The sequence below is a fragment of the Sinosporangium album genome, assembly GCF_900100605.1.
Classification (GTDB): domain Bacteria; phylum Actinomycetota; class Actinomycetes; order Streptosporangiales; family Streptosporangiaceae; genus Sinosporangium; species Sinosporangium album.
In genome coordinates, this window is sequence record NZ_FNCN01000020.1 from 55,054 (window position 1) to 108,840 (window position 53,787).

At 70.0% G+C, this 53,787-nt stretch carries 77 protein-coding genes (2 of these 77 cut by a window edge); 62 read left to right on the forward strand and 15 right to left on the reverse strand.

Annotation, left to right across the window (positions count from 1 at the left end):
- Positions 1–181, reverse strand: the 5' portion of a protein-coding gene (locus BLQ73_RS20255) for a hypothetical protein (RefSeq protein WP_093172211.1). The gene continues 65 nt to the left of window position 1, outside the view; the window shows 181 of its 246 coding nt (coding positions 1–181); the start codon lies at positions 179–181; its stop codon lies off the left edge, out of view.
- Between the two features lie 138 nt (positions 182–319).
- Between BLQ73_RS20255 and BLQ73_RS20260 the strand changes: the two genes are divergently transcribed.
- Both BLQ73_RS20260 and BLQ73_RS20265 read left to right on the forward strand, forming a co-directional pair.
- A complete protein-coding gene (locus tag BLQ73_RS20260; RefSeq protein ID WP_093172213.1) occupies positions 320–697 on the forward strand; it encodes a DUF4258 domain-containing protein in 378 nt (125 codons plus the stop codon).
- Positions 694–1,197: a hypothetical protein gene (locus BLQ73_RS20265; protein WP_093172215.1), complete on the forward strand. Its 504-nt coding sequence runs from the start codon at positions 694–696 to the stop codon at positions 1,195–1,197. Before BLQ73_RS20260 ends, BLQ73_RS20265 begins: the two co-directional genes overlap by 4 nt.
- Before the next feature lie 17 nt (positions 1,198–1,214).
- Here BLQ73_RS20265 and BLQ73_RS20270 read toward each other — a convergent pair whose 3' ends face one another.
- Complete coding sequence (locus BLQ73_RS20270) at positions 1,215–1,691, reverse strand: hypothetical protein (RefSeq protein WP_093172217.1); 477 nt, start codon at positions 1,689–1,691, stop codon at positions 1,215–1,217.
- A 214-nt stretch (positions 1,692–1,905) separates the two neighbouring features.
- On the opposite strand from BLQ73_RS20270, the gene BLQ73_RS20275 reads away from it, so the two are divergent.
- The 6 genes from BLQ73_RS20275 (at position 1,906) to BLQ73_RS20295 (ending at position 6,083) form a co-directional block, all read left to right on the forward strand.
- Positions 1,906–3,084, forward strand: a complete 1,179-nt coding sequence (locus BLQ73_RS20275) for a helix-turn-helix domain-containing protein (RefSeq protein WP_093172219.1) — start codon at positions 1,906–1,908, stop codon at positions 3,082–3,084.
- A gap of 358 nt (positions 3,085–3,442) precedes the next feature.
- Positions 3,443–3,577: a hypothetical protein gene (locus BLQ73_RS34665; RefSeq protein WP_275936303.1), complete on the forward strand. Its 135-nt coding sequence runs from the start codon at positions 3,443–3,445 to the stop codon at positions 3,575–3,577.
- Positions 3,570–4,376 carry an SAM-dependent methyltransferase gene (locus BLQ73_RS20280; RefSeq protein ID WP_093172221.1) on the forward strand — a complete coding sequence of 269 codons (807 nt, stop codon included), beginning with the start codon at positions 3,570–3,572 and terminating at the stop codon, positions 4,374–4,376. The genes BLQ73_RS34665 and BLQ73_RS20280 overlap by 8 nt, the downstream gene beginning before the upstream one ends.
- Positions 4,377–4,846: 470 nt before the next feature.
- Positions 4,847–5,386 carry a tetratricopeptide repeat protein gene (locus BLQ73_RS20285; protein ID WP_093172223.1) on the forward strand — a complete coding sequence of 180 codons (540 nt, stop codon included), beginning with the start codon at positions 4,847–4,849 and terminating at the stop codon, positions 5,384–5,386.
- Positions 5,364–5,777 (forward strand): tetratricopeptide repeat protein, encoded by a 414-nt coding sequence (locus BLQ73_RS20290; protein WP_176955564.1) that lies wholly within the window; start codon positions 5,364–5,366, stop codon positions 5,775–5,777. Before BLQ73_RS20285 ends, BLQ73_RS20290 begins: the two co-directional genes overlap by 23 nt.
- Before the next feature lie 81 nt (positions 5,778–5,858).
- Positions 5,859–6,083, forward strand: coding sequence for a hypothetical protein (locus BLQ73_RS20295; RefSeq protein WP_093172227.1), 225 nt, complete (start codon positions 5,859–5,861; stop codon positions 6,081–6,083).
- Between the two features lie 27 nt (positions 6,084–6,110).
- On the opposite strand, the gene BLQ73_RS20300 is transcribed toward BLQ73_RS20295, so the two are convergent.
- The 7 genes from BLQ73_RS20300 to BLQ73_RS20330 all read right to left on the reverse strand — a co-directional run bounded on the left by BLQ73_RS20300 (position 6,111) and on the right by BLQ73_RS20330 (position 10,027).
- Complete coding sequence (locus BLQ73_RS20300; RefSeq protein WP_093172229.1) at positions 6,111–6,584, reverse strand: hypothetical protein; 474 nt, start codon at positions 6,582–6,584, stop codon at positions 6,111–6,113.
- Between the two features lie 178 nt (positions 6,585–6,762).
- Entirely contained in the window at positions 6,763–7,542 is a 780-nt protein-coding gene (locus BLQ73_RS20305; protein ID WP_093172230.1) for a hypothetical protein, read from the reverse strand.
- 9 nt (positions 7,543–7,551) lie between these two features.
- Positions 7,552–8,058 carry a hypothetical protein gene (locus tag BLQ73_RS20310; RefSeq protein WP_093172232.1) on the reverse strand — a complete coding sequence of 169 codons (507 nt, stop codon included), beginning with the start codon at positions 8,056–8,058 and terminating at the stop codon, positions 7,552–7,554.
- 11 nt (positions 8,059–8,069) lie between these two features.
- Complete coding sequence (locus tag BLQ73_RS34670; RefSeq protein ID WP_093172234.1) at positions 8,070–8,768, reverse strand: hypothetical protein; 699 nt, start codon at positions 8,766–8,768, stop codon at positions 8,070–8,072.
- 11 nt (positions 8,769–8,779) lie between these two features.
- A complete protein-coding gene (locus BLQ73_RS20320; protein WP_093172236.1) occupies positions 8,780–9,067 on the reverse strand; it encodes a hypothetical protein in 288 nt (95 codons plus the stop codon).
- Positions 9,064–9,408, reverse strand: coding sequence for a hypothetical protein (locus BLQ73_RS20325; RefSeq protein ID WP_093172237.1), 345 nt, complete (start codon positions 9,406–9,408; stop codon positions 9,064–9,066). Before BLQ73_RS20325 ends, BLQ73_RS20320 begins: the two co-directional genes overlap by 4 nt.
- A gap of 28 nt (positions 9,409–9,436) precedes the next feature.
- Entirely contained in the window at positions 9,437–10,027 is a 591-nt protein-coding gene (locus BLQ73_RS20330; protein ID WP_093172239.1) for a hypothetical protein, read from the reverse strand.
- Positions 10,028–10,257: 230 nt separating this feature from the next.
- On the opposite strand from BLQ73_RS20330, the gene BLQ73_RS20335 reads away from it, so the two are divergent.
- The 5 genes from BLQ73_RS20335 (at position 10,258) to BLQ73_RS20355 (ending at position 13,110) form a co-directional block, all read left to right on the forward strand.
- Complete coding sequence (locus BLQ73_RS20335) at positions 10,258–11,058, forward strand: ParA family protein (RefSeq protein ID WP_093172241.1); 801 nt, start codon at positions 10,258–10,260, stop codon at positions 11,056–11,058.
- A gap of 281 nt (positions 11,059–11,339) precedes the next feature.
- Positions 11,340–11,951, forward strand: coding sequence for a hypothetical protein (locus BLQ73_RS20340; RefSeq protein WP_143020346.1), 612 nt, complete (start codon positions 11,340–11,342; stop codon positions 11,949–11,951).
- Positions 11,952–11,972: 21 nt separating this feature from the next.
- A complete protein-coding gene (locus tag BLQ73_RS20345) occupies positions 11,973–12,296 on the forward strand; it encodes a hypothetical protein (protein WP_093172245.1) in 324 nt (107 codons plus the stop codon).
- A 143-nt stretch (positions 12,297–12,439) separates the two neighbouring features.
- Positions 12,440–12,676 (forward strand): hypothetical protein, encoded by a 237-nt coding sequence (locus tag BLQ73_RS20350; protein WP_093172247.1) that lies wholly within the window; start codon positions 12,440–12,442, stop codon positions 12,674–12,676.
- The gene (locus BLQ73_RS20355; protein WP_093172249.1) at positions 12,676–13,110 is read left to right on the forward strand and encodes a hypothetical protein; all 435 of its coding nucleotides are present in this window, start codon (positions 12,676–12,678) and stop codon (positions 13,108–13,110) included. Before BLQ73_RS20350 ends, BLQ73_RS20355 begins: the two co-directional genes overlap by 1 nt.
- A gap of 1 nt (position 13,111) precedes the next feature.
- Here BLQ73_RS20355 and BLQ73_RS20360 read toward each other — a convergent pair whose 3' ends face one another.
- Positions 13,112–13,687, reverse strand: coding sequence for an HNH endonuclease family protein (locus tag BLQ73_RS20360; RefSeq protein ID WP_093172251.1), 576 nt, complete (start codon positions 13,685–13,687; stop codon positions 13,112–13,114).
- 192 nt (positions 13,688–13,879) lie between these two features.
- Between BLQ73_RS20360 and BLQ73_RS20365 the strand changes: the two genes are divergently transcribed.
- The 12 genes from BLQ73_RS20365 (at position 13,880) to BLQ73_RS20420 (ending at position 30,118) form a co-directional block, all read left to right on the forward strand.
- A complete protein-coding gene (locus BLQ73_RS20365; RefSeq protein WP_218125943.1) occupies positions 13,880–14,461 on the forward strand; it encodes a phage tail tube protein in 582 nt (193 codons plus the stop codon).
- Positions 14,462–14,557: 96 nt separating this feature from the next.
- On the forward strand, positions 14,558–15,157 hold the full coding sequence (locus BLQ73_RS20370; protein ID WP_093172256.1) for a hypothetical protein: 600 nt from the start codon (positions 14,558–14,560) through the stop codon (positions 15,155–15,157).
- Positions 15,154–15,393, forward strand: coding sequence for a hypothetical protein (locus BLQ73_RS20375; RefSeq protein WP_093172258.1), 240 nt, complete (start codon positions 15,154–15,156; stop codon positions 15,391–15,393). Before BLQ73_RS20370 ends, BLQ73_RS20375 begins: the two co-directional genes overlap by 4 nt.
- An 81-nt stretch (positions 15,394–15,474) precedes the next feature.
- A complete protein-coding gene (locus BLQ73_RS20380) occupies positions 15,475–20,892 on the forward strand; it encodes a hypothetical protein (protein WP_093172260.1) in 5,418 nt (1,805 codons plus the stop codon).
- A 19-nt stretch (positions 20,893–20,911) separates the two neighbouring features.
- Positions 20,912–23,158, forward strand: a complete 2,247-nt coding sequence (locus BLQ73_RS20385; RefSeq protein WP_093172262.1) for a fibronectin type III domain-containing protein — start codon at positions 20,912–20,914, stop codon at positions 23,156–23,158.
- Positions 23,159–23,238: 80 nt separating this feature from the next.
- Positions 23,239–23,718 (forward strand): hypothetical protein, encoded by a 480-nt coding sequence (locus BLQ73_RS20390; RefSeq protein ID WP_093172264.1) that lies wholly within the window; start codon positions 23,239–23,241, stop codon positions 23,716–23,718.
- 22 nt (positions 23,719–23,740) lie between these two features.
- Entirely contained in the window at positions 23,741–24,205 is a 465-nt protein-coding gene (locus BLQ73_RS20395; RefSeq protein ID WP_093172266.1) for a hypothetical protein, read from the forward strand.
- A gap of 13 nt (positions 24,206–24,218) precedes the next feature.
- A complete protein-coding gene (locus BLQ73_RS20400) occupies positions 24,219–26,219 on the forward strand; it encodes a fibronectin type III domain-containing protein (protein ID WP_093172268.1) in 2,001 nt (666 codons plus the stop codon).
- Positions 26,220–26,303: 84 nt separating this feature from the next.
- A complete protein-coding gene (locus BLQ73_RS20405) occupies positions 26,304–28,835 on the forward strand; it encodes a fibronectin type III domain-containing protein (protein WP_093172270.1) in 2,532 nt (843 codons plus the stop codon).
- Positions 28,836–28,856: 21 nt separating this feature from the next.
- Positions 28,857–29,285, forward strand: a complete 429-nt coding sequence (locus tag BLQ73_RS20410) for a hypothetical protein (RefSeq protein WP_093172272.1) — start codon at positions 28,857–28,859, stop codon at positions 29,283–29,285.
- 76 nt (positions 29,286–29,361) lie between these two features.
- On the forward strand, positions 29,362–29,751 hold the full coding sequence (locus BLQ73_RS20415) for a hypothetical protein (RefSeq protein ID WP_143020347.1): 390 nt from the start codon (positions 29,362–29,364) through the stop codon (positions 29,749–29,751).
- A gap of 61 nt (positions 29,752–29,812) precedes the next feature.
- Positions 29,813–30,118, forward strand: coding sequence for a hypothetical protein (locus tag BLQ73_RS20420; protein WP_093172276.1), 306 nt, complete (start codon positions 29,813–29,815; stop codon positions 30,116–30,118).
- 144 nt (positions 30,119–30,262) lie between these two features.
- Here the strand turns inward: BLQ73_RS20420 and BLQ73_RS20425 are convergent, their stop codons facing one another.
- Positions 30,263–30,781 (reverse strand): hypothetical protein, encoded by a 519-nt coding sequence (locus BLQ73_RS20425; RefSeq protein ID WP_093172278.1) that lies wholly within the window; start codon positions 30,779–30,781, stop codon positions 30,263–30,265.
- A gap of 303 nt (positions 30,782–31,084) precedes the next feature.
- On the opposite strand from BLQ73_RS20425, the gene BLQ73_RS20430 reads away from it, so the two are divergent.
- From BLQ73_RS20430 to BLQ73_RS20560, 28 genes are all read left to right on the forward strand, one after another.
- Entirely contained in the window at positions 31,085–32,233 is a 1,149-nt protein-coding gene (locus BLQ73_RS20430; RefSeq protein WP_093172280.1) for an AAA family ATPase, read from the forward strand.
- Positions 32,230–32,799, forward strand: coding sequence for a hypothetical protein (locus tag BLQ73_RS20435; protein ID WP_093172282.1), 570 nt, complete (start codon positions 32,230–32,232; stop codon positions 32,797–32,799). The genes BLQ73_RS20430 and BLQ73_RS20435 overlap by 4 nt, the downstream gene beginning before the upstream one ends.
- The gene (locus BLQ73_RS20440) at positions 32,796–33,062 is read left to right on the forward strand and encodes a WhiB family transcriptional regulator (RefSeq protein ID WP_093172284.1); all 267 of its coding nucleotides are present in this window, start codon (positions 32,796–32,798) and stop codon (positions 33,060–33,062) included. Before BLQ73_RS20435 ends, BLQ73_RS20440 begins: the two co-directional genes overlap by 4 nt.
- The gene (locus BLQ73_RS20445) at positions 33,059–33,436 is read left to right on the forward strand and encodes a hypothetical protein (RefSeq protein WP_093172286.1); all 378 of its coding nucleotides are present in this window, start codon (positions 33,059–33,061) and stop codon (positions 33,434–33,436) included. Before BLQ73_RS20440 ends, BLQ73_RS20445 begins: the two co-directional genes overlap by 4 nt.
- 331 nt (positions 33,437–33,767) lie before the next feature.
- The gene (locus tag BLQ73_RS20450) at positions 33,768–34,478 is read left to right on the forward strand and encodes an HNH endonuclease (protein ID WP_093172288.1); all 711 of its coding nucleotides are present in this window, start codon (positions 33,768–33,770) and stop codon (positions 34,476–34,478) included.
- Between the two features lie 62 nt (positions 34,479–34,540).
- Positions 34,541–35,488, forward strand: coding sequence for a hypothetical protein (locus BLQ73_RS20455; RefSeq protein ID WP_143020349.1), 948 nt, complete (start codon positions 34,541–34,543; stop codon positions 35,486–35,488).
- Positions 35,489–35,646: 158 nt separating this feature from the next.
- Positions 35,647–36,315 carry an ATP-binding protein gene (locus BLQ73_RS20460; RefSeq protein ID WP_176955565.1) on the forward strand — a complete coding sequence of 223 codons (669 nt, stop codon included), beginning with the start codon at positions 35,647–35,649 and terminating at the stop codon, positions 36,313–36,315.
- Positions 36,315–36,485, forward strand: a complete 171-nt coding sequence (locus BLQ73_RS32570) for a hypothetical protein (protein WP_176955566.1) — start codon at positions 36,315–36,317, stop codon at positions 36,483–36,485. The genes BLQ73_RS20460 and BLQ73_RS32570 overlap by 1 nt, the downstream gene beginning before the upstream one ends.
- Positions 36,482–37,234: a hypothetical protein gene (locus BLQ73_RS20470; protein ID WP_093172296.1), complete on the forward strand. Its 753-nt coding sequence runs from the start codon at positions 36,482–36,484 to the stop codon at positions 37,232–37,234. The genes BLQ73_RS32570 and BLQ73_RS20470 overlap by 4 nt, the downstream gene beginning before the upstream one ends.
- Complete coding sequence (locus tag BLQ73_RS20475; RefSeq protein ID WP_093172298.1) at positions 37,231–37,521, forward strand: hypothetical protein; 291 nt, start codon at positions 37,231–37,233, stop codon at positions 37,519–37,521. The genes BLQ73_RS20470 and BLQ73_RS20475 overlap by 4 nt, the downstream gene beginning before the upstream one ends.
- Positions 37,518–38,189 carry a DUF6221 family protein gene (locus BLQ73_RS20480; RefSeq protein WP_093172300.1) on the forward strand — a complete coding sequence of 224 codons (672 nt, stop codon included), beginning with the start codon at positions 37,518–37,520 and terminating at the stop codon, positions 38,187–38,189. Before BLQ73_RS20475 ends, BLQ73_RS20480 begins: the two co-directional genes overlap by 4 nt.
- Positions 38,186–38,398 carry a helix-turn-helix transcriptional regulator gene (locus BLQ73_RS20485; protein ID WP_176955567.1) on the forward strand — a complete coding sequence of 71 codons (213 nt, stop codon included), beginning with the start codon at positions 38,186–38,188 and terminating at the stop codon, positions 38,396–38,398. The genes BLQ73_RS20480 and BLQ73_RS20485 overlap by 4 nt, the downstream gene beginning before the upstream one ends.
- Before the next feature lie 46 nt (positions 38,399–38,444).
- The gene (locus BLQ73_RS20490) at positions 38,445–39,044 is read left to right on the forward strand and encodes a coiled-coil domain-containing protein (RefSeq protein ID WP_093172305.1); all 600 of its coding nucleotides are present in this window, start codon (positions 38,445–38,447) and stop codon (positions 39,042–39,044) included.
- 21 nt (positions 39,045–39,065) lie between these two features.
- The gene (locus tag BLQ73_RS20495; RefSeq protein ID WP_093172307.1) at positions 39,066–39,266 is read left to right on the forward strand and encodes a hypothetical protein; all 201 of its coding nucleotides are present in this window, start codon (positions 39,066–39,068) and stop codon (positions 39,264–39,266) included.
- 88 nt (positions 39,267–39,354) lie between these two features.
- Positions 39,355–39,708 carry a hypothetical protein gene (locus BLQ73_RS20500; protein WP_093172311.1) on the forward strand — a complete coding sequence of 118 codons (354 nt, stop codon included), beginning with the start codon at positions 39,355–39,357 and terminating at the stop codon, positions 39,706–39,708.
- Positions 39,705–40,133 carry a hypothetical protein gene (locus BLQ73_RS20505; protein WP_143020350.1) on the forward strand — a complete coding sequence of 143 codons (429 nt, stop codon included), beginning with the start codon at positions 39,705–39,707 and terminating at the stop codon, positions 40,131–40,133. Before BLQ73_RS20500 ends, BLQ73_RS20505 begins: the two co-directional genes overlap by 4 nt.
- A 216-nt stretch (positions 40,134–40,349) precedes the next feature.
- Positions 40,350–40,685 (forward strand): hypothetical protein, encoded by a 336-nt coding sequence (locus BLQ73_RS20510; RefSeq protein WP_093172315.1) that lies wholly within the window; start codon positions 40,350–40,352, stop codon positions 40,683–40,685.
- Between the two features lie 88 nt (positions 40,686–40,773).
- Positions 40,774–41,124, forward strand: coding sequence for a hypothetical protein (locus BLQ73_RS20515; RefSeq protein ID WP_143020351.1), 351 nt, complete (start codon positions 40,774–40,776; stop codon positions 41,122–41,124).
- Between the two features lie 140 nt (positions 41,125–41,264).
- Positions 41,265–41,789, forward strand: coding sequence for a hypothetical protein (locus BLQ73_RS20520; RefSeq protein WP_093172318.1), 525 nt, complete (start codon positions 41,265–41,267; stop codon positions 41,787–41,789).
- Positions 41,790–41,870: 81 nt separating this feature from the next.
- Positions 41,871–42,008 carry a hypothetical protein gene (locus BLQ73_RS32575; protein ID WP_176955568.1) on the forward strand — a complete coding sequence of 46 codons (138 nt, stop codon included), beginning with the start codon at positions 41,871–41,873 and terminating at the stop codon, positions 42,006–42,008.
- Between the two features lie 273 nt (positions 42,009–42,281).
- Entirely contained in the window at positions 42,282–42,854 is a 573-nt protein-coding gene (locus BLQ73_RS20525) for an FDXHR family putative zinc-binding protein (protein WP_093172320.1), read from the forward strand.
- Between the two features lie 292 nt (positions 42,855–43,146).
- The gene (locus tag BLQ73_RS34175) at positions 43,147–43,461 is read left to right on the forward strand and encodes a 3'-5' exonuclease family protein (protein ID WP_245691220.1); all 315 of its coding nucleotides are present in this window, start codon (positions 43,147–43,149) and stop codon (positions 43,459–43,461) included.
- A complete protein-coding gene (locus tag BLQ73_RS20535) occupies positions 43,458–43,718 on the forward strand; it encodes a hypothetical protein (protein ID WP_093172322.1) in 261 nt (86 codons plus the stop codon). Before BLQ73_RS34175 ends, BLQ73_RS20535 begins: the two co-directional genes overlap by 4 nt.
- Before the next feature lie 20 nt (positions 43,719–43,738).
- Entirely contained in the window at positions 43,739–45,148 is a 1,410-nt protein-coding gene (locus BLQ73_RS31500; protein WP_143020352.1) for an RNA ligase family protein, read from the forward strand.
- Positions 45,149–45,253: 105 nt separating this feature from the next.
- Positions 45,254–45,502 carry a hypothetical protein gene (locus tag BLQ73_RS31505; protein ID WP_143020353.1) on the forward strand — a complete coding sequence of 83 codons (249 nt, stop codon included), beginning with the start codon at positions 45,254–45,256 and terminating at the stop codon, positions 45,500–45,502.
- Entirely contained in the window at positions 45,499–45,759 is a 261-nt protein-coding gene (locus BLQ73_RS20550; RefSeq protein ID WP_093172328.1) for a hypothetical protein, read from the forward strand. The genes BLQ73_RS31505 and BLQ73_RS20550 overlap by 4 nt, the downstream gene beginning before the upstream one ends.
- Positions 45,760–45,772: 13 nt before the next feature.
- Entirely contained in the window at positions 45,773–46,258 is a 486-nt protein-coding gene (locus BLQ73_RS20555; RefSeq protein ID WP_093172330.1) for a 6-pyruvoyl trahydropterin synthase family protein, read from the forward strand.
- Positions 46,255–46,836: a helix-turn-helix domain-containing protein gene (locus tag BLQ73_RS20560; RefSeq protein ID WP_176955569.1), complete on the forward strand. Its 582-nt coding sequence runs from the start codon at positions 46,255–46,257 to the stop codon at positions 46,834–46,836. Before BLQ73_RS20555 ends, BLQ73_RS20560 begins: the two co-directional genes overlap by 4 nt.
- A 276-nt stretch (positions 46,837–47,112) precedes the next feature.
- On the opposite strand, the gene BLQ73_RS20565 is transcribed toward BLQ73_RS20560, so the two are convergent.
- Positions 47,113–47,454: a DUF3846 domain-containing protein gene (locus tag BLQ73_RS20565; protein WP_176955570.1), complete on the reverse strand. Its 342-nt coding sequence runs from the start codon at positions 47,452–47,454 to the stop codon at positions 47,113–47,115.
- 69 nt (positions 47,455–47,523) lie between these two features.
- A complete protein-coding gene (locus BLQ73_RS20570) occupies positions 47,524–47,844 on the reverse strand; it encodes a hypothetical protein (RefSeq protein WP_093172336.1) in 321 nt (106 codons plus the stop codon).
- A gap of 195 nt (positions 47,845–48,039) precedes the next feature.
- On the opposite strand from BLQ73_RS20570, the gene BLQ73_RS32580 reads away from it, so the two are divergent.
- From BLQ73_RS32580 to BLQ73_RS20615, 9 genes are all read left to right on the forward strand, one after another.
- Positions 48,040–48,894: a hypothetical protein gene (locus BLQ73_RS32580; RefSeq protein ID WP_093172338.1), complete on the forward strand. Its 855-nt coding sequence runs from the start codon at positions 48,040–48,042 to the stop codon at positions 48,892–48,894.
- Between the two features lie 166 nt (positions 48,895–49,060).
- Positions 49,061–49,336 carry a hypothetical protein gene (locus BLQ73_RS20580; protein ID WP_093172340.1) on the forward strand — a complete coding sequence of 92 codons (276 nt, stop codon included), beginning with the start codon at positions 49,061–49,063 and terminating at the stop codon, positions 49,334–49,336.
- A 56-nt stretch (positions 49,337–49,392) separates the two neighbouring features.
- Positions 49,393–49,623: a hypothetical protein gene (locus BLQ73_RS20585; RefSeq protein ID WP_093172342.1), complete on the forward strand. Its 231-nt coding sequence runs from the start codon at positions 49,393–49,395 to the stop codon at positions 49,621–49,623.
- A gap of 200 nt (positions 49,624–49,823) precedes the next feature.
- On the forward strand, positions 49,824–50,600 hold the full coding sequence (locus tag BLQ73_RS20590; RefSeq protein ID WP_093172344.1) for a peptidoglycan recognition protein family protein: 777 nt from the start codon (positions 49,824–49,826) through the stop codon (positions 50,598–50,600).
- A gap of 23 nt (positions 50,601–50,623) precedes the next feature.
- Positions 50,624–51,220, forward strand: a complete 597-nt coding sequence (locus BLQ73_RS20595) for a hypothetical protein (RefSeq protein ID WP_093172346.1) — start codon at positions 50,624–50,626, stop codon at positions 51,218–51,220.
- 65 nt (positions 51,221–51,285) lie between these two features.
- The gene (locus BLQ73_RS20600; RefSeq protein WP_143020354.1) at positions 51,286–51,600 is read left to right on the forward strand and encodes a hypothetical protein; all 315 of its coding nucleotides are present in this window, start codon (positions 51,286–51,288) and stop codon (positions 51,598–51,600) included.
- A 44-nt stretch (positions 51,601–51,644) separates the two neighbouring features.
- On the forward strand, positions 51,645–52,268 hold the full coding sequence (locus BLQ73_RS20605; RefSeq protein WP_093172350.1) for a Thoeris anti-defense Tad2 family protein: 624 nt from the start codon (positions 51,645–51,647) through the stop codon (positions 52,266–52,268).
- A gap of 24 nt (positions 52,269–52,292) precedes the next feature.
- Positions 52,293–52,544, forward strand: a complete 252-nt coding sequence (locus BLQ73_RS20610; RefSeq protein WP_093172352.1) for a hypothetical protein — start codon at positions 52,293–52,295, stop codon at positions 52,542–52,544.
- Positions 52,541–52,900 (forward strand): hypothetical protein, encoded by a 360-nt coding sequence (locus BLQ73_RS20615; protein ID WP_093172354.1) that lies wholly within the window; start codon positions 52,541–52,543, stop codon positions 52,898–52,900. The genes BLQ73_RS20610 and BLQ73_RS20615 overlap by 4 nt, the downstream gene beginning before the upstream one ends.
- A 16-nt stretch (positions 52,901–52,916) precedes the next feature.
- Here BLQ73_RS20615 and BLQ73_RS32585 read toward each other — a convergent pair whose 3' ends face one another.
- On the reverse strand, positions 52,917–53,351 hold the full coding sequence (locus BLQ73_RS32585) for a hypothetical protein (RefSeq protein WP_245691221.1): 435 nt from the start codon (positions 53,349–53,351) through the stop codon (positions 52,917–52,919).
- A 116-nt stretch (positions 53,352–53,467) separates the two neighbouring features.
- Positions 53,468–53,787, reverse strand: the 3' end of a protein-coding gene (locus tag BLQ73_RS20625) for an MAB_1171c family putative transporter (protein ID WP_143020355.1). 760 nt of this gene lie beyond the right edge of the window; the window shows 320 of its 1,080 coding nt (coding positions 761–1,080); the start codon falls outside the window, past its right edge — the gene reads right to left on this strand; the stop codon is at positions 53,468–53,470.

A 53,787-nucleotide genomic window follows, 5' to 3' on the forward strand; every position in this document is an offset into this window, starting at 1 on the left:
GCACCCGCCGCTCCACGATGAACATCCTGTTGTCCAGTGTGTCCGGCTCGGGTCTGCTGTCGGCCCAGTAGATGTCGGCCAGCCACACGCCGAGGTCGGTGAGCCACCATGCGCGCAGCCACGCCGGCCGATGCCTGTAGGCCACCAGCGGAGGCAGCGGCGGCAGGTCTGAACTGGGCATACCTCAACACTAAGTCGAACAGGCGTTCGGGGCTTGAAGGTGTCTAGGGATTCACACACTCCCCCACCCCAGACACTTACAGTTAGGATCGATGGCGCTTCGTAGTTAACGGCGTCGAATTAAAGGGGAACCGCCACCATGCTCAAGCGTGCCGCGCTCGGACTCCTCATCCCACTCCTCATCGCGGGCACAGCCGTAGCCGCGCCCCCCGCAACCGCATCAGACCAGCACATCGCGGCATCGGCGGTCGCGGACAAACCGCGGCCCCCGAGAGGAAAACCCTCGAACGACGGATGCGGCCAGCGGCCCACCTACATAGCCGGCTACACCACCCACGCCCGCCAGAGGCTTGCGGAACACCGCATCGGCGAGGACCAGGTGCAAGCCCTCGTGGCGGACAGGAACGCCCGCACCCGCCCCGGGCACACCCCCTGCACCTGGAGGCTCTCCAACGGCAGGATCTGGGCGGTCATCAACGACCGCGCGGGCATCGTCACCGTGGGTCCCGGCTCATGAGTAAATCCCTCGCCCGTTGGGAGATCCCCGTCTACGCGAGCTGGGAGACAGACCCCGACACCGACGTCGGATACCTCGCGTTCACCTCCGAGCGGACGCCGGGAGGCATCGCCCACCAGTCCCACATCGAAGACGACGATGAGGTGTTGCACGCCGCGGTGGACTGGTCGGCCGGCAATCGACTGCGCGGTGTCGAGCTGCTGGGCGCGCGCGAGATGCTCCCGGCGCCTCTACGCCTGTCGGCCCCGCCTCCGTCTGCGGGACAGCCTCACGTTGAATGGCGCGGCGTGGGCTACGTCCGGCTGGAGGAGGCTGGCGGAGCGTGGATCGCGTTCACGCCTGAGCAGAGACGGGAGGAGTCGGCCTCCCGGTCCCTGGCGCGTGACAAGAACGACGTGCTTCTGGCTGTGTTGCATTGGTCGGAGACCGGGGAGCTGCTGGGGATCGAGCTGGTGGACGCGGAGAGTTCGCTGCCGCCGTCCTTGGCAGGGTGCCTCTAATCCTTGATCACTCGGGTCTATTCCCGTGTGGCGCCTTCGGGCCAGATGACCGTGACCGGTATCCCGCGGGCGTGCGCCTCGGCGACGACGTCCGCCGTGCCGCCCCGCCCGGCGGCGGGCTCACCGTCCCACACCGCAACGAGCTGATCCACCGCCCCCAGCAGCGCGTCGTTGGCCGCGACGTACGCCTCGCGGTCGGCGTGGTCGTGGTCCATGGTGTGGACCACGACCGCTTTGCCGAGCAGGCGGTCGAACTGGTCGGCGTGGTCGGGCCTGACCTTCGTGTCCCGGTAGTCGCGGGATGGCAGCACCACTTCGAGGGTCCCCCCGGCCTCGATGACGGCCTCGGCGAACAGGCTGTCGGCGCCGCGGGCGATGCAGGAAACGCCGACGATGTCACCGCCGATTGTGGTGAGATGGCGTTGGAGCGCCTCTGACACCAGCAGGGCTGTGGGCCCGGTCAGGTTCATGTGTCCGGTGACGCCGATGCGCATCCGACGGTCTCCTTCGCCTTGATCGTTGATCGGTCTAGACGGACAGTGTCTCGCGGACGCGGAGTTCGGCTACGGCCCGCCCGCGGCGTGTGGCGAGGTCGCGATATCCGCCCGGCCGGAAAACGACAAGGAATAACGGGCAAACCCCTAACGTAAACGAGCCCTGCACATCTAGCCTGGGAATGTCGGTTACCAGGGAGAAGGCAGGGCCAGCATGTCCGACGTTAACACGCAGAACACCCTCGCCGCACGGGTGCGGACGCTCCGCAAACGATGCGGTCTCAGCCAGACGGGACTGGCCGAGCAGGCCGGCGTATCGGCCAGCCTTATCAGCAAAATCGAACAGGGCATAATCCCCGAGACCACTATGGCCACCGCGCACAAGCTGGCTCGCGCCCTGCGCACCAACACCAGCGAACTTTTCGCCTCCTCTCTCCGCGAGGCCGAAAGCGAGACTCTGATCGACCACGTATGGAAACCCGTCGAGCAGGCCCTGAACGGGACCCTGCCCCCGGTGAACGAAGACCCCTCCCTGGACGACATCCAACGTCGCCTCAGGGCCCTCAAGCCACTGCTCGCCGAGAACCGCTACCGGGAGGTGGCCCTGGAGCTTCCCGGGCTGATACGCGATGTCGAGGCCCTCGACGACGTACGCACCCCGCGCTCGCGGCTGCTGAACGTCGCTGGATGGATGTTCGTTCAGACTCACCAGTACGCGCTGGCGGAGATGACGCTGAAGCAGGCCGTCGACGCGGCCGAGGACCGGCTCGACGCGGCCGCGGCGGTTGTGACGCTGGGCTGGATGCAGCTTCGGCACGGCCGCCTCACCGAGGCCCGCGAGCTGTCCGTCAAATGGGCGGACGCGATCGAACCCCGGTTCTCCCGGGCCACCACGGCGGAACTGGCGCTGTGGGGCAGGCTGCTGATCAGGATCTCCGGTGCGGCGGTACGCGACAACCGGCCGGGAGAGGCCGAGGACGCCATCCAGCTCGCGCGCGCGGCCGCCGTACGGATCGGGCGCGAGATCCAAGCCGACAGCTCCACCCATAACACTTTCGGCCCGGCGACCGTGCAGATGATCGTGGCGGAGAACGCCTCGATCGGGGACAAGTACGACAAGGTGTTGACGGTCGCCGAACGCATCCCCAAGAAGCTGCTCCACGTGAACGGGTCCGGCCGGAACCGGCACCGGCTCGACATCGCCAACGCCCTGCTGGCCACCAAACGCCCCACCGAGGCGACAGCGGTAATGCACGACATATACCGCACATCGCCCGAATGGCTGCTTAAACAGCGTTACGCCCGACGGATTATGGACGGCATTGTGTACCGGCGCCGAAGCCTCACCCCGGAAATGCGGGCCCTGTCCGAAGCGCTGACCATCACCGGGTAAACGGCCCCAGCCTGCTATTTCGCACGCCATTGACAGTTCCGGCGGGCGGTAGACCAAACTGTCAATGACACCGTGCAACAGAAGAGTTACGGTCGTCCCGTGTCCGCCGCCAAAATTTTTTACCTCATTCCCGGGGCTGAGGATGCGTCATAGACAACGCGCCTTCAGCCCCGTAAGACAAAGCGCCGACGAGCGAGCCGCGGTACCTCCCTCCGTTGCCAGATTCGCCCGCCTGCTCCGCGCACATCGGTTGCCCGCGCCCGTCAGACGCGCCGGCGGCAAAGCTCTCGCCGCCGTGTACGGCCGCGAGCCTCTCCGGGCCGAGCCACCGTCCGCCCCCGCCACAGCTCCTCTCACTATGCAGGAAGTGCGTCTGGTCGCCGAGAGCAGATCCGTTCTGGGGAGCATCACCTTGGCCCCCATCACCGACCAACTGCTGATCAAACTTCGGGACGGGCTGAACGAGCTCGACGCGGGAGGCCCGCGTGGATGAGCTCCATGACCTCGGCCCGCCCCTCAGCGCGTCCACTCCGAACGTCGCCCGCATCTACGACGCCCTCCTGGGCGGCAAGGACAACTTTCCGGCCGACCGCGAAGCCGCCCAGAGACTCATGCGGCTGATGCCGGACGTGAAGGCCGCCGCACAACTGAATCGCGCGTTCCTGAAACGCGCGGTGCGGCGCCTGACCCACGCGGGCATCACCCAGTACATCGATCTGGGGTCCGGCCTGCCGACCCAGGAGAACGTCCACGAAGTCGCCCAGGCGGTCAACCCCAACGCCAAGGTCGTCTACGTGGACCACGACCCGGTGCCGGTCACCCACGGGCGCGCGATCCTCAAGGGCACAGGCGTGGTGATGCTCCACGCTGACATCCGTCAGCCGCTCACCATCCTGCACGACCCGGTGGTGCGGGACACGATCGACTACAGGCAGCCCGTGGCGCTGATCGCCGTAGCCGTCCTACACTTCCTCGCCGACCCCCACGAGGTGCTGCGGTGCTTCGCGGACCGGCTCGCGCCCGGCAGCCGCCTGGTGCTGTCGCACGGCACCAGCGACGGCGCCGACCCCCGCACGGTCGCAGAGGGCAAAAGCATCTACAAGCAGACGTCAGCGCCGGTGTACCCGCGGCCGGCCGCGGAGATCGCGGCGATGCTGGAGGCGTTCGGCACGGTGGATGAGCCGGGCCTGGTGCCGGTGACCGACTGGCATCCCGACCCCGAAGCCTTCCCGCCCGCGCCGGTGCCGTGGCTGCTCGTCGGGACCGCCACCAAACCCCCCGGGACCACCTGACCAGGTCCCGGCGGTAACAGCGCGGCGCGGCGGAGGAAGAAAGGCGTGTACTCCGCCGTGCCGTCCCACCCCCCGCACACCGGCGATCTCAATCACGTCTGGAAGCGCCGGCGGGCGGGCGGCCGAGGAGCCCCTCGGCCACACCGCACGAAAGTGAGTTCGTGCGGCGGTGCGGCACCGGTCGCCGACGGCCGGTGCCGCACTACACGAGCAGGCGCGCACTCGCGCCAGGTGAATCCCGCGTGTCGGCCTGAGGGGGTCCGATGCGCGGGCGGCCGGTACGGCATCGGCCAGAGGTAGTGAGCCGTACCGGCCATCCCTGGAGGGGCGCGGATCCCGCGGGATCCGCGCCCCTCCTTCCGCCCGGCTCCTCCTCCCTGCGGGGCCGGGCGGAAGGAGGTCCGGCGAATCTTGCAAGCCCTCGCGCCGGGCCCCCGTGCCCATGTCCGCACGGAACGGAATGGAGAGCTGTGACCAACACCGCGACGCTGCTGGAAGAGACGGTCAAGAACGACTGGAGGATCATCCCCGACCGGGCGCCCCGTGTCGGGCCGCTGTACGCCGCGCTGACCGGCGCCCCCGACGCCTCCGACACCCAGGAGGCGCTCACCTGGATCAGCGGCAACTACACCCGCCTGCTCGCCGCCGTCGAGGACAACAGGCACGCCGAGGAAGGCTGGCAGTTCGCCGAGGCGCTGCACGGATGGTTCGTGACGTGCGGTGCTCAGGCGGACCGGGTGCGCGTCTACACCCTCGGGTTGGAGTCGGCGCGGGAGTCGATGACGCCGGAGGCCACGCCTCAAATGCTCACCGGGCTGGCGTCGGGGCACATCGGCACCCGGGACTACGCCGCCGCGCGGCCTGCCGCAGAGGAAGCGCTCAGCCTCTGGCAGGAGTACGGCCACCAGGCGGGGCAGGCCGCTGCCCTCGGCAAGCTTGGCGTGATCGCCACGGGGACGGACCGGGCGGAGGAGGCGCTGGAGCATCTTGGCGCCGCGCGCCATCCATGAGGCGGCGGGCCGCGTCCGCGGGGTGGTGCTGACCCGGCAGCGGGAAGGTCGGGCGCTGCTGAAGCTGGAGCGGTTTGACGAGGCGCGGGAGACCCTTGAGTCCGCCCACCTCGCCGCTGCTTCCGCGGGTGAGGAGCGGCTCGCCGCGCAGTCCCTGACCAATCTGGGCCAGGTGCATCTGGCGCAGGGCCGCCACCAGGCGGCGGTGAGCCCGCTGCTGGCCGCGATCGCCACTCTCACACGGCTGGGGGCGGCGCGGCCGGAGTCGCGGGCGCGTGTGGCTCTGGCGGATGTCTACGCCGCCCAGGAGCGGGAGGAACTGGAGCGGGCGCTTGCCCTGGTGAGCGGGGACGACCCGGCCGCCCGCGACATCTGGGCGCGGCTGGGTTAATGCCCGAGAGGGGGCGGCGGGGCGGATCGTCCGCGCGGAGTTCACCGCCTCGCCGCCCGCTCAACAAAGCAAGGAGGACCAATGCCGGAACCTGCCCCCGAACAACCGGACAGGAAACCCTCGAAACGGCCGCGGTTCATGGACTGGCGGGAGGAGGTCGCCGCCGACAAGAAACGCCGAGCCGAGGCGGGCCGTCAGCGTGAGCTCGCACGCATGCGCCGGCACCACGGCGGGCGAGGAGGTGCCGCAGTACTGGATCACCACCGCGCCGAGCGCCTGATCTGCTCTCCGGAGTGGTCCGCATGACACCAGCGGCAGGCGGTCGGGCAGGATCTAGTCGCCTTCCCCGGCCCACAGCCCTGCCCGCTCGGCGATGCCTTGCGCGAGGTAGCCGTAGGACGGGGCCAGCTCCGGCAGCGCGCTGATGTCGGGCCTGTCCCTGGCGGACCGGCCGAACAGCGTGAGGCCGCGGAGGCCGTCCGGCATCTCCTCGACCGTGCCGTCGGACAGGACCCGCACCGCCGGTCGTCGCCGTGGCGGATTTCCCAGGTCATGGGCATCTCCTCGGGGTCGCATACCCGGGTGCGGGTTCTCCGGCTGCGCCTTGACGGGCAGGTGCACGCAGCCGGGCACCACCTCAAGCGCCGCGACCCGCCGGCCGTGCCCTCGGTCCCCGGCACCGATCGGCTCCCGGAGGCGGGCCTCCACCCGCCCGCCCGGGACCGGGCGGCGGCACCACGGGCACCGCACCACGCGGTGGCCGAGGTCGAACGCAGCACCGGGAGAGGTGGGCACCTGGCGGGTCACCCGGTCATCATGACGCCGCCGCACATCCGACACGCCCAAGACCGCAGACCTCCGACGCGCGGACTGGACAGGTCAGGGCACGCCCGGGCCTTGGCGGCCCTCCCGCTCCCGATTCCCCCGCCGCCTGAAGGCAACGGTCCCCTCGGGAGAATCTGATGGGGGTTCCGCGATGCGATCGTCAGGTCACGGTGTCGTAGGTGGCGGGGATGATCGCGGCGCCGTCCCACACCCCCTCCAGGGTGAGCGGCTGTTCGGCTGCGCCGTCCCATACCGTCCATGCCGCGTCGGGAGGCGGGACGACGGGCCCGATCGGAGCCGCTGTATCGCTCGCGGCGAAATGCCGGTACCGGAACTGGGGTGTGGTGGGGGTCGAGGAGTTCGGGCCGAAACGGACCGTGTCGAATCCGCTGGACGGCAGGCCGGTGGCGGTGGCGGTGGCGAGGGGGACGGTGGCGTCCCCCGGGTAGGCGCGGACAGTGAGGGCGCCTGCGTCGGAGCCGATCTCGATCCGTACCGGCTCGTTCAGGGGGAGGACGTCGCTGCCGGAGGTGGCGAGCTGGGTGCCGGTTCCGGTGAGGATGCGTAGTTGTCCGGCTTGTGTGCCTGCTCCGGTTCCGGCGAGGGTGAGCCGCCACTGCTGTGTGGTGTTGTTGCCGGTCAAGCCGGTCGCCGCGGTGAAGGAGGCGGACGCCCAGGCGGTGAAGGTGCCGTACCAGCGCAGTGTGTATTGGGCGAGGCCGGTCGTGCCGAATACGGCCTGGCCCCATCCGATCCAGGATGCGGCGCCGGCGGCCTGGGCGAACACGATGTCGGAGTGGTCGGCGGCACCGATGCGTTCGATGGTCTGGACGGTGCCGTTGCGCAGCGCGAATGGCGTGTCGCCGGGTCCTGCGAGGGTGGTGGTGAGGGTGGCGCCGTCGGTGAGCCCGGCGCCGTTCCACACGGCCAGAATCGCCACAAGGAACCCCTATTTGCGGAGGATGACGGTGCCGACGGGGGTTCCGGCGGGGACGGGGTCGCCGACGGCGAGGACGAGGACGGGGGCCATGACGACGCCGTTGCGGTAGGTGTTGCCGTCCTTGGTGATGCCCCACAGCGTGGCGTTGCGGGTGTTGTTCTGGTACTCGACGACGTTGCCGGATTGGGTGGGGTGGCCGATGAACCGCGCTCCGGCGTCCCAGCTGAATGGGGATTGGACGCGTAGCGCCCCCCATTCGTTCAGCGCCATGGTTTTGACGCCGTTGACCCACACCTGCATGACCTCTTGGCTGTTGAGGTCGATCGTGAAGTTGCGGCGGTGGATGATCATCGGCGCGGCCGGGTCGGCGGTGATGGTGGAGTCCGCCGGCACGCGGGATGCTACCCCGGCATCGAGCTGGCTTTTGTTGACGGCGTCGTCGGGTTCGGTGCCGTCGCCGACCCCGCTGACCCGGGTGCCCCCGAAGTTGTAGCCGGGGGCGCGCATCTTCTTCACAGCGGTGTCTTTCAGCCGATGATGACGGCGCGGTAGGCGTTCTGCGCCAGGTTGGTGGCCGCGGTGATGGTGACGGTGGTGGCGTCGGTGACGGTGATGGTGACGTCGACCATTTCGTTGGTGGCGACCTCCCGTACCGCGACCACGACATCGGTGGTGTTGAGGGTGTGGGTGATGGTCCAGGTGGTGGCGGCTGTGGCGGGGCCGGTGACGGCGTGCTTGGTGGTTCCGCCGCCGCCGGTGGAGTACTTGGCGAACGCCAGGGGTGTGGTGCCGACGGTGATGGGGGCGTTCGTGGTGAGGAGCCAGGCGGTGTCGGCGTTGACGGTGCCCTCTTCGACGATGACCCATAGGCCCGGGGTGACCTCGGCGTTGGCGTCGGCGTCGATGGCGCGGGTCAGTGCGCTGCCTGCGGAGGCGAAGGTGTAGAGGCCGTTCTCGGAGGCCGACGTCTGGTCCTTGAGGAGGATGCGGTCGCCGCCGGCGAGGGTGACGCCGTCGATGGTGGCGGGGGCCGTGGTGGTCGAGACGTTGCCGGTGGAGGCGACCCGCGCCGAGCCCTTGAAATCGAGGTTGGACATCTGGGCGGTGACCAGGGCCTGGACCTGCTGCCACTGGGCTGCGCTGGTCCCGGCGACCGCGGCGCCGATGTTGAGGATCTCGGTGCCTGAGAAGTCGTATCCGCCTTCGGCGAGCATCTTCTTCGTCATTTTCGCGCTCCTTAGCTGAGGTGGGCGACGCCCGCCACGGTCGCGGCGAACGTGATGGTCATGCTGTTGAGCGAGGGGTAGGCAGGGGTGCCGTCGACGGGGTCGCCGTCGACGTCAAGCACAGTGATGGCGGGCCGGTAGCCGAGCTGGTGGTTGATCGTCCACACCGCAGCGGGGACGGTTTGGACGTGCGTGTAGGAGACGGGGCCTCCCCCGCCGCCGCCGGGCATGGTGTAGCCGGCTTCGACGACGTCGACGACGCGGCCGCCGCTATCCAGGATCTCGACCTTGTCGCTCACGTGGTGACCTGCCAATCGAGGGTGACGGTGCCGGCGACGAGCCGGGTGGGGGCTCCCCACGGGGCGATGAGTTTCAGGTCGTGGACGCCGTGGAGCCAGGTTTGGCCGGTGAATGTTTCGGCGGGTTGGAGCAGGCGGATGGTTCCTTCGAGGCCGCCGAGGACCATGGAGCCGTCGCCGGTGGAGAAGGTGAGCAGGAGCGGGCCGCGGATGTGGGTGCGCCAGTGCATGCGCCCCGACCATCCGGTGAGGTCGTACGGCTGCCCCTGTGCGTTGGTCCAGCGGAGGGTGCGGTCGAACGGCACGCCCTCAGCGGCGTGGATGTCCCATCGGCCTGTCACGGGTGGGGAGTATCCGGGTCGATGGTGGTTACCGTCTCAGCCGGTTCGGGTTCGCGCGCCGGGCTGCCACGACTGCGGCGGCGGCGCGCGCGAGGAAGTGCAGGCCGGCCGCATCGCTGCTGCCGAACTCGGATTCGGCGATGCGGCGGAACACCACTTCGGTTCCGCCGGTGACGCGGGTGCCTTCGACGGTGGCGGGAAGGGTGCTGGTCTTGGCGGCCACCGCGCCGGGAAGCGGGGCGCTCTCGCAGCGGCACCGCGTTTTCTGCTCGATGGGGAGGCGCGGGTCGCGGGGCTCTCGGGCGAGGTCGACGCCTGACGCGACTTTCCACCCGCCTGCGGGGTTGACGGCTTTCCCGTCTGGTCCTCTGCCTTTCCTGATGTAGGTGAGGCTGGGGAGCTGGTAGGACAGGTTTTCGGGGATCGTCTGCCCGTCAGCATGGTCGTGGGACGGGCGGACGCGCTCATCCTTCGCGGTTAGCCACGCCTTGGCGTCGGGGGCGCGTTCTCGGGTTTCACGAGTCACGGCTTCGCTGACGGCTTCTACCTCGCGGCGTACCGGCCCTGCGGCGAGACGTTTCGCGAAACCGGGAGTGAGTTGTACACGGCTGCGTGCCATGGGTGGCGAGTATCGGCGGGGTGAGCCGCTATCGTCCCGGCCTGGCGCGCAGGTTACCGTGCGGCCCGCGCGTGTTCCAGGAAGGACACGTTCTTAGTTTCTTAGATTCTTACGTTCTTAGCGTCGCGCGCCGGACATGGTCGGCCGGGCTTCCCTCACTTCTCGCACATTAACGTCTGCGCCCGATACGATCAGCACGATACGTTGCCGCCAAGCGATCAGGAGCAGCCATGTCTGCCGTCGTCATGTCCTTCGCCAGCTTGAAAGGCGGGGTCGGGAAGACCACCACAACCGCGAACTTCGGCGCGACCGCCGCCGACACGCACAAGCTCCGCGTCGCAATGTTCGACGCCGATCCCCAGGGCCAGCTTTCGGACTGGTTCGGCGTCAAGCGCCGCCCGGGGCTCGGGTTCGCCGAGCTCATCAACCCGCCCAAGAGCGGCGCGCCCACCGTCCACGACACTCTCGTGCAGCCCGACACCGATGTGCCGCTGTACATCGTGCCGACCTCCTACGCCGAAATGGAGGACGTGGAGGGGCGCCTGACAACCGATCTGGAACTCGGAGGCATCACGGCGATCCGCCGCGTGCTCCAGCCGATTCTCGACGACTTCGACGTGATCCTCCTGGACACCCGCCCGAGCCTGGGGAACCTGACGAGCGCCGCGATGTGCGCCTCGAACGTCCTGGTACCGGTGACATCGCCGAATGTCACCTCGTTCCAGTCGACGATGACCGCTGTGGAGAAGGCGGAGCGGATCAGGCAGCTGCAGAACCCGAACCTGGTCATCCCCGGCTGGTTGATGAACATGTGGGAGGACGGCGAGGAGGCGAGCACGGTGGTCCAGATGATGGCCAAACGCGAGATCGCGGCCTTCCAGCCGGCCATCTACCGCGGCAAGTACATTTCCAAGGGGTATCTGTTCGGCAATCCGTCGGTGTGGCAGTTTCCGAACCACTCCGGTTCCCATCAGGACTACAAGCCGCTGACGCAGGCGGTGCTGTCCTCGATCGGTCTGGTGGCCGCGTGACTGGCAATCGTCGCAGCAAGGAGAGGCGGAATCTGGACGAGGTCGTCTCGGAGGCGACCCGGCACGCGGTGCCTGGCTTGCCGACGCCTAAGTCGGTCGCCATCGTCCCGTTCACGGTCGACGATCAGATTCCGCCGCTGGTGCCCGCGCCCGCTCCTGAGCCTATGGTCGACAGCCTTTCAGCCCCCTCGGAAAGGGTTGAGGAGACTGCGGCGACGGCGGAGGATGACGGGCCTGTGGTCGACAGCGCGGCTGCCCCCTCTCAACAGGAGGCTGCGGCGATGGCGCAGGAAGAGCTGCAAGCCGTTGCGGTCGCCGATGCCGTCGAGCCTGCGGTGGAGCGGCCGAGTGCGCCGGAACCGCCGATGGTCGTAGACGAGCCGGTCGGCGGCGGCGAAACCACCGGCCAGGTGGCTGAGCCTGCCACGAAGGCGAGGCGGAGCGCCAAGGCGAGGGCCGGGCGGGGTGTGGTGCGGCCAACCACGTCGGCGGACTGCAAGGGCGACGGCCGAGTGAAGCACACGCTGATGGTTCATAAGGATGTGCAGAGGAGGCTCGCTGAGCTCCAGTTCGAGGAGACCATGGCCGCGGGCAGGGAACAGCCGATGTGGCCGCATGTCGACGCGGCGCTGGCGGTGCTGCACCCGTCGCGGAACCCGGATCTGGCGAAGTGGATCGGCATCGGGGAAGAGCTGCTCGGGTACGACCCGGACGAGTTCACACAGTTCGGTCCTTTGATGCGGGGTTCGACGCGGGAAGGTATCCGTACGTTGCGGGTTCGGTTGAAGATGGCCGATGCCGGAGAGGTGGCCCAGCACCACGTCGTGACCGCCGCGCTCATCGCCTACCTGGACGTCTGGGATGCGCAAGGTCGGAGCATCCCCCAAACCTGAGAAGGGCGGAGGAAATCAAGCATGCCGCAGTTGTATGTCGCCCCTGACCCCGATATCGCGCGGCCTTCGGTCACGCTGGTCGATGCCGAGCCTGCTGCCCGGTTGCGTGGTGAGCGGCTGGTCGTGCGCGGCGCCAACGGGTGGGTGCGTGATTTCCGTGCCGAGTCGGACCCGTACCGGTCTACTGACGGTTCGTGGCGGGTGCGTGTCCTGCCGGAGGCCGCCTGGTACACGCTCGTCGAGTGCGGGCTGATCCCGCCGGATGTCCGCGTCGAGGACGTCCCGCTCGCTGGTGTGCTCGTGGAGACCTTCACACAGGAGGCGCCGGCTAGAACCTTGTGGTGAGACTAGAATCCCGCGGGTAAGGGGATACGGGCGGCCGACCGGGTGACCGGGGAGCCGCCCACGCTCGTTCAAGGGCGGCGGTTCACCGCTTCCCGGCCGCTGGAGCGAGACGCAAACCTGCCCCGCCCTGCACCCTGCCGGGCATGAACCACATGGTCAACTTCGCCCTTGCGCATCCGATCGGCCCTAAAACCTGCCGCCAGCTCGGCATCGAGGAAGCCGAGCACCCGGTAGGCGCGTCCCTCACGATGCAGTACGGCCAGGCGATGCGCCTGGTCTCAGCGGGCTACGTCGCCGGCGCTGACCCGCAGGATCCGGCGTCGGTGCAGAAGGCGCTGAAGCCGGTGAAGGCCAAGCCCGCCGGGTCGGCGTCCGCGTAGTGTCTGCTGAGGATCTGGCCCGCGCCGACCCGGTCCCGGTGGTGCTGGAGTGGCTGTCGGGCCATGCTTCGGTGACCGGTGTGCTGGGCGGCGCGGGCAGGGTCGGCCCCTACCACGAGCCGCCCTACCCGCGGCTGAAGGTCGCCGACGTGCCGGGCGGCACAGACAGCTACCTGACGCGGCTGGTGGTGGTGAGGGTCCAGGTCGAGGCGCTCGGCAGCGTCGACGGCGGCCCGGGTAAGGAGCTGCTTCGCCGGATCCTGTACACAGCGCTGGGTGCGTTGGAGGAGCTGCCGAGAGCCGGCCCCGCGCCGGTCGGGCCGGTGATCGTGGCGGTGCGGCCCGCGCAGGCCGGGGGGTATGTGCCGGAGGCGGACGGCCGTCCCCGGTATCTGGCGGTGGCGAACGTGATCTGCCACCCCACCTACCCGTGACTCAGTCCAGGAGTGACATCTGGGTGCCGTGCCCGCCGGCGGTCTGTATGGCGCGGCGGGTCTGCTCCCGCCGGGTGCCGATGTTTTTCAGGTGGCGTTGGCGGCGGCACGGTTCGCATTCGCGCTCGTGGGGGCGCGAGGGGCGTACGTACACGTTGGCGGGGTCGGACAGGTCGTGCGGGCCGAACTCGCCGTCGCACCATTCTTTGCGGGCGTTGATACCGGTTGGGGCTCCGGAGCGGATGGTGTTCTCGCGGTGGGTGGCCGCCTTCAGGTGCGCCAGGTTGATGCATCGGCGGTGGGGGCAGTCAGGGCCGGGTGGGCAGTAGTCGGGGTCGTGGCACAGGTGGTCGGGTTCCAGGCCGGCGAGCAGCGGCCCGTGTGTCTGTTCGAACATCCAGCGGGCGACGAACAGTTTCCGCCTGGCGGTCCACAGGATGGCGTAGCCGGCGTCGTTGACGGTCCGGGTCCACATGGTGCAGGCGCCCAGGTGGGGGGCGTGGATGGGGATGCTGCCGGGGGCGAGGTGTGCGTGGATGCGGCGCATCACCCGCTCGGTGTCCAACCGCTTCCGCATAGCTTCCGCCCCGCTTTTGTGTCTCGGCTCTTGTCGAGTGTCGCAGGAGGCGCGGCCGTAGTGAAGGCGGCGGGCGTTGGAGGCGGACGTAAACCGCGGCGGCAGCCGATGATGCGCCGTTGAGGGTCCCCACCCGTCCGCCGCCCCGGCCTGCCCAGGAGGGGGTGGCTTCCTGGTGTGGGAGGGGCTCCCGTGGGTGCCGAGAACATTTTCACTCCGCAGCATGCGCTGCTGTACCTGGCTCCGGTCGGTACGGCCGCGCCCGAAGGACCGACCGTCACCATGCCGGCCGCCTGGAAAAGCGTCGGCATGTTCACGCCCGACTCGCTGAACTGGTCGGGCGATCCCGAGTTTCAGGAGACCGAAGCCCACCAGTCGGCGTATCCGGTGAAGGTGTGGCAGACCAAGGACGCCGCAAATCTTGAGGTCGAGCTGCTGGAGTGGTCCGGCGACAACTTCAAGGCGGTGTACGGCGGCGGCACGATCGAGGCGATCACGCCTGCGGGCGGCGGCGCCGTGTATTACAAGTACACGCCGCCGTCGATCGGGTCGCGTACCGAGGTGGCGGCGTGCCTGGAGCTCGGCGACGGCACCCGCCGGATGCGGCGCATCATCCCGCGGTGCATGCAGCGTGAGGGTGTGCAGCACGAGCTCGGCCGTGACGCCTCAGCGACGCTGCCGATGAACCTGTCAGTGCTCGGCAGCGATGTCGGCTCGGCGTTCTACGACTTCTTCTCGGCCGAGTTCGCATCTTTCGCGCCTCCGACCCCGTAAATAGGGGCTGGTGTGGGTGGGGCGGGACGGTAGTGCCGTCCCGCCCTTACTGTTGCGCGGCATCCGCACGCCGTATCCGATCGGGGGGCCGCCGCGATGGTGGACGACGCATTCGTACTGGACCTTGACGCTGCCCGCGTGAGCCGTATCGGCACCGCGCAGCCGTACTACCCGCTGCGGTTCCGCGGCGAGGTCATCTGCGATCTGCCGGTGGAGCTGCCGGTGGACGTGCTCGCGCCGCTCGTCGACCTCAACCTGGACGCCGCGCTGATCGCCCGCACCGTCCTGGACGCGTTCTCCGCGACCGACAAGTTGCAGGCGGGGATGGGGATGCTCCAGATGTTCGTCGACCAGGTGATCATCAACCCGTCGCTGCCGAAGGATCTCGTGGAGGCCGTGCATCTGATGGGCGGCAAGTTGCTGGGCGCGGATGGCTATGCCCGGTTCGTCGCGGCCAGGCCGTCGATCGGGGACGTGCGTTCGCTGGTGATGGGCGTGGCGGGCCGGTCGGGGGTGGGCCTGGGGGAATCCCCGTCGTCGTCGAGCGGCTCCGGCGGTGGCGGGACCTCGACGCCGACTTCGCCGACCGCGGCATCGACATCACCCGCATCTGGTACCGCCCTGGGCAGCCCGGTTTCATCGGCACCCGACGTTTCCTCGACCTCGCCGACCGTCTCCGCCCTGATGCCCGGGTGAACACCAGCCCAGAGGCGCGGGCGCAGCCGTGGGACGCCACCCACGAGCTGCTCGCCCAGCTGATCGAGGAGGTGGGGATCCTGGCGGCCGACCACCGCCGTAAGAAGCCGCGGGAGGTTCCGCGTCCGGCGTACATGCGGCGCGGCCGACGCAGACGCCCGGCCGGCGGCAGCGGCGGCGGCGGTATGGACCACGCGTTCGGGGTGATGCTGTCCACCACCCGCGCCCCCCTGTGAACCCCCGGGTGATCGGGCGGGGACGGTAACCCGTCTGCCGCGCCACCCTCCTGCCCTGGGCTTATCGGGGGGTGGGCGCGGGTGGCCGGCGACGACGGTGTGTCAGCGGGGCGGATCTATCTCGATGTCGTCGCCGACCTGGAGGGGTTCGAGCGGCGTCTGCAGCGGGAGGTCGACCAGCGGGTCCGTGATACGCGGCTGCGGGTCCGCGCGGAGGTGGATGCGCGGCGTCTGGCGGTTGAGACGGCGACGGCTGCGCGGGCGGCGGAGCGGGCTGCGTCGTTGCGGGTGCAGGTCGACCGCGAGGTGCTGCGCCGCGACCTGGCCGACGCACTGACGGCGGCGGCGTCGGCGGGCCGGGCAACCGTTGAGGTGACGCCGACCGTCGACGGGCGGCGCCTGCGCGGCGAGGTCGATGCTGCGGCGCGGCAGAGCCGCACCCAGGTCGAGGTGGGGGCGGACACGAGCCGGGCCCGTGCCGAGGTGGGCCGGTTCGTTCGGCAGGGCGGCGCCGACCGGCAGATGAACATCGATGTGCGGGTGGGCGGGATACCGCTGCTGGATCAGGCCGGGCAGATGGTGACCCGCCTGGCCACCGCGATCGCGGCGGGCGCGGCCAAGTACACGCTGCTCGGCACGGCGGCGGGGGTGGCCGGGTCGGGCCTTTTGGCGTTGGCGGCGGCGGCCTCGCAGGCGGGCGGGATGCTCGCGGTCCTGCCCGGGGTGGCCGGTATGGCCGCTCAAGGCCTGGCGGGGCTTCTGGTGGGCCTGTCGGGCGTGGGTGAGGCGTACAAGGCGCTGGGGCAGGCCGACAAGTCGTCGGGGGCGAGCGCGGCGTCGGCCGCGTCGGCGCGGGAGGCGGCGGCTGAGCGGATCAAGGCCGCTGAGCGGGCGATCCGCGACGCCGAGCGGGGCCGGACGCATGCCGCTGAGCGGGTGCAGGACGCCAAGGACGCCGCTGTGGAGGCGGCCAAGGCGGTCACCGCTGCCGAAGAGCGGGTCCGGGACGCCGTTGCGCGTGTCAGCGAGGCGCGTTCACGGGTAGGTGAGGCGACCGCGGCGGCGGCCGAGCGGCAGCAGCAGGCGGCGCGCGGTGTGGAGATGGCCGAGCGGCGCCTCGCCGACGCCCACGCCGACACCCGGCGCGCCGTCGAGGACCTCAATGATGCGCGCAGGCAGGCGAAGGAGCGGCTGGAGGACCTGGAGCTCGCGGTCCGGGGCGGCGCCCTGGACGAGGAGGGCGCCGCGCTGGCGGTGGAGCGCGCCAAGCAGCGCCTGGAGAAAGTCTCCGCCGACCCGTTCGCTTCCGACCTCGACAAACGCGAAGCCGATCTGGCGTACCGGCAGGCGGTGCAGCGGCTGGACGAGGTCAAGGAACGCAACGGGGACCTGCGGGAGGAGCAGGCCGACGCCAACGCCCGCGGGGTGGAGGGCTCCAAAGAGGTCGAAGCGGCCAAGGAACGCGTCAGCGACGCGACCCAGGCCGAAAAAGACGCCGAGTACGAGCTGGGGCAGGCCCGCAAGGAGGCGTCCCGCGTGGCGGCCGACGGCGCCCGCGCCGTCGAGGACGCCAACCGCGGCGTCGCCGACGCGCTGCGCGGCGTGAAGGACGCCCAGCAGGACCTGGAACAGGCCGAGAAAGCCCGGACCAAGGCCGCGCGCGGTGTGCGGGACGCGTTGTGGGAGCAGCAGTCGGCGGCCGAGCGGCTGAAAGACGCCGAGCTGGAACTCGCCAAGGCCCGCAAGGCAGGTGGGTCGCCGGGCGCGGCCGGCGCCGGGGGCGGTGTCGACCCCGCGGCCCAGGCGCTCGCGGAGCTTTCGCCGGAAATGCGAGAGTTCGTGCTGTACCTGCACAAGAATGTGCGGCCGGCGCTGAAGGACGTGCAGTGGGCCGTACAGGACGCCCTGGCGCCGCCCTTGCAGGAGGCCGTCGGTAAGGCGCTGCCGCTGCTGGGCACCGTCAAGCAGGGGCTGTCGTCGACCGCGACGGTGATCGGCGACATCGCGGTCGAGTTCGGGGAGCTGCTCGGCAGCAAAGCGTTCTCCGGCTACGTGTCGCGGATCATGGGCCGCAACAACCAGGCGATGAGCCTGTTCGGCAAGGCCGGGCTGTCGGCGTTCAAGGGCATCGTCCGGATCGTCGACGTCGTCATGCCGTATGTCGTGAAATTCGCCGACCGGGTCGCGAAACTCGCCGACCGGTTCGACAAGTGGACCAAGAAGGTCCGCGACAACGGCAGCCTCGATGACTTCTTCGGCCGCGCGTGGGAGATGGCGTCCAAGCTGTGGCGGATCCTGTCCAACGTCGCCGGCGCGATCGGCGGCGTGATCCGCGCGATCAGCAATTCGGGGGCCGGGGCGACGCTGCTGGAGGATCTCGCCAAGGCGGCCGAGGATTTCAACACCTGGATCAACCAGCCGGAGACCCAGCAGCGGCTGGAGGACTTCTTCAACAACCTGGTGCCGCTGCTGCAGGAGGCCGGCGGCCTGGTGGCGGATGTGGCGAAGTTCCTGGCCGGGCTGGTCGAGGCGGTCGTCAACGACGGCACCCTCACCGATTTCCTGTCATGGCTGCGGGACGTGGTGGCGTGGCTCGACGGCCTGGCCGACAGTCCGGCGTTCGGGCAGATCGCGTCGTGGGTGCTGATCCTGGTGGCTGCGGTCGCGGCGCTGGGGGCGCTGGCGCGTGCGCTGTCGACGGTGAGCCGGGGGCTGGGGCTGCTGGGTGGCGCCGCCCGGGGGCTTGGACGGCTGTTCGGCGGCGAGGACGGTGATGACGGTGGGGAGGGCCGGTCGGGGCGCAGGGGCAGGCGCGGCAGCCGCCGAAACACCGCCACCGGCGGCGATGCGGGTGGCGGGGATGACGACCGGCCGGTACGCGCCGGCAGGGGAGGTAGACGCGGCCTGACCGGGCGTGGTGGCGCGTCGGCTGGTTGCGGCTGCGACGTCGGCCGGCGGCAGGGCGGCGGACGCGGCTCGAACACCGGCCCCCGCAGCAGCGGCGGTGGGGGTGATGAGGGGAATCGGCCGCGCCGTCCTGGCGGGGGCGAGCGCAGCGCCCCGGCGCGTGCCGGGGCGCGCGGCGCGGGCGGCGGGTCGAACCGGCCTGCCGCGCCGCGCGCCGGCGGCACCGCTGGCGCGGGAGGCGCCGCAGGGGGCCGGGGCGTCGCGGGTGCGCTGGCCGGTGTCGGTTCGGCGGCGAACACCGGTGTGCAGGCGCTCGGCCGCTACACCGCGGCCGCCGCCAAGGCGGGTGCCTCAACGCTGGCGACCGGCATCTCCAAGGTGGGGTCGGCGGTGACCACCGTGGCCGGTGCCGCCTCCAGGGGCCTTCCGCAGGTCGCGGCGCTGGCGGGCTCGATCGGGAAGGTAGCGGTGCAGGCGGCTGCGGCGGCCACCAAACAGGTCGCGATGGCGGTCGCCACCGGGGTGATCCGGGTGGCGACGGCGGCGTGGACCGCCGTCCAGTGGCTGCTGAACGCGGCGCTCAGCGCCAACCCGATCTCCCTGATCGTGGTGGCCATCGGCGCGCTCGTCGCGGGCCTGGTGTGGGCCTACAACAACGTCGACTGGTTCCGCAACGTCGTGGACACCGCGTTCAAAGCGATCGGCAGTTTCGGGAAATGGCTGTGGGACAGCGCCCTGAAACCGGCGTTCACCTCGATCCGGGATTTTGTGGTGAACACGCTGGCGCCGAGGCTCACGTGGTTCTGGCGGAACATCGCCGAACCCGCGTTCAAGGGCATCGGCAGTTTCGCCAAGTCGCTGTGGGAGAACAACCTGAAACCGGCGTTCACCTCGATCCGGGACTTCGTGGTGAACACGCTGGCGCCGAAACTGACGTGGTTCTGGAGGAACATCGCCGAACCCGCGTTCAAGGGCATCGGATTGGTGATCAGTACCGCGTGGGAAAAGGTGATCAAACCGACGTTCGACTTTCTGAGGAAGTTCATCACCGAGACACTTCCGAACGGTTTCAAAAGCGGTGTCGACGCGATCAAGCGTTTCTGGGACAAAGTCTCCGAAATTGCGAAGAAACCGATTTCTTTTATCGTCAACACCGTTTACAACAACGGTATCCGCGAAGTGTGGAACTGGATCAGCCGCAAGGTCGGCGGCGGCCTGGGCGAGCTGCCGAAGATCACGGGTTTCTGGCGCGGCGGTATCCTGCCCGGCACCAGCAGTTGGCGCGACGGCGACGACCAGCTCGTGGCGATGCGCCGCGGCGAAGGCGTGTATGTCAGCGAGGCGATGCGCGATCCGTATGAGCGGGCCCGCCTGTACGCGGTCAACCGGGCGGCGATGCGCGGCCAGAGCCTCGCGAGGTTCCGTGAGCGGGAGGGGTTCGCCACCGGAGGCATCATCGGCCGCCTCGCACGCCACGTGCCCGGATACAGCATCGGCGGTATCGTCGGAGACTTTCTGGACGCCGGGAAGAGGTTCTTCGCGGGCGGGCTGCGTAAAGCGTTGAACGCTTTCATGGACCCGGTGATCAGTCTGACCGACAACACCATCGGGCAGGCGGGCGGGTTCGGCAAGCTCGTCGCGCAGGTCCCCCGCAAGGTCAAGGGCAGCCTCGTCGAATTCCTGGCGAAGTTCGCCGGGGATCTGGAAGGCGGGGACGGCAAGAAGGTCGTCCAAGCGGCCAGCAGATACCTTGGTGTCGGGGACCGGGGCGGCCGCGACAACGACAACGTTTTCAACGACAAGTGGGGTTTCCCTCCGGGTACGCCGTGGTGCGCGAATTTCGTGTCGACGGCGATCAAGGACGCCAAGGCGGGGAAGGCGTACCCGGGGTATCCGTCGGCGGCTGTTGTCGGCTACCACTCGGCGATGCAGAAGGTCGGCAAGGACCAGGGGCGGCCCGGCGATCTGGGCGTCTACTACGGGCCGACCGGCCATCTGAACCTGATCGCCTCGGAGCGGAAGGGCGGCGCGTACGAGACGATCGGCGGCAACGAGGGGCCGAAGGTCAAAAAGAGCGTCCGCGGCGGCCAGTACGCGATTCTGCGTCCGAGGTTCGGGGCGGCCCGCGGAGGCATCCTGGGCGGCCGGATCGCCGAGGTGCTCGAAGAGCGCGGCGACGACCCGGCTGATGAGCGCAACCCGCTGCTGGCGTTGATGCGCCGGTTGCCGTCGGCTCTGGTCGCCCCTGTGAGCCGCGCGATGCAGGGCCTGCCGACGTTGAACCGCGACACGGGCGGGCCGATCTACCCGGGCCACAACCTCGTCTACAACGGCTACCGGCGGGACGAGTGGACGTTGACGCCGGAGGCGGTGGATGCGCTCGGCGGGCCGGGCGCGGTCGAGGCGCTGAACCGGGACGGCGCGGCGGCGCTGTACCGGTCGTCGCGGTCGGAGACGCGGCCTGTCGCTGTGCAGGCGGGGCGCGGCGGCGAGGAGAGGCCGATCACGGTGGTGGTGAATCCGCAGCCGGGGCAGAGCGAGCAGGCGATCGGGCAGGCGGCGGCGCGGGAGATCGCCGCCCGCGTCCGCTGAGCAGACGGGGGTTACGGCTGTGGGGCGTATCTGGCGGGCGCAGAAGGTCGAGCAGGGGCTGTCGGCGTACACGGTGGTCTTCCCGCAGCCGGCGACGGCGGGGAACCGGCTGATCGCGCGGGTGGTGTCCTATTACGGGCCCGGCTCGGTCACCTCCGGGTGGGAGCAGCTCCATTCCAGCATGGGGTATTCCTTCGCCGGGTTCTACAGCAAGATCGCTGAGGGGGGTGAGACCAGCTTCACCGTGCAGTCGTCCGGCGGCGCGGTCATTGTGGCTGTGGAGGAGCGCGACGACGCCGCCAACGTGCTGGCGTACGCGACCTACTACCAGAACGCGGCGAACATCTGGACGCCGGATGTGACGATCCCTGCGGGTCAGGGCGTGCTGATGGCGGTGGTCGGCCGCGTCGATCCCGGCGACATCGGCGCCAGTGTCTGGCCGTACCATTTCGACTCCGCCGACCGCCAGGGGTTCGGCACCACGATGATCGACGGCGAGGTCCACACGGGGCCGCTGCCGGCCCCGACCACGACGCCATACTCTTTCGACTACAACGTCTCCGCGCCCACGGAGATCGTGATCGTGGCGTTCGGCACCACCGACCCGACACCGCCGACCGCGCCGCCGAACCTGCGGGCGTCGATCATCACCGGGACGTCGATCACCGCCGCGTGGGACCCCGCCACCGACAACATCGCCGTCACCGGCTACGGCGTCTACCTCGACAATGTGAAGCAGGGCGCCGACCAGACCGACCTCACCCGCGTGTTCGACGGGTTGACGACCGGGCAGACGTACCGGATCGAGGTCGACGCCCGCGACGCCGCAGGCAACCGATCCCCCAAGGCGCGGATCGACGTGATGGCGATCGTCGACACCGTCCCGCCGACCGTCCCGCCGAACTTCCGCACCACCTCGATCGGGCACACCACTGTCGCGGTGGCGTGGGACCCCGCCACCGACAACGTCGGCGTCGCCGGCTACGGCGTCTACCTCGACGGTGTCAAGCAGGGCGGCGACCAGACCGACCTCACGTACACGTTTTCGGGTCTCGCGCGCGGCACCACCTACTCCCTTGCCGTGGACGCCGTCGACGTGTCGGGGTGGGGGTCGAATGTCGCGGAGCTGGTGGTGTCGACGCTGGCCGACACGCTGCCGTCGATCCCGCCCGGCTTCGCAGCCACTGCGGGGCGGGAGCAGGTGACGTTGGCGTGGCAGGCCGCCACCGACGATCTCGGGGTCGCCCGCTACGAGATCCTGCTGGACGGGGATACCGTCGCCGCCACCGGGGCGCTCGGCCATGTCATCGACGGGCTGGACGCCGGCGGCGTCTACGAGGTGGGGGTGCGGGCGGTCGACGAGGCCGGCGGCCGCGGCCCGGCCGCCACGCTGACGGTGCAGGTGCCGGCGGCCGGGTGGGTGGCGGCGTCGTCGCCGGTGTACCGGCTCGGCGGCTGGGTCGGCAACGCCGTCGACGAGCACGGCGTCCTGTGGACGGTGACGTATGAGGACGGCTGGTCGTCATCGCCGGAGGTCTCGGCGTTCGCGGCCGACCTGGACTCCGGCGACGGCGGGTTCACAGGGGAAGGCCGCTTCACGGCCCGCCTGATCACGTTGGAGGGTGAGGCGGTCGCCCCCACCCGGGCGGCGATGCTGGCGGCTCAGGAGCGGTTGACGGGGGTTCTGCATCCGCGGGAGACCGGCGTGCTGCGGGTGGCGGAGGCGCACGCGACGCGGCAGGCGGTGGTGCGGCTCGCCGCCGACGTCCAGGTCACCGACACCGGGCCGCTCTCGTTCGATTGGACGCTGACGCTGTCGGCGGCCGACCCGCGCCGGTACGCGGTACGGGGAACGTATCAGGAGGCGGTGGTCGAGCCGCTGCCCGGCGCAGCGCAGGTGGATCTGGTGCTGCACGGCGACTACCCGCACATCCCGGCGGTCGTGCGGGTGTTCGGCCCGATCCGCGACTTCACGATCACGCACGTGGAGTCGGGGCTGGTGATCCGGTCTAAGCCGGGCACGGTGCTGCCGGCGGATCCCCGCTACAGCTTCGAGATCAACCTGTCGACTCCGCGGGTGGTGTGGGCGCACGTGCCGCCGGAGGTGTGGCCTGAGCCCCGGCCGGGCCGTAACGCGCTGGCGGTGCTGCCGGCCAGGTTCGCTCTCCAACCGGGCTGGAACACGCTCACGCTCGCGGGGGAGCCGGTGCCGGGTGAGGTGGGGAGCCCGCGGCTGGTGGTGGAGGCGGCCGACGCCTGGCGGTGAAGCGGCGGAGGGGGACGGTAGCCGCCCGCAGCGGCCACCCTCGTCCCGCAGGGGACCATCACAGGACCGGGGGGTTGGTTATGGGGGCGGGGTACACGGCCATCGGTGAAGGGGTCGCCTCGGGTACGGCCGCGGGCGGCAGAACGGTGCTTCAGCTCACCAACCCCGCGAGCAATCCGGCGCCGCTGCGCGGCTACCTGTACGGGTACCGGTTCTCCGCGAAAGGCATCGTGTCGAATGCGGAGCCGCCCCGCTGGCTCATCTGCAGGCAGACCGACGCCGGGGCCGGCGGGGTCGCGCTTGCGGCCGGGTTCGGGCCGACGCGGCTCGACCCGCTGCTGCCCGCCTCCACCGTCACCTGCCTGAAAGGCCCGTTCGGCACAGAGCCGACCCGCGGGGATGTGGTGTTCGCGCAAGAGATCCACCCCCAGTCGGGGTGGGGCGAGTACATCCCACTCGGGGACGAGATCCCGTTCGACCCGGGCAGCAGGCTCGCCGTCGTGGTGGTCGCCGCGGCGACCGTCCTGGTGACGGCTCAGCTGTACTGGCGCGGCGCCTGACACCAGCCGAAGGGACACGTCGTTGATCACGATCGTCGAGAATTTCGAGGATACCAACTACAACGTGGTGATCACCGGCGCGTGGGCGCGGACGTCGGCCCGCGCGTACGCCGGCAGCTGGTCCTACAGCAACAACGACATCAGCGACAACGGTATCGCCGACGCCGTCGTCCAGGTGCCCGCCGGCGCGGGCACCATGCAGTTCCGCTACTCGGTGTCGTCGGAGGCGACCTACGACGTCCTGCGGGTGCTCCTCGACGGCTCGGTGCAGGTGCTGGAGACCTCGGGCGAGGTGGCGTGGACGCTGTCCAGCGTCATCGACGTGATGGGCAGAAGCACGGTGGTGTTCCGCTTCAGCAAGGACAGCTCGCAGTCGGCGGGCGCGGACGCGGCGTTCATCGACAATCTGACGTTCACCGTGGAGACCCCGCCGTTCGCGCCGCCGCCGGCGCCGCGGACGGCTGTGCATCGCGCGTCGCGATGGTGAGTGAGGTGGGCTGATGGCGCGGCATGGGCGGGCTTATCCGGCGCCGGCCAGGGCGGTCGCGCTTCCGTGGTCGACGCTGCCGCCGCCGCCGGGCAACCTGCGCACTGTGTCGGTGGCGCCGACCGAGGTGGCGGTGGCGTGGGACGCCCCGCCCGGCGCGGTCCTCGGCTACGGCCTGTACCTGGACGGGGTGAAGCTGGGCGCAGACCAGACCGGCCTGGTGTTCACGTTCGCCGGTCTTGTCGAGGGCGGCACGTATGTGCTGGCGGTGGACGCCGCCGGCGCCGACGGCCGCTCGGACGCGGCGTGGATCCGGGTCACCACCCCGGATGCGACCGCGCCGTCGGCGCCGGCGGGGCTTGCGGTGACGGCCGCGGACCGGTACGGATTCACCGTCGCGTGGGACGCGGCGTCGGACAATGTCGCCGTCACCGGCTACGGCGTCTACCTCGACAATGTGAAGCAGGGGGCGGATCAGACCGGCCTCACCCGCGCGTTCTCGGGACTCGTGGCGGGGACGGCGTACACGGTCGAGGTAGACGCGGTCGACGCGTGGGACAACCGGTCCGCCCGGGCGGTGCTCGCCGCCTCCACGGTGCCGGATCTGCCGCCGGGCACGCCGCCGAAGCTTCGCGCCACCGCCGTCACCTACACCAGCATCGACGTGGCGTGGGACACCGCCGTCGACGAGGACCCGGTCACCGGGTACGACATCGCGTTCGACGGCACCGCGGTGGCGGTGAACCAGCCCGTCCTGGCCGCGTCGTTCCCCGGCCTGACCGAGAACACCGCCCACACGGTGCAGGTGTGGGCGGTCGACGCGCTGGGGCAGCGCAGCACCACCCCCGCACTCCTTGTCGTGTCGACGCTGGACGACACGCCGCCGACGGTGCCGCCGATCACGCTGGAGGTCGGCGAGGAGCACATCACCGTCGAGTGGGGGCCGTCCAGCGACGACTTCGGCGTCACCCACTACGAGGTCCACATCGACGGCGCCGTGGTGCACGCCACACCCGGTTTGGATTACACGGTGGACGGGCCGGTGCTGCGCCGCCACACCGTGGCCGGGTTGACGCCCGGCGCCGACTACCAGGTGCGCGTCGCGGCCGTCGACGAGCTGGGCCAGTTGTCGCCCGCCAACACGGTGAATGTGCAGACCAGTCCTTTGCCGTTCTTGCCGGCGGCGACGCCGGTGTACCGGATCGGCGCGTGGGCCGCGGGTGTGACCGACATGTTCGGGGTGCTGTGGTCGGTGACCAAGCCTGCCGGGTGGGCGTCGACGCCGCCCGTGTCGCCGGTTGTGGGGGAGCTCGGCGGGGTCGACGGCGGGTTCGGCGGCGGCGGCCGGTACGGGTCGCGTGTGGTCACGCTGGAGGGTGAGGCGGTCGCCCCCACGCAGGCGGCGATGCTGGCGGCCAAGCAGCGGCTTCTCGCGGTGCTGCATCCGCGCGATATCGGCCTGTTGCGGGTCGCGGACGCGCTGCATGTGCGCCAAGCGCGGGTTCGGCTCGACCAGAAGATCCAGATCAAGGATGGGGGGTCGCTGTCGTTCACGTGGACGCTGGTGTTGCGGGCGGCGGACCCGCGCCGGTACGCCGTCACCCCGACCCGCGGGACCGCGGTCGCCGAGCTGCCGGGGTCGGGGTCGTGCACGTTGGACCTCGCCGGCAACTACCCGAGCATCCCGGCCAGGCTGCGCCTGTACGGCCCGATCCGCGATTTCACCATCACCCACGCCGAGTCGGGGACGGTGATGCGGGCGATGCCCGGCACCGAACTGCCGGCGGATCCGGAGTATTCGCTGAGCTTGGAGTTGGCGACGCGGCAGGTGTGGGCGCATGTCCCTTCGCACGTGTGGCCGGTGCCGCGGCCCGGACGGTCGGCGTTGGCGCATCTGCCGGCGTGGTTCATGCTGCTGCCCGGCGCCAACACGCTGACGCTCGCGGGGCAGCCGGTGGCGGGCGAGGCGGGGGCGGCGCGGCTGGTGGTGGAGGCGTTCGACGCCTGGCGGTGACCCGCCGGAGGGGGACGGTAACCGCGGCCGGTTGCGATCCTCCGTCCCTGTTGCAGTCGGGCAGGGGCGCGGGGGTGCACGCTGGTGGAAGTCCAGACCGCAAGCTACAGGGCCGATTCGGTCAGCGACAGCCATTACATGGACTTCCCCAGCTGGCCGCGGCCGGGGAACCGGATCGTGGTGTCGGTCCACTCCTACGCCGGCGTGACCAGTGTGCCGTTCGGGTTCGAGCTGCACGCGTGGACGTCGAACACGCTCGGGGTCCGCCTCTACAGCAAGATCGCCACAGGGAGCGAGGGCGGGTTCAGCGTGTCGCTGTCGGACCCGACGAACCGCATCCACATGTACATGGCGGAGCACAGCGATGCCGAGGAGGTCGTCGACGTCTACACCGGGATGGCGTCGGGGTCGGTGTCGGCCGGGTTTACGAATCTGCGGCCGGGGTCGGTGGTGGTGTCGGCCGTGTCGGTGTACCGGGTCGGCACCTCCGGAGCGGGGATCACGTGGCCGTGGTCTCTGTCGCAGATCACCAACTACACCACCTCGTGGGCCGACAGCGGCCAGGGGAAGATGGTGCGGTCCAGTCATGCCCGCGCCACCGGCCAGTCCGGGTCGTGGTATCTGAACGACGACCTGGTCGACGGCGCCAACAGCTACGCGTGGGTACTGGCGGCGTTCGGGCCGCGCCCGGATGAGACACCGCCGACCGTGCCGGAGAACCTGCGGTTGACGGGGATGACCCCTACGAGCGTGTCGGTGGCGTGGGACGCCTCCACCGACAACGAAGGCGTCGCCGGCTACGAGACGTTCCTGGGCGGGGAGTCGAAGGGCACCACAAGCGGCCGGTCGGCGACGTTGTCGGGGCTCGCGTCGGGTGTACCGGTGGTGGTCGGGGTCGAAGCCTACGACGCCGAGGGGAACCGGTCCGGTAGAGCTGAGTTGACGGTGACGCCGATCAACGACACCACCCCTCCGGAGGCGCCGGTGGTGCGGCCTACCGCGCTGGGGGCGGGGACGATCACGGTGGGGTGGGATGTGCCGTACGACGACAGCCGCGTCACCGGCTACGGCATCTACCTGAACGGGGTCAAGCAGGGCACAGACCAGGCGGGCACCACCAAAGTGTTCACCGGCCTGGCGGCGGGCGCGCTGTACACGGTCGAGGTGGACGCGGTCGATCTGCTCGGCAACCAGTCTGCCAGGGGGGCGCGGACGCTGCGCGCCCAGCCCGACACCTCCCCCCCGTCGCTGCCGGGGGACGTGCATGTGGTGGCGCCGACCAAGACGTCGGCGACGATCGCGTGGGAACCATCGGCCGACGACAACTCCGGTGTCGCACGGTACGGCCTGTATCTGGGGTCGCTGCGTATCGCCGAGATCCCGTCCCTGGTGTTCACCTTCACCGGGTTGACGCCGGGCATCACCTACAACCTGGGTGTCGATGCGGTGGACTGGCTCGGCAACCGGACCGGCGTGGTGCGCCTGTCGGTGGCGACGCTGCCCGACACCTCGGGGGCGGCGCCGCCGTACGAGTACGTCTTCTACGACTGGCACAGCCACCTGCCGCTCGACAGCCTCCCGCTGCAGAAGGTGTCGTTCGAGATCACGCTCGGCGGCGGGGGGACGCTGACGGCGGAGATCCCGCTGTACGACGTCGCCTACAACGTCGGCCGTGTCGCCGCCGCCACGAGGCCGGAGCGGACGATGCTGCTGGTGTACCGGGGTGAGCGGCTGGTGTGGGGCGGCCGGGTGGTGGACCCGCAGGACTACGACTCCGAATCGGGGGTGCTGCGGATCTCGGCGGAGGAGGTGGTGGGGATCTACGGCCGCCGTTTCGTCGCCTTCACCGGCCCCCGGGCTGCGACATTGGCGCACAGCGAGTTGGTGTGGCTGCTGGAGCACGCCGCCACCCCAGCCGATCTGCGGTGGCTCACCCATGAGGGGGTGCCCGGCCTGGTGCCGGTGGACCGCGAGTACCGGGCTGAGGAGTTCCCGCGGATTCTGGAGCGGGCCGAGGAGGTGGCGGCGGCGCCGGGCGGGTTCGAATGGTGGACCAAGCCGTCGTGGGACGCGCTGAACGACCGGCCGAGGTTCGAGCTGCGCCGCGTAAGCCGCGACACGCCGCCGGACACCGGGTTGACTCTGGAGTACCCGGGCAATGTGCGCCGGTACAGGAGGTCGACCAGGCGCGGCTTGGAGACGCGGACGTGGGGCAAGCTGTCGAAACCGGACGGCGGGGTGCTGCTGTCGTCGACGACGCGGAACGACCTGCTGGCGGAGGGGTGGCCGCTGGTGGAGGAGGCGTACCAGTTCGACGGGCTCACCTCGCAGGCGGCGCTGGACGCCGAAACGGCGCGGGCCTCGGCCGCGGCCTCGGGCGCGAAGCAGGTGTTCGAGTTCGATCTGGCGATCGGCGCGGATGTGCGGTGGTGGGAGTGGGAGCTCGGCGGCATGGTGCAGGCGGTGATCGTCGACCACCTGTATCCGGGGCTGCCGGACGGGACACCCGGCCTGGACCGGGACATGAAGTTTGTGGCGTTGAGGGTGCAGCCGGACTCTGACGAGGGCGAGCTGGTGACGTTGGTGACGGGCGAGCACACCGTCGCCGCCGACTGAGGACGACTGGGGGGCGGGGTTGTGGCCGGGCGGGGTTCGGGCGATCTGCGGGACAGCGATCTGGTGCGGTTGGTGCGGGAGCTGCGGGACCGGGTGAAGACGCTGGAGTTGCAGGCCGCATCGCGGGTGGTGCCGTTCATCGCCGAGTCGACCAGCACAGGGTCGGCGTCGTACACGCGGATGGCGTGGTCGAGTTTCCCGAGGTCGGGGTCGTCGCTGTCGGCGGACGTGGTGGTGGCCCTGTCGGGCGCGTCCAGTGTGGATGTGCAGCTGCGGGCCGACGGGGTGGAGGTCGGTGTGGTGGCGGTGTCGGTGTCGGGGGCGGTGTCGGTGGGCGGGTTCCTGCCGTCGACGTGGCCGTTCGGCGACCGGCGGATCGTGGATGTGCGGGTGAAGGCGAACGGCGGCGGGTCGGTGGATGTGGCCGTGGTGGGGGCCTGGCACCGGTGAACGGGACGGTAGCCGCGCCTGGGGGGCAGCATGCCGGGTTGTCAGTGCAGGGGTGCGGTGTTCCGGAGGGGGCGGCATGGCGACCCAAGACGATGAACCGACCGCGGGGGAGCTATGGCGTGTCATCCGCCGTGTAGAGGAGAGCATGAAGGAGGTCCGCGGCGAACTCCGCGACGGGATCACCGAGCTGCGGTCCGAACTGCGCGAGGTGGTGTCGGTGCTGCGGGGTGAGGCGACGTCGCGGGCCCTGCTGACCCATCGGGTCGAGCAGTTGGAGGCCGGCCACGCCGATCAGGAGACGCGGCTGAGGCTGGCGATGGACGACCTGGCCGCCCGCAAGAAGGAGGCGCAGGAAGAGCAGAAAGCCGCTGAGAGGGAGCGCCGCGTCAACAGGTGGATCATGACGGCGCTGAGTGCGCTGGCGATCGGCGTGACGCTGGTGTTCAACCTGTTGAAGGGAAGCTGACGCAAACCGGCCGGGCGCTGCATCCTGCACGGGTCGTTCTCGACCCTCGGGGGGCAGAGCAGTGTCGGATTTCTTCAAGTCCCAGATGCGGACGCATGTGCCGGTGTGGGTGAGCTCGCTGGCGGCGTGGCTCGCCTCCAAGGGGCTGGACCTGGACGTGGACGCCGCGGTGGTGGTGGCGTTCGGTCTGGTGGTCTCGGGCTACTACCTGCTGGCGCGGACGCTGGAGAAGGTGCCGCAGGTTGCGTGGCTGGGCCGGTTCATGCTGTCGGTGGGGCTGGTCGGGGAGCCGTCCTACCAGCAGGGCAGGCCGGTCGCGGCGGAGCGGGGCGGGCACAGGTTCCCGCCGGGCGGCCGCGACCTCTAAACTCTGTTCGCAGTGGGACACGCCTTCGGGGGTGTTTCCTTCCGGGGTACGCCGCTCTTCTTCTCGGGTGGCGGGGTGGGGGCCGCTTCCTCATCCCGCCTGTCGACAGCCCGAGCAAGGGGGCGGCGTACCTTTTTTCGTGTCTTAGAGGCCGATGGTGACGGGGTTGCGCGGCGGTGGGGCGCCGGCGGTGTCGGGTTGGGCTGTGCTGTAGGCGGTGTGCCAGTCGTCGAGTTGGAGGGCGACGCGGCCGGGGTCGGGGCCGCAGGAGCCGGGCACGGGTGAGACGCAGGTTTCGGCGAGGACGGCCCATACGCCGTGTGTGCCGTCGGTGTCGGCCATGTCGGTCAGGTCGCAGTGCTCGAACTGGCGTCGGGCCGCCTCGACGGTGAGGCGTAGTCGTGCGGCGATGGTGTCCCAGGTGGTGCCGCGCATCAGTTCGACGGTGACGGCGCGGTGGAGGAGTTCGGCGGCCATGACGCGCAGGCGGGCGGCGCGGTCGAGGAACTCGCCTGGGAGGGCGTTGCGGTCGTCGGTGGTGGGGACGAGGCCGGCGGCGTAGTCGGCGATTTCTTTTGCGGTGTTGGAGGCGCCGACGCGGGCGGCTTGTCGTCCGTCTAAGCGGGGTGCGGGTGCGATGTGCAGGAGGTGGGGGTCTTGCACCGGGGGTCCTCCGTGAGGGGGTTGCGGGGGCTCCAGGCTGGTTGTCGCGGTCGGGTTCCACATTAGAGACCGCGCCACCGGTCGGTGATCTTTTGGTCATAACTTGCATCGCGCCGATTAATGCCCTATCTTCACTCATAGTTAAGCATTCATTTTGAGTATTAATAGGGGCGGGACGTTAGGTGGTCCGGGCGGGTTCCATCCATCCGCATCACCGCGCCTCGCTCCCGGAGGCACTCGCACGCTGCGGGCGGGGAAGGGGAGCGGCCCCTTGTCCGACCGCCCGACGGAAGGAAACCCACTGTGAACCTCGTCTTTGAGGACGCCACCCCGATGTCTGAGAAGGCCCGTATCTGCCTGGACGGCCTGTCCGGCTCGGGCAAGACCAAGACCGCTCTGCGGCTCGCACGCGGCCTCGTCGGCCCCAACGGGCTGATCGGTGTCGTGGACACCGAGCGCGGCAACGCCTCGAAGTACTCGCGCAAGCACCCGTTCAAGCGCCTGAACCTCACCCACTTCTCTCCAGAAGCCCTGACGGCCGCAACCGCCGCCGCCGCCCACGCCGGTATCGGCTGCCTGATCGTGGACACCTTCACCCATTTCTGGTCCGGGCAGGGCGGAATGCTGGCCCTGGTGGACGCCAAGCGTTCCACCGGTCCGTTCGGCGGCTGGAAAGACGCCCGCCCGATCGAGCAGAAGATGATGGACGCCCTCTTCGGCTTCCCCGGGCACGTCATCGTGACGCTGCGGGTCAAGGCGGACTACGTCCTGAGCACGGACGAGAACGGCCGCCCCAAAGTGACCAAGGTCGGCATGAAGCCGGACCAGCGAGAAGGACTGGAGTACGAGTTCGACGTGGCTGGAAGCCTCGACCTCGGCCACGTGCTGACGATCACCAAGAGCAGGATCGACGACGTGCCCGAGATGGCCGTAGGCGCCACTCATCTGCTGCCCGGCGAAGACCTCGGCGAGGTCATCGGTGACTGGCTCGCCGACGGCGAGAAGCTGCCCACGCTGCTGGACTACCGCGACATGGTGATGTCGGCCACCAGCGTGGAGAAACTGCGCGAGACCAGGGCCGAGGTGTTCCACCGCAACATGCAGGGCCTGCCGCTCGTCGACAACGGGCGTACCCTCGCGCTGGCCGAGTTCATCGACGCCAGGGGCATGGACCTGAAGCGGCAGACCCAGCTGCCCGCCCCCACCGCGGCGGCCGTCCCGCAGAACACGCCCACCGGACCCGTGCACCGGCCCGTCGACGCGGCAGGCGTCGCCGACTACACACTCCGCATCGGCCAGGCCCCCGCCCCGGATCACCTCGACCCCATCGAGCGGGAGCTGCGCGACAGGTACGCCGACCAGAGCATGCCCGAGGCCGACCTGGACTACCTGCTGACGGTGCTGGAGCAGCGCCGCACCAACCTCGCCACCCTCCGCAAGGCGCACGCATGACCGAGAACACGCCGCTGTCCCGCGAGGACGCCTCCAGCGTCTACCTCGCCGGCCGCCTCCTGGAAGAGATCGCCAAGAAGCTGATCGCCCTCGGCGGCGAGGCCATGGCCGCCCGCACCTCCGACGACCTGCCTGTCCTGCCCGCGGGTGACTGCCAGTCCGGCTACCTCGGCGGGCTGCGCCTCGGGTCGACCCGCATGGACCCGCCCAAGATCACCGCCTCGCTCCGGGCCGATGACCCGGAGCTGGTGCAGTGGGCGCTCGACAGCCCCCACTACCGGCACAACGTCCTCACCGTCCAGGTCCTCGCCCCCGCCGTGGTGGAGCAGATCAAAAAGCACGCCGCCAAGGTCGGCGCACCCGTCGACCCGAACGGCGAGATCGTGCCCGGCCTCACCGTCACGACCGGCGACCCCACCCCCTACAAGCAGCTGCACAAGCCGCTGCGCGACGAACTGGTCGCGCCCGAACGCATCCACGCCCTCGCTCTGGCGCTGCTGGCCGGGGAAGCCGCCCTCCCCGGCCGGCCCGCTCCCGCCCTCACACCCCTCGGAGAAACCTCATGACCCGCTCCGACTGGATGAAGAACGCCGCCTGCCGCGACGCCGACCCCGAGATCTTCTTCCCCATCGGCAGTCCGGGCACCGCCGTCTACCGGCAGACCGTCCAGGCCGCCAAAGCGGTCTGCGACACCTGCCCCGTCACCGAGCGGTGCCTCAGCGATGCGATGGCGAAGCCGAGCTTGCAGGGGGTGTGGGGCGGCCTGGAGGAGGACGAGCGGCGCCGCCTGCGCCGCCGCATGTACCGCGCCAAGGAGGCGGTCTCGTGAGCCGCGCCCGCCGCAAGCAGCGCCGACCGCCCAAAGGCGTGCCGCGCGCCATGCACCCCCGCTGGTCGGACGCCTCCCGCTGCCCCCGCACCGGCAAAGTCCGCCACAGCTCCCGGCAGGAAGCCCGCGCCTGGGCGAAGGTCCTCCACCCGGAGAACGTGTCGGCGTTCCTGTGCGACGCGTGCGGCTACTGGCACCTCGGCCACCTCCACTGGTCCGGCAGCCGCGCCCCCCGCGCCCTCTGCGCCGTCGACGACGCCATCGTCTACACCGAGCAGAGGATCGCCGACCGGCACGCGACCGCGCTCGGCCCGTCCGGGGTCGTCGCCCGGTGCGGCGACCACTGGCACGTCACCCTCCTCCCCGCCGTGTGACCAAGCTCACACCCGGCGGGGGGATCGGGGCCAGACGTTAAACCCACCCGACCGCCAGAGTCCTCCGCACGCGCCCCCTGGTGCCGCAACGCACGGCCGCCACCAGGGGGCCACCCCTCACCCCCGGGAGGACCAGCATGACCCGCAAAACCCGCCGCAACCAGGCGAAACATTGATCAATACGCTACACCCGGACGTAGAACACACGTTCGAAAACGCAAACGGCGACCCCGCAAGGAGCCGCCGCCGCGGACAGGGATCACAGGACGCGCCAACGCCCTCCCCCCGTCTGCCTCACTCATCCGCCAACAAGCAACATGAGGAGGCCAACGTGAGCGTAGTCGACGCTGCACACGGTCATGAAGGAAATCCCGCCCCCCTGGCCGACAGGCCGCCCCAGCCCCGCATCGAGGGCGACAACCTGATCATCCCGCTGACGCCCGTCCGGGCATCCACGCTTCGCAAGGCGATCGCCGAGCAGCGGCCGGCCGAACCCCAGCCCGCGAGGACCGTCGCCGGGCTACGGGAAGCCGCCGCCGCCTACGAGGACGACACGTTCGTGGAGCGCTACCTGTCGGAGGTGACGCGTGAGCGGACGCTGGCAGCGATCGGCGACGCGGCTGCGGCCCTGCTGTTCGACGTCGCCCGACAACTCGGGTGGGGCAGCGGCGATCCGTTGGTTGACGTCGAGATCTGGCTTTCGCGTGTGATCGAGGAGCACGGGGGCCTGCCGAAGTCCGGCTCCACCAAGACTCCGAGAGCACAAGCCGTTCCGGCAGGGCACAAGAAGCTCCACATCCTGGCCGAACGCGACGACGGATGGCGCTGCCACCACTGCGGGATCGGGCTGATCGACATCTGCTCCGATGATGCCGACCTTATCCGCGATGCGTACGGCCGTTTCCTGATCAACCCAGACTCCAAGAAGCGGTTGGCCACCAAGGACCACCTGGTCCCCCAATCGATGAACGGGTCCCACGATCCCGCGAATCTCGTCCTGGCCTGCCAGCCGTGCAACACCCAGCGGGGGGCTTACGCCTGATGGCCACCACCAACAGCACCGTCATTCGCCGTGGCCGTATGCGAGGCGACCGCTTCACCCAGGTGTCCAACGACCTGGCCCGCGACCAGCGGCTCACCCGGCGCGCGCGAGGACTGTTCGTCGAGCTGGCCTCTCACCAGGAGGGGTGGCAGACCAGCATCGCCAAGCTGGCCGACCTCGGCCCCGAGGGGACGCACGCGATCCGCGGTGCGATCGAGGAGTTGGAGAAGTACGGGTACCTCGTGCGGACGTTGAGCCGCGACCCGAAGACGTCCAGGGTTGTCGGCTGCGAGTACTGGATCACCGACTGCCCCGAGGAGTATCAGACCAGCTCAGAGCCGTCGTCAGAAAATCAGACAGTGGATGGGGGCGAGAGTTCTCCCAGCTCAGAGCCGTCGTCAGAGAACCTGACGACGGCTGAGCTGATATCAGGCCAGCCAATATCAGATGGCCGCACGCATAAGAAGACCAACTCTCAGAAGACCACTTCTAAGAATCTTCGGGAGCTGCCTCCTTCGTCGGCATCTCCCGCGCCGGGCGGGCAGCAGGGGCTTCTCGTCGACGAATCCACCCCAGCCCCCGCCGACCCCGCCCCCTCCTCGTCGAGGAAGCCGTCGGGGAAGCGGAAGGTGAAGGAGCGCAGCGAGCAGGACAAGGCGCGGTTCGATCTCGCTCACGAGGTCGCTACCAGTTGGTGGGAGCGCTGCACTCAGCTGAACATCCCGAACCTGGCGAAGCCGCGGTTCGTCGGGTTCCGGTCGATGCTCGACAACGCGCTGCGGGAGTGCGGCGAGGTCGAGCTGAAGTGGGCGCTGGAGGACCTGAAGTCGGCGTTCCCGTCCGCCAAGCAGCTCGAGAACGCAATCGCCCGTCGTCGTGGTGTCGCACCGCCAAGGTCTGGCGGGGGCTGGGGTGCTTCGGGGCAGCCTGCAAACCATTGGGCGGGGTCGGCGGGGGCGCACAACCCTGACGACCCGCATCACGAGGAGATCCGGAGGGCTTTCGGATGAGCAGTCTCACTCTCGACGTTTCCGGTCGCGGCCGTGGTTCCTCCGGTGCGTTGGGGCATCGGTTCGGTGACAGCGCGCGTGCGTGGGTGGATCGTGCCGGTGCTGAGGGGCGCGCGGCCTATGAGCGGGGTTTGGCGCGAAGCCGTACGGCTGAGGGGTTGTTCCCTTCCCGTGAGGACGATCTCCGTGAGGCTCAGGAGACGGTACGGGCGTTGCAGGCGCGCAACCGTGCCCGCTGGTGGGAGCGGTGCCTTTCGGGCGTGTACGCCGACTATGCGGCCGCGGCGGTGGAGACGTTGACACCGGATCAGGACCCGGGTGGGCGGGTGTCGGGATGGCTGGAGTCCGGCTCTCGGACGCTGCTGATCGCGGGTGAGAACTCAAGGGGCAAGACGTGGTCGGCGTTCGCGGTGGGGAACCAGGCCGCCGCCGTCGCACCATTGCCGATGTGGGTGGTGGCATGGAACAGCGCCGACCTGGACGCGGCCCTGCGCCCCTCCTCCCCGAACTGCGACAAGGTCATGGAGCACGCGTCCGAATGCGACCTGCTGATCCTCGACGACCTGGGCGCCGAGAAGGTGACGGAATGGACGCTTGAGCAGCTCTACCGGATCGTGGACGCCCGGGTCCGCAACCGGCGCCGCCTGGTGGTGACCACCAACCTGCCCTACGACGAGCGCGGATTCTCCGGCAGCACGGCCCCGGCGGGTCCGGTGACGCCGAACCTGGTCGGCCGGTACGGGCACCGCATCACCGAACGCCTCATCCATGAGGCGACCATGGTGCGGGTCACGGGCCCGTCGTGGCGCAGGCCGGTGCCATTCTGATGGGCCGTGATCGGGAAGGCCGTGCCGTGGTGACCGCCCGAGGAGACGGCGACGTCGCCCACCACCGCGACGAGGTGCGTGTCTGGCTCGCAGACCGGACGTGCCGGTGGGCCTGCGCCTGCGCCTGCCACACCCCCCGCGCCGCCCAGCCGAAAGAAGGCCAGTCGTGATCCGGCTGCACCGCCACCAGTGGATCGACGTCGACCAGGTCGGCCGCATCGTGACCCAGCGGTGCAGCAGGTGCGGCACCACCCGGCTGCGTATCCGCAGCGCCCCGCCCTCGGAAAGGACCCTCCCCATGGACAGCCCTCACAACCCGCGCGCCCTGGAACTCGCACGCGACGCCCTGACCGCCGCCATCGCAGGCGACGCCGACAAAGCCGAGACGGCGCTCCAGGCCATCGCCGACGAGACCGGCCCCGACGGCACATACTCGGCGATCTTGGCGTGGTGCGACACCCTCATCGACCGCCTCGGATTGGACACCACGGGAAAGCTCGTCATCCCCGGCTGGCTGAACGCGGCCACCGGCAGGATGACCGGCCCCGCCGACACGCCCGTCACCGTCGTGTGGGCGGGCAGGCTCATCACCGCCCGCGCGAACAGCGACCTGGACCAGTACACGGCGCTGCTGGACGCCCTCCCGGACGACGACCTGGTGGTGGGCGAGCACGTGTGGGAGCTGCTGTCCACCGTGGCGCTGATGCTGTGTGACGTGGCGGGCGGCACCCCCCGCCAGAGCCGCGGCGCCTACATCAACGGCGACGACGGCTACCCGTGGCTCACCTGCGGAACCTGCCAGGAGCCGCTCCTTCTCGTCGAGGCCGGCGTCCGCCTGTCGGCGATGAACGCCGGCGTCGACACGCACACCTGCGCCCCCGGCTCCCGCCGCCCGCTCACCGCCAGGGAGACCACGTGACACCGACCTCCATGGCCATCCGCAGGGCCCGCTGCGAGCCCTGCGATTTCGGCGTCTGCCCCGAGCTCAACGCCGACGAAGGGTGGGCGAAGGAGCTGGAACGGCGTGCCCGCATCGATCGCGGGCCGGTCGTCCGCACCTACGTCGCCCAGCCGCGGGTCGACCCCAAGGCCAAGCCGAAGGAGCTCATCCCCGACCACCGCGACCCCACCACCCCCAAGCCCTCCAGTCCGCCGAGCGAGGAGTACCTCGCCGCACGACGCGCACTCGCCAGGGAGACCACTTGAACCACCCCGGCATCGCCGAGTACCTCACCGCGCTCCGAGACGAACTCGCTCGGGCCGCACCCCACGTGCTCGCCCGACAGGCCGCCGCGCTGGCCGGGCTCGACGCCATCCTCCGCGGCAAGAACCCCGAACCTCGCCACAAGCCGGGAGACCACGTGACCCGAGACATCCGCGCTTTCATCACCGCCCGCCTCGACGAAGACGAGCAGATCGCACGCGCCGCGCTCCTCGGCACGCACGGAGCCTGGGACTGCTACACCGACAACCTGGGAAACCTGCACGTCGAGTACGCCGTGACCGGCCCATCGGTCGCCCCCCTCGGGGACGCCAGGTGGCCCGGCGCACACGACCGGGGCCGCCACATCGCCCGCCACGACCCCGCCCGCGCCCTGCGCGATGTCGCGGCCAAGCGGAAGATCCTCGAGCGGCACCGGCCGCGTCCCACGGCCGGTGCCGCGTGTCGTGGCTGCGGCCTTGACGCCCACGAGGAGCCCGCCGCGACCGACGTCGCGCGCTGCCCCGTGCTGCTCGCCCTCGCCGAGGTCTACGCCGACCACCCCGACTACCTCGCCGAGTGGGCGACGCCCCCGGCCGCCGGCGACCAGACCGGCCGCAAATGCCCCGACTGGTGCGGGTGCCACGACGACACCACGGAGACCGACCGATGACCACCCTGCGAGACGCCCTCCGCGCCGAACTCCGCGCCGCCCTCGCCCGCGCCGGCATCACCCAAGCCGCCGCAGCCCGCCGGCTCGGCATCAGCCCCAAACACCTGTCCCAGATGCTCACCGGCAAGGCGGGCGTCAACCTCGACATCGCCACGCTGTGCGGCCGGGAGCTCGCGATCCGCAGCCGCCGCGCCCGGAGGAGCAAGTGACCGACACGACCAAGATCGACCCCCACGACGCCAGCCAGGAGGACCGATGACCGACCCGAACGCCGACTACCTCGCCGCACGCCACCGCACCGAGCGCGAGATGCGCGCCTTCCGCGACTTCTTCTTCCCGCCCGCCACGGCACCGGAGCCGCACGTGACCGACACGACCAAGATCGACACCTACCGCGAGCGCCTCGCCGACGCCCTCGCCGACGCCTGGGGCCTCCACGTGCCCCTCTGCCCCCACACCGAGACCATCCCGACAGGCGCCCTCGTCGACGCCGTCCTCGCCGTCCCCAGGCCAGGCGACGACCCCACCAGCCTCGCCACCGAACTTCGCGCCACCATCGCCGACCTCGACGCCCACATCGAGCAGCGCGCCCAAGAACGCGCCGCGGCGATGACCGCCACCGTCGAGGAACGGCTGGAGTCCGAGCTCGACGACGCCCGCACCGAACTCGAAGAGGTCCGAGAGCGCGCAGGCGCCGACCGGCAGCGCCAGGAAGACCTCCTCGCCGAGCTCCGCCGCCAGATCGACAGCGTTGTCCGCCGAAACGACCGACTCACCACCGTCCTCGCCGACCTCGTCCGGGCCGCGAAACCCGCCCAAGACCGCTTTCGTCGCCTCCTCCACTCCTCCCGCTAGCCAGACGGAGCTGATCTGACCGTGGCCACCCCCACCGCCAAACGCCGAATCAAAAAAGCCGTAGCCGTTTTCCCCGGCCGTGACGGCTGGTGTTACACCAGCGGCGAAGACGCCTATGTCGAACTCGCCGTGCGCCTGGTCGACCTCGGGCTGACGGTCGACCAGGCCGTGGAACTCCTGCAATTGGCCTACGACACCGCCGCCGCAGAGTTCGGGAAGTAGCCGCGGCTCCCACAGCGGCGCCGAAGCCCTCCGCCGCTCTGATCCCCCCCTTTTCCTCTGTACGCCGTTCACATGCAAGGAGCCCTTGGTGAGCACCGGTTTCGATCCTGACCGCGTCCACTGGCACACCCTCGCCTTCACTCCGGCGCCGCCCGGCTGGCTGCTGCTGTTCCTCGACCCCTCCATGCCCGAGGGGTACAGCACCATGCCGATGCCGGGCTGGCTCACTCAGCAGGCGTGGAGCCTTGACCCCGGCAGCGGCGCCGTCACACCCCGCCCCCACGGCGAAGTGCGGGTGGTCGCCGCCGCCATGGACCACGGCGTCGTCGAACCGGCCGAGCAGACGGTGAATTTCTGGCGTGCCCTCGCCCCGCCCTTCGAGCCGCCCGACCCTGACGAGGTCGCCTCAGAACTCGCCGTCTACAAGCAGGGGCGCGTGTGACCGGCCCGTGCCCGGCGTGCGGCGGCGTCCTGCCCAGTGCAGGCCGCACCGGCGACGTGTGCGGGTGCGGCCTGCACTGGGGGGACACCCCCGCTGTGGGAAGGGCCGCGCGGCGGGTCCGCGACGCCGGCATCGTCGCCGACTACCGGCGGGGCGACCCCGTCGAACGGATCGCCGCCCGCCACGGCGTGTCACGGGGGCGTGTCTCCCAGATCGCCGCCACCGTAGGGATACCTTTGCGGCGGCCCCAGAACGCCCCCAAAGGGGTGGACGCCGCCCGCGTGATCGCCGACCGGCGGCACGGCCTGAAGATCCGGCAGATCGCCGAACGGCACGGCGTGACCGAATCCACGGTGCGGCACCACCTCGGGTTGACCCGCCGCGCCGCCGCGGCCCGCGTCGGCGGCGTCCGGCGGGGACGCTAACCCGCCCGCCGCGCCACCCTCGCAGACACACGCCTGTTCTGCGAGGAAGGACCCGCTTGTTGTGACTGGCAAGTCTGCCCGGGCCGCTGTGTGGCGGTGCCTTATCCCCCGGTGCCCGACACGAGGCCGCGCCGCCGCCGCACCCGACCGCGCCGCGGCCGAGGCTGCTTTCCACCGCCACTACCTGGACGTCCATTTCGACCGTGGGCAGGCGCGGTGACGGCCGCCGGTGTGCTGGCCGGGCTGCTGGCGGTGTGCGCGGTGTGCCTGGCGGTGGCCTTGTGGGGGTGGATGTCGGCGCGGTCGGCAACCGACCGCGCGTGGGCGCTGCTGAAGGCCGAGCAGGAACGCGGCGACCGCCTGGAGGACAGGCTCCGCCGGCTGGTGGGGATTCTTGCGCCGCTGCCGCGGATGCTGCGGGCGGGGCAGCGGATGGAGATCCAGCAGTGCGACATGGATGCGCTGTCGGTGCTGGTGGAGCACGACATCTACGACTCCGAGGGTGAGCGGATGCTTTCGATCGTCGACTCGTATTACCGCGAACCCGACTAGACACCACTCGAAATCAGCGCTACGCTTTGAGTGTCAATCAGGGCGTAAGCGGCGCACCTGGTTGTGTGGCCGGAAGGAAACCATGCTCATGCTCCCGTTCGAAAAACTGTGCGGCCCCGAGCTGACCAGCGCCGGATTCGGCGCGGGCCGCCTCACCGACCGCAACGCCGACCACGGCCGCTGGTACATCCGCACCCACCGCACCCACAACACCGAGGTCGAGGTCGACCAGGAGAACGGCAACGTGACCGTCTCCCGCCTCACCGACCGCAACGCCGACTGGATCGCCCACAGCGTCACCTTCCCGCACGAGGTCCCCCCGGCCCTCATCGCCGCCTACGCGGCCATGGTCGACCGCTACGACGAGGCCCGCCACAGCCACCCGGCCGCCACCATCACCGCCGCCGAACTCGCCGGCCTCTCCAGGAAGGCCGCCTGATGCCGCGCACCACCCTCATCCTCGCCGACAACGCCGAATGGAAGCGGCTCGCCCGACCCGCCACCACCTGACAGCCCCGCCCCGAACCGCCCCCACACCAGCAGGGTGCGGGGGCACCCCTAACAAACCGGAGAAAACCCATGACGAACCCCGACGTCACCGCCGACGCGATCGCCGAAATGCTGACCAGGGGCGACAACGACTACAACGAAACCCACGACGGCTGGCCCGGCATGTCCGCCACCGGAAACATCGTCCACATCACGTGGACCCCCGTCGTGGAGACCGACACCGGAGGCGAAGCCGACACCGACAACATCATCTACTTCGAAGCGCACGTCATCCCGGCGCCGCCCGCCACCCCGCCCGCCGCCTCCGAGCCCGTCGACCTGCCCGCCGACACCGCCCGCGTCCTGCTGTCGACCCTCGCCGCCGTCATCCCGGCCGAGCGGACGATCGCGGTCGACGGGTGGACCCCCGTCGCCGACGTCGACCTCGCCGCCGGCGAACGCCAGCTCGTCATCCGCGACCAGGACGGCCACCACTACGCCACCGTCTACCGGCCCGGCACCGGAACCATCCCGTTCCAGAACACCACCACGGTCAGCTTCGACCCGGTGACGCGTAAGACGCGCGTCATCTGCGTCGACGAGTGGACCCCCTGACCAGCAGCCCCCTGACCCGCGTGGCGAGGGGCGGTGAGCGGCACCGCCCCTCTCCCACACCCACCACGGAAGGACACCCCCGTGAACGACCTCTTCGACGACCTCGCCGACCTCATCGCCGCCGACGAATGGCGCGGCGAAGAACCCCACGACCTCGACGGCGTCACCGTCGACTACAGCGCCTTCGCCGCCCTCGCCGGCGACACCCCGCCCTTCTAACCACCGGCAGCGGCCCGCCCCAACCCAGGGGGCGGGCCCCCACCCGCAGGCAGGCACCCATACACCCCGACGACGACACCCCCGGCATCCACCTCACCCGCGACCAGATCGAAAACTGGGCAGGCCGCCCCCTCGACGACCACGACATCATCCGCCTCGACACCGCGATCCCCCACTCGACCATCCCCGACGCGATAGCCGCACTCGTCGACGGCTTGGCCGACCACGACGACCAACCCGGCCCCTGACCTACGAACACCTCACGGAGACACGTTGCCCCCCACCGCCCGCGTACGCGGCCTCTGCCACTGCGGCACGGCATGGACCAGCGCCCGCTACGCCCACTGCCCCACGTGCCATCACAGTTTCTCCGTGCTGGCGAACTTCGACGCCCACCGCCGCCACAACACCTGCGCCGACCCGGCGTCGGCCGGGCTGTTCATCCGCCGCCACCTCGGCCCCGACGACCGCAGCCCCCTCTGGGCCGCCCTGCCCGCCCCCAGCGACTGGACCCACAAGCCCACCCCCTGCCCGACCGCCCAACCGACCCCCGCCCACCTGGACTTGTTCGGCGAACCCATCCCGGCCGGCCCCGCCATCCCCGAATGCGCCGCCGGGACATGCGCCCACGACAAACGCTGCGGACGCTGCAACTACCCGTGGCCCTGCCCCAACAGGGGCGACAACGACCGCATCCCCGCCCCCGGCGTCCACGCCCCCGTCACCGTCAACCACGGCATGTGCGGCGGCTGCGACTTCTGCACCGCCGAAGAAAGCGAGATCTGCGCCGCCTGCCACCAGGAATGGCCGTGCGCCACCGACCGCCACCTCAACCCCACCCCCTGAGGAACAGCCACGATGCGTATCTACTTCGACAACGAATTCAACGACACCGGCACCGTCATCGACCTGATCAGCATCGGCATGGTCGCCGAGGACGGCCGTGAGCTCTACGCCGTGAACGGCGACCTCGCGTTGACCTGGCGCGGATGGCGCGCACGTCGGCGCATCCGGAAGAACGCGTGGCTCATGGAAAACGTTGTCCCGCACCTCCCAAGGGCTCACGGTGATCGGCGCCTGACCATGCCGAAATCCTGGCTTTTCGATTACACGAGTCCGGCCGTGAAGCCTCGCAGGTGTGATCGCCCGCCTCGTCGAAGCGTTCGTGGCCGCAACCCCCGAACCGGAGCTGTGGGCCTACTACGGCAGCTACGACTTTGTGGCCCTGTGCCAGCTCTACGGCCGCATGATCGACCTGCCCGCAGGGTTCCCGATGTCCGTCCACGACCTGAAGCAGGAGCACGCCCGCCTCGGCTCACCCGCCCTGCCCACCCAGACCATCGGCCACCACAACGCCCTCGCCGACGCCCACCACAACAAGTTGGTGGGGGAGTTCCTCACCAGCCTCAGCGCCACCAACCCCGCAGCGTCGACCGGCCAGGAACTCCGGTGAACCCCACCACCCGCGCCACCACCGAACCGGAACCGGCCGCCCCCACCGGCCCGAGCCGCAACCCTGACGGCACCTACAGCCACGAATTCCTCCTCTGGGAAGCAAGACTCGCCGCCCGCGCGACGACCGCCGACCCGCCTGACACCCGCCCGCAGTGGGTCATCGAGGACGCCCCCCACTTCACCGCCACCCCCGGCTCCTGGCTCGCCGACACCCTCCCCGCCCTGCCCACCCTCACCCCAGCCGCACACTCCTAACCCACCCGCGGAGAACCCTCATGTCCAGACCCCGCAACACCACCCGCGACACCCCCACCCTCGCCGGGCTCCACCGCCTCGCCGCCCCAGGCGGCATCGAAGAACTTGAGGCCGAAGGCGGCGACGCCCTCCAACGCGACGACTGCGAAGTGATCCCCACCCAGACCAGCAGCACCGGCACCGACCTGACCGCCCTCGGATTCACCCTCGGCCCCATCGACACCGAAGACCCGATCTTCCGTCAGGCCACCCTCCCGCCCGGCTGGACCCGCAAAGGCACCGGCCACCCCCTCCACACCCACATCGTCGACGAACACGGCCGCCCAAGAATCACCTTGTTCTACAAGGCCGCCCCCTACGACCGCCGGGCCACCATGCGGACCGTCACCGTCGGGCGGCTACGTCGAACACTGCATCCGCCAACACGGCGCACCGATCACCGACGACACGTGGGCAACCCCTGGGGCCGTCCGCGCCGCCCTCAAAGACATACGCGAGCTCAAGTTCTACGACGACACCCAGATCGACACGCTCATCAAAGCCATGAACACCCCGCAGGCGGAGTGAGACACAAACCTGCCCCGCCCCCTACACCTATCTGCGCACGCACCAACCCCCAGCATCACAGGAGACCCCCGGTGATCCAGCTCACCCCCGAAATCCTGCGGAAACTCGACTCGGCCACCAAGTACCCGCCCATCCCCACCTACCACCACATCCAGGGCCGCGGCATCCTCACCGACCCCCACATCGCCTTCACCGGCACCATCACCGCACAAGAGAAGGTAGACGGCACCAACTGCCGCATCCTCATGCTGCCGGACGCCATGACCAGCGCCGGTGCGCCCGCCTGGCTCATCGGCAGCCGCGACATCCTCCTCGCAGCCCGCGGCGACCTCATCCCCAACCCCGCACTCGGAATCGTCGACGCACTGGCCCCCATCGCCGACACCCTCCCCGCCCTGCCGTACAGCATCCTCACCTTCTACTTCGAGCTGTACGGCGACAAGCAGACCAACGCCTGGCGCAACTACGGCGACGGCACCCCGACCGTCCGCGTGTACGACGCCACCCTCACCGACCCCGCCATCCTCAACCGGGACCTGCCGCGCATAGCCGCCTGGCGCGACAACGGCGGCCAGCAGTTCCTCACCACCGCCGAACTCGCCAACCTCGCCTCCAACTCGCGGCTCACCCCCGTCCCGCACCTGTTCCAAATCCCCGCCGCCGACCTCCCCACCACCATCGACGGCATGCGCGCGTTCATGGCCCCCTACGCCACCACCCGCGCCGCCACCCACACCGGCGCCCCCGGCGCGAGCGAAGGCATCATCCTGCGCACCCACGACCGCCACGTCATCGCCAAAGCCCGCTACTGCGACTACGACCGCACCCTCAAACACCTCACCACCGCGGCACAAGGCCGCTGACCCGCAAGCACGCGAGAGCCCGGCACGCCACCAAGCGGCCGGGCTCCGCCATCCCCCCGATCGAAGCGAGACGCAAACCCCCACCGAAGCGGAGCATCCCCTTTCATGAACCCAACCCCCGTATTCGACGCCCTCGCCGCCGAACACCCCCACCTGTTCCCCCACCACCCCGCCCGGCCCCGCCCGACCGCAGCCGCATCCCCGCCAGCGCCACCACGCCCCGCCACCACGCCCCGGCACCCCTACACCACCGCCCCCGCCGTCGCGGACCACGACCCCGACACCGCCGAAACCCCCGCCGCACCCCCAGCAACCAACCCGTGGTTCACCCGCACCGAAAGCAGCCCCGCGTGAACGCCCCGCACCGCGACGACGTCGCCGCCGCCACAGGCTGCGGCGCCGCCCTCTTCACCATCGCACGCCACCTCATCACCGCCGCCCTCACCACCGCCGCCATCCTCACCAGCGGCCCCCTCTCCGGCGTCCTATGGAGCCTCACCGCCCTCACCATCACCATCACCGCCGCCCTCGCCGCCACCCTCACCTACCGGCGACTCCGCACCCCCAAAACACCCAAACCCACCCCCAAACCCGCCAAACCCGCCACATAAGGACCACCCGCGCATGTACCAAGCCCACCTCACCCACACCTTCCACGCCGCCCACCGCCTCCCCCACCTCGGCGGCAAATGCGCCAACCTCCACGGCCACACCTGGACCACCACCGTCACCATCACCACCCCCCAGCTCACCGAAGACGGCACCATCATCGAATTCGGCGCATTCAAAACCCGCATGCGCACCTGGATCGACAACAACCTCGACCACGCCGCCCTACTCGGCACCGACGACCCCCTCACCCCCTCCCTACGCGAACAAGGCTGCCGCGTCGCCGAATTCGGCCGCGCCCCCTACGGCCCCCACCCCTGGCCCACCGTCGAAGCCGTCGCCGAACTCATCGCCTACCACGCCCAAACCTGGCTCGCACAAGCCGAGAACCACGCCGACGAACACGGCACCTGGTACTCCGACACCCCCACCCGATGCCGCATCACCCAAGTCACCGTCCAAGAAACCCCCACCAACACCGCCACCTGGACCGAATCATGACCCTCAAACCCGACCACTCCACCAAACCCACCAACCACGAACAGACAAACGAAGAACCCGACAAGACCGGCCGCCCCACCCTCCTCACCCCAGAACTCCAACAACAGATCGTCACGATCCTCGAACAAGGAAGAACCATCACCGACGCCGCCGCCCTCTGCGGAATCGGACGGCGAACCATCCACAGATGGCTCGCCGACGGCGAACTCGACAACGCCGACGAAGCCATGAGGCACTTCTGGCGCGCCGTTACGCATGCGCGCGCGAAGGGCAGGGCGGTGCTGGTCGATGCGGCTTTCGAGGATGTGCGGGGCGGGTTCCTGGTGAAGGAGGTGGAGCGGCCGGACGGGTCGACCGAACGGCAGTGGGCTCCGCCGAACGGCATGCTGGCGTTGAAGATGCTTGAGCGGATGGATCCGGAGCATTGGCGGCCGGTGAAGGCGGTGGAGGTGACGGGTGCCGGGGGTGGGCCGGTGGCGGTGTCGCATGGTGTGGATTTGGAGGGGTTGGCGGAGCGTGTCGCGCGGGCGGCGCGGGAAGCCGCCGGCGGTGGTGGCGGTGGTGAGGCCGGCTCTTAGACGGCCGGTTACTGGGGGTGGGGTGCCACCTGCGGTTTCCCGCCACCGGCGGTTACGTTGGGTGACGCCGGTGGGGTCGGGTACGGCGAAGGGGAGGGTACGCGGTGGGCGCGTACCCTCCCCTTCCTTTCGTGACGGGGTGGGTTGGTGGTCGGCGTGGGCTCGGGGGGTGTCGCCCCTTTTCGGGGGGTTTGCGGGCTACCCTTCCCCGCCGCCCTCGCCGACGCCCGCCGCGCCCCGTCCTTCCTGTCCGGTCACGGCGGGGCGCGGCGGGCGTCAGGTCACAACGTCAAGAAGGTGGGTGAGCATGCCCACCGTCTGCTCGCGGGTGAGGCCGATGGTGTCGCCGTCGCCGTTGACGCCGCACAACAGCACGTCGCCGTGGTAGTTCTGCCACGTGTAGCCGTGGCGGCGGGCGAGCGCGGTGGCGACCCGGTTCACGGGCTTGACGTCGTGGCCCTCGACGTCGATCCACATGTCAAGGCGGGTCGTCAGCCGGACGACGTCGAGCAGGCGGGCGTTGATCTCGCAGCAGACGGCGGGGCGGGTGCCGCCGGGCGGGGGCAACTCAACTTCCCGGATGTCGTCGTCGGTGGTGAGGACGAACGCGATGCTCACAGGGTTTTCCTTCCGTGGGGTGGGGGGGTGGGTGCCCGCCGCCGCTTGGCGGGCACCCACCGGGGAGGGTTAGCGGTTCGCGTGGTGGAACACGGACTCGCCCCAGCGGGCGAACAGGGCGGGCATGATCGGCTCCCCCTGGAGGGGGCCTTCGGTGTGCTCCCAGATGCGGCGGGCGGTGCCGTAGCGGGGCTCCATGGTGCCGTCGGGGTGCCGCTTCCAGACGTTGCCCTGGGTGGTGGGGTCGGCGCGCCTCCAGATGCGGCGGGCGGCGGTGGGGGTGAGGTCGCCGATGAGGGCGATGAGGGCGAGCGCGCCGGTTTCGGTGTACTCGCCGAGCCTGACAGCCAGGCGCAGGTCTTCTGCCAGGTCTTCCATCTCGAATGCCATCCGGTGTGTCCTTCCGTCATCGGGGCGTTTCCGCTTTCGCCCCTGTTCACACTCAAATCATAGGGCACGCACCCTGTCGGTGTCTACCGCTTACGCCCCTCTAATTCACATAGACACCACTCAGAATGTGCGATACAGTTTGGGTGTCGGTGAGGGGGCGAGCGGCGTCCCCTCCCGCCACCGGAAGGAACACACATGCGACTCGCGATCCTGGTCATCACCCTGATGACCGCCCTACTGCTCCCCACCGCCGCCCACGCGGCCGATCCCGCAGGCATCTTCACCGCCCCCACCCCCGGCCACACCACCCCCACCGGCACCCCGATCACCGTCGCGGCCACCGCCGACGACGTGTGCAGCGCCACCATCGCCCTCCACACCCCCACCGGCGGCAAAACCGTGCTGGCCACCACCCCCGCAAACCCCACCTGCACCGGCGAAACCCGCCTCTCAGGCAGCTTCACCCCCAACACCCCCGGCGACTACAGGCTCACCCTCACCGGAAGCGGCCTCCACCTCGCCGAAACCACGCTGACCGCCGCCACCACCCCGGCCCCCGCCGCCGCCGCCACGGTCACCCACACCACCACCGCCGCCCCCACGGCGACCCCCACCGTCACCGCAACGGCAACCACGACGGCGACACCGAAGCCCCGCCCCACCGCCACCCGCACCGTGACCGCCACCCCCAAACCCCGCCCCACCGCCACCATCACCAAGACCGCGACCCGCACCATCCACGCCCCCGCCCCCGTCGCGGCTCCGGCCCCCGCACCGGTCTACCTCCCCACCACCCCAGCGCAGCCTGAGCCGGTCACCCTCCCCGAAGCCGCCCCCGCCGCCACCACCACCGTCACCGCCCAACCCGACCTCGCCACCCTCATCACCCTCGCCAACGCCGCCAAAGGCACCCCCACCGGCAGCGGCGGCGGAGGCAGCATCACCAGCGCGATCATCCAGACGATCAACACCCTGATCGGCCTGTGCGCCCTCGGCGGTGTCCTCTTCATCGGCAACCGCGTCCTGCGCAAGCGCGGCGAACGCCACTAATAACCCCCACCCCTAGGTCTGCCCCGGCCACCACACCGGGGCAGACCCCCACCCCGCAGGAACGCACGTGAACCCACGCCCAACCCCCGACGAAACCATCCCGTGCGGCCAATGCGGAGCCCGACCACACGAGCCGTGCCCACCCTTCTGCATCGGAACCCCCGACATGGACCTCACCAACACCTGCCGCGCCGAACGCGCCGAAACCGCCCTCACCGCCTACACCGAAACCGCCTACCTCAACCCGGCAGACCGCGACCTCACCGACCCCGAAACCCGCAAGGAAGCCGCCACCGACCTCATCGGCGACCTCCTCCACCTCCTCGACCGCGCCACCCCCGACTCCGTGGCCGCGTTCGAACACGCCTTCAGCGTCTACCGCGAAGAACTCGCCGACGACGACCCCGGCGACCAACTCCCCCTCAGCGACACCAACCACTAACCACCCTCCCCGGGGGCCCCACGAGCGGCCCCCGGGCGCGCACAGGAGCCGCGACCATGCCCAAGCCGAACCGCCGCTACAGCTTCGCCGTGTACTTGACCGCCACCGCCCACGTGGACGCCCCCGACGCCGCCACCGCCCACAAGCGCCTCCACGACCTCGCACCCCGCCACGTCACCCTCACCAGCCTCAACGTGGAAGGCGACCCCGAAATCATCGAGGTCGTCCCGCCCGACCCCGACCTGAAGCCCGCCACTGAAACCACTGTCACCGCCATCCCCGCCTAACCCCCGCACCAAGCTGCGCAGCCCGTCCAGCCGCGTTCCCGCAGCTAGACGGGCTGCATTGTGCTGGTCACAGCGCAGCTCCCCGTAAACGACCACCCACAGCAGACAGCCACGCGCAACGGGGTGAGACGCAAACCCCAACCCCGCGAAATCCTCCCCACCCTGGACCCGCCCAAGGGACCGGGGGAGGGGAGGAACCCGTGCGCACCATCCGCGCCGCCAACTACACCCGAGGCCGCATCGCCCCCATCCGCGTCGTGATCGTTCACACCATGGAGACCGGCGAGACCAGCAGCGTCGCCGAAAACGTCGCCAACTACTTCGCCAACCCCGCCACCCAGGCAAGCGCGCACGTGTGCGTCGACAACGACAGCGAAATCCGCTGCGTCCCCGACTCCGACACCGCATGGGCCGCCCCCGGCTGCAACTCAGACGGCCTCCAACTCGAACTCGCAGGCCGCGCCGGACAATCCAAATCCGGGTGGGCAGACCCCTACTCCACCGCGCTCCTCAAACGCGCCGCACGCATCACCGCCACCTGGTGCAAGAAGTACGGCATCCCCGCCCGCCGGCTGACCCGCGCCGAACTACGCGCCGGCCACAAGGGCATCGCCGGCCACGCCGACGTATCCGCCGTCTACAAACGCTCGGACCACTGGGACCCCGGCCACGACTTCCCCTGGGACCGCTTCTTGACCCTCGTACGCGACAACCTCGACAACAACCCGCCCGCGCCCGGCAAGCCCACCGCCCCAGCGTGGCCACAGCGCATGCTCCACCACACGCCCGGCCAGCCGATGCAGCGCGGCCACGACGTCGAAACCTGGCAACGCCGCCTACGCACCCTCAACTACACCATCACCGTCGACGGCGTCTTCGGGGCGATGACCGCCGCCGCCACCCGCGTCTTCCAACGCGAAAAGAACCTCACGATCGACGGGGTCGTGGGCCCCAAGACCTGGCAAGCCGCCTGGTGACCCACCCCTCAGAAAGGATGATCATGAAAAGTGAAACCAAGCCCACCCCCATCAACGGATGGGGCCGACTCGCCCAGATCGTCAGCCTCACCAAACGCTTCACCGGCGACACCATGTTCTGGTCCCTCACGATCGACGGCCACGAACTGCCCTACTACCTGACACCCGACACCGTCATCCCGGTCCCTCACACCGAGCTGCCTTCAATCGTCCTGTCGCTGTACGCCGAACACATCCAAACCGACCACCACCTTCGGTTCCTCCGCAAGGTCGGCGACTCCTACCAGGACGTACCTCACGAAGACCGCTGGGTAGTGCCGCCAGCGGCGCCACTACCGAATCCCCCCGCCGACCCCGCGCAGTGGGGAGACAAGACCAGATTCCCGTCCCTCATCCAAATCCGCCGCTTCGGCGTCCGCCAGGAGCAGTGGGCCCTCCTCATCGACGGCGAGACGTTCCCCTACCTGCTCGGCGCGGAATGCACCGTCCCCATCGGAACAGAGGACACGCGCACAGCCATGCCCCGCGTCCAGGTGACACTCCTCGCCGAACGCCTTCTGGTCGACCTGGAGGGCCCCGGCGATCCCCGGATGGCCCCCCGAACCGAAACGGCCTCGTGACCAGCACCCCGTGACCTGCTTTGGCGAGCCCGCAGGCCCGAGACCCATCCCCTGAAGGAACCTCCATGCCAACCGTGAAGATCACGATGCGTCCGCCCGGCCTGCTCTCCCGCCTCTGGTACCGGCGCATCAACCAAACACCCCCCGCCCTCGAAGGCTCCACCAGACCCACCGGGCACCTCGCCCGCCTCGTCCCCTACCCCCTCCGCCGCTTCCACCACGCCTACGCCACCGCGCGCGGCTTCTTCTGGCTCCCGTGCCCCCTGTGCGGCCACGAGTTCGGCGGACACGAAGCAGGCAAAACCATCCCCGACCCGGCCACCGGCCCCAACCGCGGCCGCGGCATCTGCTCCCGGTGCAGCCGCACCCACCCCGAATAAGGAACCCCGTTTCACACCACACCGCGCCCGACCCGCCCACGTCCATGGTGCCTGCCGACTGCGACGCCTACATGCCCTATCTGGACAGCTTCCGGGAGATGGCCTCGACGGGACAGATTCCAGCCCTCCCCAACGGCACCTTCATCTCCGAGCCGCTCCCCGCCTTCGGCATGCCGAAAGCAACCCTGCACGCCCACCACCTCACCCCCGGTGAAGCCGTACTCATCGGAGACGACGAGGGGTGCAGAGCAGACGCCGTCTACGAAGGCGACAAAGAGGTGACCCACTCCTCTGGCGTTCCGATCCACCTCTCAATGTTCCGTCTCCGCCGCATCTACCACATCGACGACATCCCGACCGCACCCAACGGAGAAACACCCATGCGCTACGACGAGGCCCTCACCCACCTCCACAACGGCGCCCGCGTCGCCCGCCGAACATGGCTGCACGGAGCGCCCGCCGAACCCGCGTGGCTGGTCCTGGTCCCCGGCTCCACCATCACCGTCGAAGCAGACCGGCCGATCGGCAAAGCCGCCCCCGAACTCGTCGGCCGAAAGCTCACCTACGAGCCGCACGTCGACCTGGTGAACCCGCACACCGGCCGCGTCCGCGTCTACCACCCCACGCCCGAAGACCGCGCCGCCGACGACTGGCACATCTCCTACTAATCCCCGGAAGGAACCACACCCCTCGTGGAAGCCCGCCGCTGCCTGACCTCCGACCGCGCCCTCTGCGGAGGCCCCGCCGCGTGCGGAGGATGCGAACCCCGCGCCGCCGATACGTACTGGATCGTCCTCGACGCCCTTCTCGCCGAGCTGCCCACCGCTCCCACGCCAGGCGTGGGACTCCCCGCCAGGGGGGAGGCTCGGCCGCCGACGTGGCGGGAACGCGTCCGCAACGCCACCAGGGCCTTCCGCAGTGATCACAGGAGCAGCACCCAGTGACCACCACCCAAGCCCTGATCACAGGCGGGTTCTTCGCTACCTTCATCGCTGTCTTCGCACTCTGCCTGTGGACCACGAGCAGACTGATCGACCACGGCATGCATGTGATCGGCGCGATCGTCGGGCTAATGGCCTTTCCCGCCTACTTCCTCCTCGCCATCCCCTTTGGAGCACTGCTCAACGCCACCAAGCCCCCCAAACCCGGCCCCGCCGCCCCGCCCTCTCCGGCCTCCGTCACCGTCGAGATGGACATACCCGACCCACCCACCGAAGCGGCATGCCGCCAAGCCATCCAAGACCGCCACGCCGCAGGCCAAATTCCCGAGGGCACCCCTATCGTCGCCCGCTGCCACTAACCCGAGGAATGCGGGCCTACAGCAGGACGGCGAGCGTCACCCACGACGCGCCCGCGCCCGCCGCGCCGCCGGCCACGACCTGGCCGGCGGTGTGGTCCGCGAGGGCGACCCGTGACCAGCCGATCGCCGCCACCACCACAGCCCCCACCGCATACACCCAGACGGGCGGGAGTACCTCGGCGAGCATCACCACCGACCCCGCGGACACCGCCGTGTGAAACGAGACCTTCCACCACAGCGTGATCGGCCCGACAACGGCGAGCGTCGCGAGCATCACCGCCACACACGCCACCATCACCATCGGCGCCCCGAACACCACCAGCACGGCGAGCGCGGCCACCACCAGGCCGACCACCACCCCGATCAGCAGCGGCCGCTGCGACCTGACCGTGAGATGCCGATCCCCGAACCTCCCCGACCGCACCCCCGCCGTGATCACCAGCGCACCCACACCACCACACCCCACCGTAGGAACCAACCCCCACGCGACACCCGCCCACCCGTCCGCCGCGGCCCCCACAGCCAGCGGCAGCCCCATCACCCAATGCGCGGGAGCCAACACCTCCGTCACGACACGAGCCGCACCCGCCCCTCTGCCGGGGTGTGCTTGAACTCTCGCGCTACCTGCCTCAGCCACCGCGTCTCCTCCTCGATACCGCTGCCGGACGGTCCTGGAATCCTCCCCGAAGGAACCCCCGACCCGGAACCCGCCCGCGCCGCCCGAAGCGCCCGATGCAGCCACGCCGCGACCTGCCGCGGGTCCCCATCGCCGGGCGGCGGCACCGCGGCCGTGAGCGACAGCATCCCGTCCCGGATCTCCAGCACCCGCCGCGCCAACCGGGCGTCCAGCGAACCCCGCACCCGGAACGCGATATCGGGGTACTGGG

Bases quoted from the DNA above. Each gene is read 5' to 3' on its own strand.
- BLQ73_RS20260 (WP_093172213.1), top strand. From the start codon at position 320: ATGCTCAAGCGTGCCGCGCTCGGACTCCTCATCCCACTCCTCATCGCG.
- BLQ73_RS20265 (WP_093172215.1), top strand. From the start codon at position 694: ATGAGTAAATCCCTCGCCCGTTGGGAGATCCCCGTCTACGCGAGCTGG.
- BLQ73_RS20270 (WP_093172217.1), bottom strand. From the start codon at position 1,691: ATGCGCATCGGCGTCACCGGACACATGAACCTGACCGGGCCCACAGCC.
- BLQ73_RS20275 (WP_093172219.1), top strand. From the start codon at position 1,906: ATGTCCGACGTTAACACGCAGAACACCCTCGCCGCACGGGTGCGGACG.
- BLQ73_RS34665 (WP_275936303.1), top strand. From the start codon at position 3,443: ATGCAGGAAGTGCGTCTGGTCGCCGAGAGCAGATCCGTTCTGGGGAGC.
- BLQ73_RS20295 (WP_093172227.1), top strand. From the start codon at position 5,859: ATGCCGGAACCTGCCCCCGAACAACCGGACAGGAAACCCTCGAAACGG.
- BLQ73_RS34670 (WP_093172234.1), bottom strand. From the start codon at position 8,768: ATGACGAAGAAGATGCTCGCCGAAGGCGGATACGACTTCTCAGGCACC.
- BLQ73_RS20330 (WP_093172239.1), bottom strand. From the start codon at position 10,027: ATGGCACGCAGCCGTGTACAACTCACTCCCGGTTTCGCGAAACGTCTC.
- BLQ73_RS20335 (WP_093172241.1), top strand. From the start codon at position 10,258: ATGTCTGCCGTCGTCATGTCCTTCGCCAGCTTGAAAGGCGGGGTCGGG.
- BLQ73_RS20340 (WP_143020346.1), top strand. From the start codon at position 11,340: ATGGCGCAGGAAGAGCTGCAAGCCGTTGCGGTCGCCGATGCCGTCGAG.
- BLQ73_RS20345 (WP_093172245.1), top strand. From the start codon at position 11,973: ATGCCGCAGTTGTATGTCGCCCCTGACCCCGATATCGCGCGGCCTTCG.
- BLQ73_RS20350 (WP_093172247.1), top strand. From the start codon at position 12,440: ATGAACCACATGGTCAACTTCGCCCTTGCGCATCCGATCGGCCCTAAA.
- BLQ73_RS20360 (WP_093172251.1), bottom strand. From the start codon at position 13,687: ATGCGGAAGCGGTTGGACACCGAGCGGGTGATGCGCCGCATCCACGCA.
- BLQ73_RS20370 (WP_093172256.1), top strand. From the start codon at position 14,558: ATGGTGGACGACGCATTCGTACTGGACCTTGACGCTGCCCGCGTGAGC.
- BLQ73_RS20390 (WP_093172264.1), top strand. From the start codon at position 23,239: ATGGGGGCGGGGTACACGGCCATCGGTGAAGGGGTCGCCTCGGGTACG.
- BLQ73_RS20400 (WP_093172268.1), top strand. From the start codon at position 24,219: ATGGCGCGGCATGGGCGGGCTTATCCGGCGCCGGCCAGGGCGGTCGCG.
- BLQ73_RS20415 (WP_143020347.1), top strand. From the start codon at position 29,362: ATGGCGACCCAAGACGATGAACCGACCGCGGGGGAGCTATGGCGTGTC.
- BLQ73_RS20435 (WP_093172282.1), top strand. From the start codon at position 32,230: ATGACCGAGAACACGCCGCTGTCCCGCGAGGACGCCTCCAGCGTCTAC.
- BLQ73_RS20440 (WP_093172284.1), top strand. From the start codon at position 32,796: ATGACCCGCTCCGACTGGATGAAGAACGCCGCCTGCCGCGACGCCGAC.
- BLQ73_RS32570 (WP_176955566.1), top strand. From the start codon at position 36,315: ATGGGCCGTGATCGGGAAGGCCGTGCCGTGGTGACCGCCCGAGGAGAC.
- BLQ73_RS20485 (WP_176955567.1), top strand. From the start codon at position 38,186: ATGACCACCCTGCGAGACGCCCTCCGCGCCGAACTCCGCGCCGCCCTC.
- BLQ73_RS20490 (WP_093172305.1), top strand. From the start codon at position 38,445: ATGACCGACCCGAACGCCGACTACCTCGCCGCACGCCACCGCACCGAG.
- BLQ73_RS20515 (WP_143020351.1), top strand. From the start codon at position 40,774: ATGCTCCCGTTCGAAAAACTGTGCGGCCCCGAGCTGACCAGCGCCGGA.
- BLQ73_RS20520 (WP_093172318.1), top strand. From the start codon at position 41,265: ATGACGAACCCCGACGTCACCGCCGACGCGATCGCCGAAATGCTGACC.
- BLQ73_RS31500 (WP_143020352.1), top strand. From the start codon at position 43,739: ATGTCCAGACCCCGCAACACCACCCGCGACACCCCCACCCTCGCCGGG.
- BLQ73_RS31505 (WP_143020353.1), top strand. From the start codon at position 45,254: ATGAACCCAACCCCCGTATTCGACGCCCTCGCCGCCGAACACCCCCAC.
- BLQ73_RS20555 (WP_093172330.1), top strand. From the start codon at position 45,773: ATGTACCAAGCCCACCTCACCCACACCTTCCACGCCGCCCACCGCCTC.
- BLQ73_RS20560 (WP_176955569.1), top strand. From the start codon at position 46,255: ATGACCCTCAAACCCGACCACTCCACCAAACCCACCAACCACGAACAG.
- BLQ73_RS20570 (WP_093172336.1), bottom strand. From the start codon at position 47,844: ATGGCATTCGAGATGGAAGACCTGGCAGAAGACCTGCGCCTGGCTGTC.
- BLQ73_RS32580 (WP_093172338.1), top strand. From the start codon at position 48,040: ATGCGACTCGCGATCCTGGTCATCACCCTGATGACCGCCCTACTGCTC.
- BLQ73_RS20580 (WP_093172340.1), top strand. From the start codon at position 49,061: ATGGACCTCACCAACACCTGCCGCGCCGAACGCGCCGAAACCGCCCTC.
- BLQ73_RS20585 (WP_093172342.1), top strand. From the start codon at position 49,393: ATGCCCAAGCCGAACCGCCGCTACAGCTTCGCCGTGTACTTGACCGCC.
- BLQ73_RS20595 (WP_093172346.1), top strand. From the start codon at position 50,624: ATGAAAAGTGAAACCAAGCCCACCCCCATCAACGGATGGGGCCGACTC.
- BLQ73_RS20600 (WP_143020354.1), top strand. From the start codon at position 51,286: ATGCCAACCGTGAAGATCACGATGCGTCCGCCCGGCCTGCTCTCCCGC.
- BLQ73_RS20605 (WP_093172350.1), top strand. From the start codon at position 51,645: ATGGTGCCTGCCGACTGCGACGCCTACATGCCCTATCTGGACAGCTTC.